Source organism: Leeuwenhoekiella sp. NPDC079379 (genome assembly GCF_044542075.1).
GTDB lineage: Bacteria > Bacteroidota > Bacteroidia > Flavobacteriales > Flavobacteriaceae > Leeuwenhoekiella.
Window position 1 is genome coordinate 230686 of sequence record NZ_JBITTU010000001.1, and the last position, 57671, is coordinate 288356.

Below are 57671 nucleotides of genomic sequence, written 5' to 3' on the forward strand. Positions count from 1 at the left end.
AACAATTCTTATAAAAGTAGCACCAGAAGTCGTTGAAGATAGATTTTTTGCCCAAAACTAAAATGCTCTAAATCATATCATTTGTGTGTAATTTAGAATGAGAACTCTAATGCACCGGTAACTCCAAACTTTCGAGCATCAGGAACGTCAAGATAATTTCCTCTAAAGTTAAAATCTATACGTAGAATTTTTAGAATGTTTCCTATACCAAAACTGTATTCATAATACGGCTTGCTGTCTGGCGCTATGTACTGAATATTGGATGCGTTTATACGTTGATTCTCGTCTGAAATTTGACCCCAGGCCCCTCTAAAACCTATAATCTCGCGAAGGTTTAATTTTTTTAGAAATGGTACCTTACCAAAAATACGCCCTCCAAAATTATGCTCTAAATGTAGCGTAGCATACGTATCTGTGACAAACTCGTAATAATTTAACTGTGGAAACGTACCGTAAATAGAAAATAAATTCTGGTTTCCAGGTATAATACTAAGCAGACTCAATGGCACCTCCCCAAAAGTGGTCCCTGCTTCAATTGTAGAACTAAAAGTTCCTAAACCTCCCATACGCCAAGGCTGTCTGTAAGAAAACTGAAGCTTTTCATAATCGAAATCACTATCAAAAAGACCTTCAACTCCTTTAGTATATCCTAAAAACAAGGTAGGAAACCATTCATTACTTGTAGTACGCTCTACCCCATATCCTGCAGTACGTTTACCGGGTTCAAAAATAGCACTTACCACAAACTCTGTTTGCTTAACATCAGATTCAATAGCAGTTTGGGAGAAATCTGTATAGTAGTCAAGATTAAACGTAGGAGACGCAGACTCTAAGGTCCTATAAGAGATGTCAGATCTAATAATTAAATTCTTTAAAAACTCTGCTTCAATTGCAAAATTAGCTAGTTTAATACTGGTTAATTGATCATTATTACCCACAGTTACCAGTGATGAAGAAGCCAGGTTTCTACCTAAAACATCTGTAGAAGTTGTAAGACTTGCTGCAATTTGCTCCACATCTTGTCTATACCCTCCTGAAACAATTAATCGTGCTTTACTGTCTAATAATACCTTACCCGAAATACCGAATTTAAATTTATCATCTTTAAAACCATAAGCTCCAAAACCTTCTAAACGCCAAGGATCATTCTGATCAAAATAGGTACGTGCTCCTAAACGCAGTCGCAACCCTTCTACATCGTTAAAACCAAATGCCGAAAACACGGGTCCTATATCTAAATTTGCCTGGTCCCATTCATAATAACCACTTACTAAAACAGCACCGGCATCATACAAACGCTGAAATTTAGGCACTTTTTTTAGTGAGTCTAACATAACATAAACCCCTTTCTCGTCTTTACTTAGTGGCTCCAGACGCTTTTCTTCCCAGAATTCATCGGTTTTTGTATATACATCTTCATCGTATTTAGTAACCCGCTCTTCGTAGATTTTCTCTTCTAATTTTTTATCAAAAACGTAATTGTCGTAGAGTGTTGTACGCTTTCCATAGATGCCGCGGCTTCCTTCCTTTTTCCGAATTGAAAAATCTGAAAGAAAATAATCGCGTGTAATTAAAAATACCGAGTCATTAAGTACATCATACTCCTGCTCTATATAAATCTCCTTAACCCAGTTAATATTGGCACTTTTATTAACCTGAAGGTTGATTTCTTTAATAGCCCACGTCGTATCATTTACCCAAAAATCTCCTTTAAATGTAAGCTCGTTAGAACGTCTTGGATAGTATATGATATTATAACACCATTTATCTTTAATAAATGTACTGTCTGCAAGTACATAATTATAGGTGTCAATACCGGTAGTTGATAAGGGGCTTACAAAACTTTTATCAAAGAATTTTAAATAATTATCATATATATTAAACTCATTATAAAGCTCCTGAATAAATGCGATTAGCGTTTGATTTGTACTAAAACCACTATTGCGATTACCTTCTAACTCCTCTTTTTCTTTACCCAACTCGTTATCACCAAAAACCTTACTACTACGCTCATTAATGAATATAGGTAGATATGTTTTTCCGGTTATTCTTGAAGTATCCATCTGGTCAAAAATAAACTCCATCTTATTAAAGATTTTACTGTTTATTAAAGCACTGTCAATGGTATTTAAGTCAAATTCTACTTTTTCATATTTATCATATTGGTACTGCTTAACATTGCTGAGTCCGTTAGATCGTTTATTCTCCCAGATTTTTCTTAAAATATCTATTGCCGGGTTGTTCTTTTTAGATTGTTTCCCAGTGTAAATTACCACCTCATTTAAACTTTCGGTTTCTTCACCAAGCGTAATTTCTAAATCATAATTTACTTTTTTAGGCAATGCTATTTCTTTAGATTGAAAACCAACAAAAGAGACTTTTAAAGCAGTGTATGTCGCGTCTGATTGTATGTAAAATCTACCATCTTCATTTGTAATGGTACCTTCTGAAGAACCTGCAAAAATAACATTTGCAAAAGGGATAGGATTACCCGCATCGTCATAAACCATACCACCTGCTTTAGTTTGACTATGAGTCAACACAGGAATAAGGGCTAGAATTAGTAAGAAAAAAATTCTCTTCATAAATACATTAAGTAGGTCTCTTTGGGGAGCGTCTAACGCTGTTTATATAGCGTTAATTAGTAATACATATACGGTAACTCTTCCGCACAAGTTCTGTTTGTCGTAAAACAGAAACTTTATTAACAAAAAAAGCTTCATTAATCGTAGATTAATGAAGCTTCAAAGATAGTTGTAACTATTTACCTGTAAAGTACTTTTTTAACAGCTTTAACAACATCATTGCTGTTAGGAATCCATTCTTTTAAAAGTCCCGGAGAGTAAGGTGCAGGAGTGTCTGCAGTATTTATTTTTACAATAGGAGCATCTAAATAATCAAATGCCTGCTCCTGTACTTGATAGGTAATTTCTGTAGAAACATTTCCAAAAGGCCAAGCCTCTTCAAGAATCACTAATCTATTTGTTTTTTTCACAGATTCTAGAACCGCATTTATATCTAATGGTCTTACTGTACGTAAATCTATAATCTCACAAGAAATACTTTCTTTTTCTAATTCGTCTGCAGCTGTATAAGCTTCTTTAATAATTTTACCAAAAGAAACAATGGTAACATCTGTACCTGCTCTCTTAATGTCGGCTACACCTATTGGGATTAAGTAATCACCCTCTGGCACTTCACCTTTATCACCATACATCTGCTCGCTTTCCATAAAAATAACTGGATCATCGTCACGTATAGCAGCTTTTAAAAGACCTTTTGCGTCTGCAGGGTTAGAAGGTACAATTACCTTTAAACCAGGAGTATTTGCAAACCAGCTCTCAAATGCTTGTGAGTGTGTTGCTCCTAATTGACCCGCTGAAGCTGTAGGACCTCTAAAAACAATAGGGCAGTTAAATTGACCACCAGACATCTGGCGTATTTTTGCTGCGTTGTTTATAATCTGGTCAATACCTACTAATGAAAAATTAAACGTCATATATTCTACAATAGGACGATTCCCGTTCATCGCACTACCTATGGCAATTCCTGCAAAACCAAGCTCAGAAATTGGAGTGTCAATAACACGTTCTGGACCAAACTCGTCTAGCATACCTTTTGAAGCTTTATAAGCCCCATTGTATTCTGCTACTTCTTCACCCATAAGGTAAATTGTGTCGTCCCGACGCATTTCTTCACTCATAGCCTCACAAATGGCTTCCCTAAATTGTATTGTTTTCATATATTAAAGTGGATGTAGTAATACAGTTAAATCAAGTAAAAATCCCCAAATTTGTAGGGGTAGCAAAAATAGCAATTAAATCAACCTAAAAGAATTGGATTTAACTAAAATTTGTTATGCGCGCATAGTAAATTTCAAATATTAATGCTTAATTTCGTAGCGCAAACGAAATAGTTACTCTTAAAAGAAAATTATATATGAAAATATTAGTGTGCATCAGCCACGTACCTGATACGACTTCAAAAATCAACTTTACTGAAAACGACACAAAATTTGACACTAACGGTGTTCAATTTGTTATTAATCCTAATGACGAGTTTGGCTTAACACGAGCTATGTGGTTTAAAGAAAAGCAAAATGCAACTGTAGATATTGTAAATGTAGGTGGTGCAGAAACAGAGCCTACATTACGTAAGGCGCTTGCTATAGGTGCAGATTCTGCCATACGTATTAACACAGAAGCTCTTGATGGCTTTCAGGTAGCAAAAGAATTGAGTGTAATTGCTAAAGAAGGTAATTACGATTTAATAATCGCAGGTCGTGAATCTATAGATTACAATGGTGGTATGGTTCCGGGAATGCTTGCGAGCTTAATTGGGGCAAGTTTTATTAATACATGTATAAGTCTTGAGGTTGATGGAGATTCTGCGACAGCAATACGAGAAATAGATGGTGGTAAAGAAACAGTTACTGCAAAGTTACCATTAGTAATAGGTGGTCAAAAAGGACTTGTTGAAGAAAGTGATCTACGCATTCCTAATATGCGAGGTATAATGATGGCTCGTAAAAAACCATTAGATGTTAAAGAACCACAGGGCGCTTCAACTGAAACTAAAGCGGTTTCGTTTGAGAAACCAGCTCCTAAAGGTGCTGTAAAATTAATTTCTCCAGACAATTTAGATGAGCTTATAGATTTACTTCACAATGAAGCTAAAGCCATTTAATAGTATTCAAAGAATTAAAAACCATTTTTCCGCTTGCGGAAACTTAAAATTTTAAAGAAATATGTCAGTTTTAGTATATACAGAATCAGAAGAAGGAAAATTTAAGAAAACCTCTTACGAGGTTGTAAGTTATGCAAGAGGCATAGCAGATATGATGAATACAACGGTGACTGCGCTGGCTATCAATGCAGAGAATACCTCTGAGCTAGGACTTTATGGTGCTGATAAAGTCTTACATATAAAGAATGATAAATTAAATTCATTTACTGCCAATGCATATGCAAGTGCAATAACTCAGGCAGTATCTCAAGAAGGTGCAAAAGTTATTGTTGTTAGCAGCAGTGCAAATGCTAAATATCTTGCGCCAATTCTGGCGATAGATCTTAATGCCGGGTATGCCTCTAATGTGGTTGCATTACCAGAGAGCCAATCACCATTTACGGTAAAGCGTACCGCTTTTACAAATAAAGCTTTTAACCATACCGAAATTACTACCGAAATCAAAATCGTAGGTCTTTCAAAAAATAGCTACGGTTTAAAAGAGTCTCAAAAAGAAGCTGCAGAAGAATCTTTTAATCCACAACTTGACGATTCTCAATTTAATGTTGAAGTAAAGTCTGTAGATAAGGCAAAAGACAAAGTAACTATTGCAGACGCAGAAGTTGTTGTAAGTGGTGGTCGCGGATTGAAAGGACCAGAAAACTGGGGAATGATTGAAGAAATGGCAGATATTTTAGGTGCTGCAACTGCATGCTCTAAACCAGTATCTGATATGGGTTGGAGGCCACACGGTGAGCACGTAGGGCAAACCGGTAAACCTGTAGCCTCTAATTTATATATTGCCATTGGTATATCTGGAGCGATACAACACCTTGCAGGAATTAATTCTTCTAAGGTAAAAGTTGTTATCAATTCTGACCCAGAAGCTCCGTTTTTTAAGGCCGCAGACTACGGGATTGTAGGCGATGCTTTTGACATTGTACCACGTCTTAATGAAAAATTAAAAGAGTTTAAAGCTAATAACTCTTAATTTAGTATTTTCGGCTACTCAAAGGGCTGTTTAAATTTGGATACTTGTCCTCTTTTAAACAGCCTTTTTATATTTTTGCAACTTATGAGTTTAGTGCGTTTGAATATTAAGGGAATATCGTATAGCCAGACACAGAATGGCGCATACGCTTTAATTCTAAGTGAAGTTGACGGTGACCGTAAACTACCCATAGTTATAGGTGCTTTTGAAGCACAATCAATTGCAATCGCACTTGAGAAAGAAATTATGCCGCCAAGGCCACTTACCCACGATTTATTTAAAAACTTCGCAGATCGTTTTGAAATAAATGTAAAGCAGGTAATTATACATAAATTAGTAGATGGTGTCTTTTATAGCAGTATTATCTGTGAGCGCGATACTATAGAAGAAATAATAGATGCCAGAACGAGTGATGCTATATCTTTAGCATTGCGCTTTAACGCACCCATATTTACCTATAAAAATATACTTGATAAAGCAGGTATATTCCTCAAGGGTTCAGAATCAGATCAGGAAGGGTATGATAATGATATCCTGGTAGATCAACTTGTTGTAGAAGATGAATCTATAGAAAGTAATGATTATAAAAAAATGTCGCTTAGCGATCTTAATGCAGCTCTTGATGAAGCGGTAGCTTCAGAAGATTATGAAGCTGCAGCTAAAATACGTGACGAGATTTCTAAACGCAATTAACTATAGATGCGAAAATTACTTTCTTACCTTATCCTTTCTTTTATTACAATTTCAGGCGCAATCGCGCAGACGGTAGAAGAAATATTACCAGTAGCAGAAGCAAAAAAACTAATTCCTAATGCAGGATTTTCATTTGATAGTCTTTGGCGCGGAGTTTTGGGTATGTTTTGCCTCTTACTTATTTCCTATCTTCTAAGTGCAAACCGGAAAGCTATAAACTGGAAAACTATAGGAGTAGGTTTAACAGCCCAACTTCTATTGGCCTACGGAGTACTTAAGATTACTTTTGTTCAAAATCTCTTTGAGTTTGTAGGGAAAATTTTTGTGAAAATTCTAGAGTTTACCGCTGCTGGTAGTGAATTTCTGTTAGGAGGCATGATGGACACCGCAAGCTATGGCTTCATTTTCATTTTTCAGGTGCTACCCACAATCATTTTCTTCTCGGCGCTTACCTCTGTTTTATTTTATTTAGGGATCATTCAAATTGTTGTAAAAGGAATGGCATGGGTTCTTACCAAACTCATGAATATTTCGGGTGCCGAAAGTTTATCTGTTGCCGGAAACATATTTTTAGGACAAACTGAAGCTCCTTTAATGATCAAAGCGTACTTAGAGCGCATGACGCGTTCTGAAATTTTATTGGTTATGATAGGCGGTATGGCCACAGTAGCCGGAGGAGTTTTAGCTGCTTACATAGGATTTTTAGGTGGCGATGACCCTGCTGCTCGTCTCGAGTTTGCCCGTCATTTACTAGCTGCATCTGTTATGGCTGCGCCAGGTGCAATTGTAGTTTCAAAACTATTATATCCCCAACAACAAGAAATTGATGCAAGAGTAGAAGTTTCTTCAGATAAAATAGGTTCTAATATCTTAGATGCTATCGCCACAGGAACAACTGAAGGTTTAAAGCTTGCAGCCAATGTAGGCGCTATGCTACTCGTATTTGTTGCGTTTATAGCAATGATAAACTACGGCTTTAATAAAATAGGAGAATTTACCACACTTAACAGCTTTTTAGCCGCTAACACACCCTATGAAAGCTTTTCTATTGAAGCAATTCTAGGAACTGTTTTTGCTCCTTTAATGTGGCTTATAGGTGTGGCAAAAGAAGATGTAATGCTTATGGGACAGCTGTTGGGCATTAAGCTTGCTGCAAGTGAGTTTGTAGGCTACATACAACTCGCAGATTTAAAAAACCCAGTAAACGATATTAGTTTTACCTATCAAAAATCTGTAATTATGGCAACGTATATGCTTTGCGGTTTTGCAAACTTTGCTTCTATAGGAATACAGATAGGAGGTATAGGATCACTGGCACCGGGACAACGTAAAACACTCTCAGAATTTGGACTTAAAGCTGTTATAGGCGGTACTATAGCATCATTATTATCTGCTACACTGGCAGGTATGCTTATAGGATAATTAGAAGGTAAGAGCCCACTCTCTTGCAGCTTCGTAGGTTTCAAAGTAGGCGAAAGAACCCTCAAACAAACTCTGTTCTTTTATCAGAATTTTTCTACGTTCTTCTGCATCTGGAGATACTATCGCAAGACCTTCAACTTTTGAAAGGTTTAGTATTTTAAGAATTTCAGGATCAAGATTTGTTTCTAAACCGCGTTGAGAGACAATTACAAATTTTTGACCACCATAATATGCTGCCATATCTTTTAACAAAAGTTGTGCCTGTTCTACTAGCACTTCTTTTAAATCACTATTGAATTCAATACAAACATACGTATCAAAGTATGTGGCTTTAGCAAAAGAGTACTGCCTTATATTATCAATAATCATATATGTGAATAATTAATTCGTCACAAAAATACTTATTTAAAGTTAATAAGTATTTAGAAAATTTTAACTTATTAACATTTTTCTCGCATCGGGTTCTTTTATTTTTGAACCGAAAAAAACATTCCAATGAAACAGTATCACGAATTAGCAAAACATATTTTAGAAAATGGAATTCAGAAAGGCGATCGTACTGGTACTGGTACCTTAAGCGTTTTTGGATATCAAATGCGTTTTGATTTGAGTGAGGGTTTTCCCATGGTTACTACAAAAAAATTACACCTTAAATCAATTATATATGAATTGCTTTGGTTTTTAAAAGGAGAAACTAATATCGCTTACCTTCAAGAAAACGGTGTTCGTATATGGAATGAATGGGCAGATGACAATGGAGATTTAGGCCCTGTTTATGGTCACCAATGGCGCAACTGGGCAAGTGAAGAAATAGACCAAATCAAAGAGGTTATTGAAACCCTCAAAACAAACCCAAATAGCAGACGTATGCTTGTAAGCGCCTGGAATCCCAGTGTATTACCAGACACTTCAAAGTCATTTGCCGAAAATGTAGCAAATGGTAAAGCAGCGCTTCCGCCTTGTCATGCTTTCTTTCAGTTTTATGTTGCTCCTGCAGATCTTAATAGCGAAGACAAAAGACCTAGACTTTCCTGCCAACTTTATCAGCGTAGCGCAGATGTTTTTTTAGGGGTTCCATTTAATATAGCTTCTTACGCTCTGTTCACAATGATGATTGCACAAGTTTGTGATTATGCTCCCGGAGATTTTGTACACACTTTTGGCGATGCTCATATTTATAATAATCATATCGAGCAATTAAACTTGCAATTGAGCCGAGAAATACGCACCTTACCGACAATGAAAATCAATCCTGAAGTCAAAAATATATTTGACTTCAAATTTGAAGATTTTACATTAGAGAATTATAATCCGCATCCTCACATTAAAGGAGCGGTAGCTATTTAACCCCAACTTTAATTTATGAGAACTCTATTTTTAATTGCATTTTTAACAGTTAGCAGTTTAAGCTTTGCTCAGGAAGGCGTGACTGTATCTGGCAACGCAATATCTATAACCGAAATTCCTCCAATTTGGCCCGGCTGTATAGGTAATGCAGCTGAAACAAAAGCCTGCTTTAAAAAAGAATTAGTTAAACACGTAGTAAGTAATTTTAGATTTCCGGAAGGTTATAAAAAGGGCACTGTAAAAGAAAAAGTGGTCGTTGATTTTGTAATTAATGAGGAGGGTAAACCTCAAATTCTAGGTGTAAAAGGAGGAACTAAAGTGTTACAGGAAGAAGCTAAGCGCAATATCCTGGCAATACCACAAATGACACCAGGAAAAGCAGGTGGAAGCCCAAGAGCCATTAAATATACCATGCCTTTTACTTTTTAACGCCCTGTTAACGCACGTGTAAAAAAGGTCAAGGCAATAATTGTGTAACTTTGGGAATAACCTAAAGTTATATACTATTTCTATGATTACCAGTTCTATCTCGCTATTAGATTTTTTACTTGAAACACGGGAGCATACAGAAACTATTTGTAAGCCTTTGCAAATTGAAGATTATGTAGTTCAACCTATAGAAGATGTTTCCCCACCTAAATGGCATTTAGGACATACTACATGGTTCTTTGAAGATTTTATACTCAAAAAACATAAAACAGATTATCAAGTTTACGATGATCATTTTGCATTTGTATTTAATAGTTATTACGAAAGTATGGGAGCCAGAGTCGTGCGTACAGATCGCGGCAATCTCTCAAGACCTACTGTAGATCAAGTCTATTCTTACCGAAAGCACGTAACCAATGCCCTTAAAGAACTACTCGAAGAAAACCCTTCTGAAGAAGTCGAAAGTCTCATTGAGATAGGTATTCATCACGAAAAACAACATCAGGAATTATTACTCACAGATATAAAGTACATTTTAGGTAACAACCCACTACTACCCACATATTCAAGTGATTTTAGAGAATTTCAACTTAACCCTAAACCTGCAGAATGGCTATCTATTGACGAAGGCATTTATACCATAGGTCATACCGGATCAGATTTTTGTTATGATAATGAGTTAGGATTACACAAAGTCTACCTCAATTCTTTTGAGATAAGCAGTCGTTTAGTAACTAATGCAGAATACTTGCAGTTTATTGAAGATTCTGGTTATGAACAAACCTTATTATGGCATAGCGAAGGATGGTCTTGGGTTACTGAGAATAATATTATAGCACCCCTATACTGGCATAAACAAAATGATGGTTGGGAATATTATGGGTTAAACGGATTACAAAAACTAAATCTCGAAGCCCCTGTTACGCATATATCCTATTACGAAGCTTTTGCCTATGCTCAATGGAAGGGAATGCGTTTACCTACAGAATTTGAATGGGAAGTAGCACAATCACAATTTAATTGGGGTGAACGCTGGGAGTGGACAGAAAGTGCTTACTTACCTTACCCCAATTATACTAAAGCTCCAGGAGCACTTGGGGAATATAATGGTAAGTTTATGGTTAGTCAAAAAACTCTTCGTGGGGGCTCTGTAGCAACATCCAAAAATCATACAAGACCCACCTATCGCAATTTTTTTCACCCCCAACTTAGGTGGCAGTTTACTGGCTTACGCCTTGCACGCTAATATTTTATAAATGAAGACAAATCAAGAAACAAAGTTTGAAAATACTTTTGAAGAAGAGGTATATGAAGGGCTAACGGCATTCCCTAAATACTTATCATCAAAATGGTTTTATGATAAAAAAGGAGATAAATTATTTCAAAAAATAATGGCGCTTCCTGAGTATTATTTAACCGAATGTGAACGAGCTATAATCGAAGAAAACAAAGCAGATATAGCACAACTCTTCTCAGACAAGACTGGCTTTGATCTTGTTGAGTTAGGTGCAGGTGATGGCAAGAAAACTAAAATACTACTGCAAGAATTGGTGAATTCTAAACTAAATTTTACCTACAGACCTATAGACATAAGTCAGAATGTACTTGATGAATTAGAAGAAGACGTTCTTAAAAGATGGCCTAAGCTAGATATTAAAACAGAACAAGGAACTTATTTTAATATTCTAAATAAACTGAGCGAGCAGCAAAAAGACCGCAAAATGGTAATTGTTGTTTTAGGCTCAAATATTGGTAATCTTTCTCATCAATATGCCGTGGAGTTTTTGACAACTATACGTAAATCAATGCAACCCGATGATCTTTTATTTATGGGATTTGATCAAAAAAAGAATCCCGAAGTTATTCTTAAAGCCTATAATGATTCTCAAGGGGTAACAGAAAGTTTCAATAAAAATCTGCTTAGTCGTATTAATCAAGAAATGGATGCAAATTTTGAGATTGATAACTTTAAACATTGGCCTGTTTACGATCCGGAAAGCGGCACTACAAAAAGTTTCTTAGTAAGCACAAAAGACCAAACAATTACAATTCAAAAATTAAATCTAGACATTCATTTTTCTGCCTGGGAAAGTATTCACACCGAAATTTCTCAAAAATATGATGATGATATTGTTAATTGGCTAGCACAAGAAGCTGGCTTATATATTGAAAAACAATATACAGATCATCAAAATTATTTTACAGATTATATTTTCAGAATTAAGAAATAGCCCTCTATATTCTATAGAAGAGCACTAAAAAGTAAAAAGATGAAAGCAATTTGGAAAGATGCAGTTGTTGCAGAAAGCAATGAGACCATTCTAGTTGAGGGAAATCATTATTTTCCACTGAAGGATGTAAAACCTGAGTTTTTATCTAAAACCGAAACTCAGACAACCTGTCCTTGGAAAGGTAAAGCCCACTATTATTCAATTACAGTAGATGGCGACACGCTAAAAGATGCTGGCTGGTATTATCCAGAGCCTAAAGAGAAGGCAAAGCACATTGCTAATTACGTTGCCTTTTGGAAAGGCGTTAGTGTCAGCGAGTAGCTAACACTAACACCTACTTAATTTATTTATAATGCCAGAATACTATTGTCTGCACCCGCAAAATCATTCCATTTTGTACCGTCTGCATCAGGCTCTGTCATCCAATTTTGATCTACTGCATATTTAAACTCATAAGAAGCATCAACAGGTATATTTAAAGAACCTTTAAAAGATCCGTTTTTTAATTTTTTTAGTTCGGCTCTCTCCCAGTTATTGAAATCTCCCGCTACAGCAACCGCATCAGCTTCAACATTCTCAACCACAAATGTTACTTTACACTCTGGTTTTGACTTTAAGAATTGTTTTGTAATTGGCATAACTATTAGTTTTAAGTTTTTCCAAATTTATAAATGAAAATCGATAGATAACAAGAAATCAGATTTTTAGCGTTATTTTTCCGAATAATAAATTTTATTAAAGTATTGAGAATTAAATATTTAATACGAAAACGTTATACCAAATTAATTCATTACTATTTTAAGTGTTTCGCTAAGAAAATTATCTCCATTAAATGCTAAATTAACTTTGAAAGCTTTAATAAATCGTCTTGAGAATTAAAATAATGGAAACTTACGCGTATTCCTTCTCCACGTTGAGAACATATAATCTGATTATTATTTAATTTTTCAAATAATTTTTGATCTCCCCTTATATTAAAAATTGATGAATGCTGCTTCCGCTTTAATACAACAGAATCTAGCAAACCTTTTTCAGCAAATTGCTCAAAAGCTTTTGTTTTTAATATATCTATTTGAGTCGTTATCTGATGCTGTCCTACCCGCTTAATAAGACCGATAGCAGCCTGTAAACTCCCTTGTGCCAAAGTGTCTAAATGACCCGGTTCTAATTTTCCTATAAATGTATTTTGCGCCTCTTTATATTTACCTCTAATACTATTAAAGCCAGTTGTTTTTAATTCAATTTGCAAAGCAGTTTCTTGCTTAATTAGAAAGAAGCCATTGCCGTAACCGGCATTTAACCATTTATACGCGCTTGCTCCTAATATATCTATGCCACTATTCTCAAAATCAAAACTCTCAATCCCACAATATTGCGTACCATCTGCGATTATAAGAAGCTTAGGAAATTTAGATTTTAAGGCTTTCAAAAACTCTAAATCTATACGGATACCACTGATATATTGTACTAAACTTAGACACAAAACATCAGGATGCTCTTTCTCGATAGCCTGTTGTATATTGTCTTCTAGATGTTCATTAATTGAAGCATAACACACATTAAAATTGCGCGATAAAACAGGCCAGTTTATAGATGGGTAATCTTCTTCTAGAAGTAGAATTTTATGAGTGGCAGGTATACCTTCAAGTACAGCATTAAATCCTATTGAAAAATTAGGAACTAAAGCAACATAAGAAGCGTTACAGTTAAAAAAAGCACCTACATCTTTGCGCACTTTATCTAAAAAACTATCCTGGTCATTTTTAAGCAAACTCCCCATTACCAGATAATCAAGATCGTGATTTTGTCTAAAATCAAGCAAGGTTTCAGAGAGTAAACCAGAGCCGGCAGTATTTAAATGCGTATAATTTGCCGTGACCGGGAATTCTTTTTTTAAGTTTTTCATAAGTGAGAACTGCGATTAAATCTTGTAAATTTGAACAACAAACAATTTACCTCATCTTATGTTCTCAAAAAAGCAGGAAACCACAAAAATAGATCGTGACCAACGTGAACTCATAGAGTATGCACAATTACGTATCAAAGAAAAGAAAAATCTTTTTAGACATTTTGTGATATTTCTTGCAGGTGCCGTATTGCTTATTATTCTGAATTTAATTTTAGATTTTGGTGCAGATTTTAGACCATTTGACGTAGACTGGTTTGTATGGGCTACGTTGATATGGTTCTTTCTTTTTTTAATTCATTTTCTAAATGTTTTTCTTTTTAGAACGTTTATGAATAAAAAATGGGAGAATGAACAACTTGATAAACTAGTTGCTAAACAAAAAGATAAAATTGCAAAGCTTCTAACTCAGGTAGAAAAAGAGTATCCTGTGATTGAGAACGATGCTAAAATAATACGCCCTAATACCCCATTAAATCCCTAATTGATATGATTACAATGATTGCGGCTGCCGCAGAAAATAATGCTTTGGGTAAAGACAATGCAATGATCTGGCATTTGCCAGATGATTTTAAACGATTTAAAAAACTTACTTCTCACCATACTATTATTATGGGAAGAAAAACCTTTGAGTCGCTTGACGGACCTTTACCGAATCGTAAGCATATTGTGATCACGCGTCAAAAAAATTACAATCCTGGTGACCATATTATTGTAGTGCAAAGTATTGAAGAAGCTCTAACCTATATTGATACAGATCAAAATGCATTTATTATAGGAGGCGGCGAGATTTATAAATTAGGATTAGATTATGCAACCCATATAGAACTTACGCGGGTACACGGAACTTTTGAAGCTGAGGCATTTTTCCCAGAACTAGATCCTGAAAAGTGGGAACTTCTAGAAAGTATCTTTCACGATACAGATGAGCGTCACAACTACTCATTTACGTATTTAACTTATGCTAAACGATAATTTTAAAGAACATCTTCAAAATGCTCTTTCTGTTGAGACAATACAAATCACCTCGCTAACGGGTGGCGACATCAATGACGTCTATAAACTTTCGTGTTCAGATTGTAACTATGTAATAAAAGTTAATGACGTTTCAGCCTATCCTAATATGTTTAAGCTTGAAGCACAAGGTCTAGAATTTATAAGAACTTCAGAAAGTTTCCCGGTACCTGATGTGCTTACATACGATAATTTTGAAAATCTCTCATACCTTATTTTAGAATATCTGGAGACGGGACCTAAGAATTCCGACTTCAATAATGTTTTTGGTTCTCAACTTGCTGCATTGCACAAAAGTAGTTCTCATAAGTTTGGTTTTGAGAACGATAATTACATAGGTAGTTTAAAGCAGTTCAACACATCAGAATCTACTGCTTACGATTTCTATATTAATCAACGATTAGAACCTCAATTTAAATTAGCAGTAGACAACGGGTACAGCTTTAATTCTATTGATTTATTTTATAAAGAAATAAGTCAATTAATTCCTTTAGAAAAACCGGCATTAATTCACGGCGATCTCTGGTCTGGCAATTACCTCATAAATTCTAATGGAGGTCCATCTCTTATAGATCCCGCAGTTAGTTTTGCTCCCCGGGAGATGGATATTGCTTTAATGCATCTTTTTGGGGGATTCGATCCACACCTATTTGATACTTACAACAGTCAGTTTCCTTTAAAAACAGGATGGAAAAAACGTTTACAACTTTGGCAATTATACTATATATTAGTTCACGTAAATCTCTTTGGAGGGTCTTATTACACTTCCGCAAAAGCAATTCTCAAGGCCTATATATAGATTTAACAAACTTTATATTTTGACCAAATATTATTGGCAAATTCTTACCAATTCACAGGTGCTTAATCAAGTAACTTTATTAAAAACTAACGTTATGAGTACACAGAATTTATCAAATACAGAAGCAATTAAAAAATTAAAAGATTTAGCTACATCAATAGATTTTGCAATGATGGCGACTGACTTATCTAACAAGCCAGTAGATGCCATACCCATGTCAACTAAAAAAGTTGATGAAGCAGGAAATATCTGGTTTTTAAGTGGAGCAGACAGCGATCACAATGCAAATATTAGTAAGGATGCAGATGTACAATTATTATATGCAAAACCCAGCGACATGAAATTTCTTAGTGTTTTTGGGACCGCCACAATAACAAAAGACAAAGCTATTTTAGAAGAACTCTATTCTACAACAGATGACTCCTGGTTTGACGGTATAAATGATCCTAACCTAACTGCTATTAAATTTACACCTGCTCAAGCTCAATATTGGGATACTAAAAGCAACAAATTTGTATCTCTATTAAAAATGGGTTACGCTGCTGTTACAGGAGATAAGGTAGATGTTGGAGAAACAGGATCTCTTAATCTTTAATTATGTCTAAAAAATCTAAAGGAGTCTTATAAGTAAGACTCCTTTTCAATTTTCTAAGTTTTTTGTGTTAATTAATATCAACATCTTTTGGTGGCGTTTAGGTACTCCTACTATTTCATCTATATTCTTAATAAAATATATACTAATACTATAAGATAAGATGCTCTCTTTATATTCATCAAAGAAATTACGTTTTAAAACTTTACCATCTACGATTAATATATAATTCTCAGTATCGGGTTGTTTTAAGAAGTATTCTAATTGCAGTTTAGCTTCTTTCACTTCCCTAAATTTATCCTTGTCATTATAAGTATCTGGGTAACTTCCACCCGGTTCTACTGTAATCCCTTTAAAATCCTGAGCTTCTAAAGTATTAACTGAAAGCACCAGGAAAACCGAAAGTAGAAACCATATCCTCATAAGTATCTTTTTTACTAAAGTAATCATTTCTGATAAAGCGAGTTACAGTTAAAGAAGAATCGCTCATTTAAAGTTATCGTTCTTATATGGCATTTCTTATTTTTGCTATTCAATTTTTAGAAAAACACAATTATGAAAGCATATATATTTCCCGGCCAGGGAGCTCAATTTACAGGAATGGGGAAAGATGTTTATGACAACTCAGAACTTGCGCGTTCTCTATTTCTAAAGGCAAATGAAATCTTAGGATTTGATATTACTAAAATTATGTTTGAAGGCTCTGCCGAAGAACTAAAAGAAACTAAAGTAACACAGCCTGCAATTTTTATTCATTCTGTGGCTTTATTTAAAGCTTTAGGAGAGTCAGCAGTTCCTCAAATGGTAGCGGGTCACTCTTTAGGAGAAATCTCTGCTTTAGTCGCTAATGATGTTCTTAGTTTTGAAGATGGGCTAAGTCTGGTTTCTCAAAGAGCTCAAGCTATGCAAAAGGCTTGTGACAATATACCATCTACTATGGCTGCTATTTTAGGACTTGAAGATGAACTTGTTGAATCTGTGTGTGCAGATGTTGACGGCGTAGTAGTTGCTGCGAATTATAACTGTCCCGGTCAATTAATAATTTCTGGAGAGCTTAAGGCAGTTGAAGAAGCCTGTGACCGTCTTAAAGAACGTGGCGCAAAACGCGCATTATTATTACCGGTAGGTGGTGCTTTTCATTCTCCTCTAATGGAGCCTGCTCGTGAAGAACTTGCAAAAGCAATTGAGAATACAACCTTTAATACTCCATCCTGCCCTATTTATCAAAACGTGAGTACGACAGCGGTAATAGATCCTGTTGAGATTAAGAAAAATTTACTGTTTCAACTTACTGCTCCCGTAAAATGGACACAAAGTGTACAAAACATGCTTGCCGATGGGGCTTCTGAATTTATAGAAGTAGGCCCAGGAAAAGTTTTACAGGGCCTGGTTAAGAAAGTAGATCGTCAAGCGGTTACCAGCAGTGCTGTGCTATAAATTCTTAATTACTACAAATAAAAAAAGCCCCTAAAAGGGGCTTTTTCTTATCTTAAGAAGATATTACATGTCGTCGTTTCCTTCAACTTCGTCTTCTACTTCTTGAGCACCGTCTTCGATAGCATCACCTGTATCTTCAGCAGCCTCTTCTATAGCGTCACCAGCGTCATCCATAGCATCACCCATGTCATCAGCAGCGTTTTCCATTGCATCTTCAGTTTTTTCTTCAGTAGTTTCGCGACAAGCAGAAACAGAAACCATTAGTAAAAGTGCGAAAGCACTAAAAATTAATTTTTTCATAATTGGTAATATTTTAATTAGCGTTAATTGCTCGCAAAAGTATATAAATTAACATCACAATTTCATAAAATTTATTAAATTTTTTATCGAATTATAATTTTGATAAAAATATCGTAACGTTTACAACAATTTGATTAACAGAGGCACAGGAAAATCTCAACTTTTTAAAGCCTACCATTATTCCGATTTTTCTATAATACAAGTGCTTTTAGTGTAAATTTTATAACCAGTGCAACTTTAAAAGGGCATTTTTATAGACTACGCATCATCATCCATTACATCATCATTTCCTTGTATCTCATCATTTAATTCATCTGCACCTTCTTTGATAGCTTCACCAGCATTTTCTGCACCGTTTTCTATATCCTCGCCTATAGACTCAAGAGCATCTTCTGTTTTTTCTTGAGTGGTTTCTCTACATGAGTAAATTGAAAAAACAAATACTACCATCATTACTTTTAGAAAAATACGTTTCATACTTTATATGTTTTTAGTTAGATTTTAAAAATAGTCAAAAGTTCTTATAACGGATTTTTCTCATTCAAGTATTTCCAATAGCGTTTAGGAACGTGCTGCGTATGTAATTTCAGATTAATACGGCTTCTAATGGTTGTACTTGTAAAATAATTTTGCCATAATAAATCATATTGATTTTCCTCCTCGTGCATCGCTTCTTTAAACTCTTCTTTAGATTTAAAATCAAAAGAAACAAATTCAATTTTATTCAAGTCGTAAAACAAACCAAAATCACGTTTAGAATCAAAAATTAAAAATTGCTGGTCTGCATATCTGTTTTTAAAATGTCTGGCAATTAAAGGAAGTACATTAAAATCTGGACTTATTATTGATGCATATAAATCATCTGCCGTTCTTTTAAAACGCACAAACGCTTCCATTCTATGTTTTTCTCTACCTACCTTTTTAGTAAGTTGTGCCAACATCAAAACTGCAGGATGCCCAAAATCATTCTCATTCTTAGTTTTTAAAACATACTGAATTGCAGCAAGAATATACCGTTCTCTACCCTCCTGCTCACTTAAAAATGACCAGTATACTAATTGCTGAAAGCTTTTAAACTGCCGGAGTCCTTCCCAAACACGAGAAGCTTTAGTTTCATCTGTATAAATTTCTACCGTTTCAGAAAAAAAATCAGGCTCAAAATGTGTCGTATCTACGATTATAACCTCACTTAATCGCTCTTCATACACCTGAAATATTGCTGTAAGCATCCCCTCAAAACTACCATCATAAACAAGTTTATGCTTTTGCATCTAATTAAATAACGCTAATTGTTGATTGTAAAATTTTTGATACTTACTTTTTGAGGTTTGCAAAATCATACTTTTAATACGCTCGGGCTCCAGATCTTTACTTTCAAAATTTGAAGAATTACATACCATAAAATACTTAGCTCTGCTCATCGCAATGCCTATTGCTTTTAAGTTTTCCCAGTTAAGCCTTCTAAATTTTCGGGCATTTATAATTTTATGTACAGACTTCATCCCAAGACCAGGAACTCTGGCTAGCATTTGTTTATCTGCAGTATTGACATCTACAGGAAACATATGCATATTTCGTAAAGCCCAACTCAATTTAGGATCTATATCTATATCTAGATTAGGGTGATTTTGATTGAGTAATTCACGTACATCAAAACCATAAAAACGCAATAGCCAGTCAGTTTGATACAATCGGTTTTCGCGTAACATAGGCACTTCAGTTCCTAGAGCTGGCAATCGAGTATCTTCAAGCACCGGCACATATCCTGAATAGTAGACACGCTTCATATTATAGGTGCTGTAATAATGCACTGCAGAGTACATAATATCTTTGTCACTCTCCCCCGTTGCTCCTACAATCATCTGAGTACTTTGCCCGGCAGGTGCATAAACCGGAGTGCTTTTAATTATTTTCTTTTCAGCTTTATATTGAATGATTTCATTTTTCACCTTTTCCATAGGTTTAATAAAATCTTTATGATCTTTTTCAGGAGCTAATAATTTTAGACCAGAAACCGTGGGTATTTCTATATTTATAGATAACCTATCTGCGTATAAACCCGCCTCGCGCATAAGCTCGTCACTACATCCGGGAATAGATTTTAGATGTATATATCCATTAAAATTTTCTTCAAGGCGTAACTTTTTAGCTACGGAAATCAAACGCTCCATTGTATAATCAGGATTGTGAAATATACCACTACTTAAAAACAAACCTTCAATATAGTTACGCCTGTAAAAATTAATAGTAAGATCTACTACTTCTTGAATTTTGAAAGCTGCTCGCTTTATATCGTTACTCTTACGACTTACACAATATGCACAATCGTAAATGCAGTGATTAGTTAATAAAATTTTCAGCAAAGAAACGCAGCGACCATCTTCTGTATAACTGTGGCATATACCCATACCAGAACTATCCCCTAAACCCTTATTTGTATTTAAACGCTTACTCCCACTACTAGAGCAGGATACATCATACTTAGCCGCATCAGCAAGTATGTTTAATTTTTCTTTTATTCTCTCAAAATTCATAGCGTGGAATTTCTACGAATTTAAAGAATATTTCCTATTTAAAGGATTTTTTCCTATTTTTAATTAGGATTTTTTCCGAATTATAGTACATTTACGATATGGGAATCAATGATGTAACAGGCGATGTTCGCCGATTTAAACAAATACGAGAAGAGCAAAATCTTACACAGACTGAGTTTGCTGAAGCATTAGGGGTTAAAAATTCTACTGCAGATATAGAGCGAGGCCGCACAAAACTTTCAGGACAAATTGTTACTGAACTTTTAAGGCTCTATAATATTAATCCGTTGTGGCTTTTTGGGTATAGCAATCAAAAATTATTGCACGCCGGTAAAGGTGATGTAAGTCCTAAAATAGTTACCGTAGATGCGAGTGATAATGAAAATCTCGTTATGGTTAATCAAAAAGCTGCCGCAGGTTACCCGCATAATGTGCAGGATGTAGACTGGTATCAGCAATTGCCTGCATTTGATCTTCCATTACCGCAATATCGTAATGCGACCTACCGTGGATTTCAAATTGAGGGAGATAGTATGATGCCCAATTTTATGCCTGAAGATTGGGTGTTAGGAAAAGCTACCGTAAATATGGGTGAGGCGACAAACAATAAGGTTTATGTGGTGGTTCTACCTGATGCTGTAGTGGTTAAAAAACTACAAAAGCTACCAGACCCTTCTAAAGTTTTGTTGATTTCATTAAATCAAGAATACCTTCCCTTTGAAGTACAGGTAAGTGATATTCAAGAATTATGGCAGGTAAACAGTAAGCTAACCTTTCACCTTGATGCCCCGTCAGAAAGTAACTTATTAAGAGAATTGCAACAGGGAATGCTTGATTTAAAAAATCAAATGCGCACTTTAAAATAAAAAACCCACAAGCAAAGCTTATGGGTTTAAATAAATTATGGGTTACTCCTACTAATTATCAACTTTGATTTTAGTATCTCCGTCTGCATCTTCTTTAATTTTTACTTCTTTAGAATCAGACTCCATTTTAATTTTGTAATTACCGTCATCGTCTGTTTTCTCATCGATAACAGCACCTTCTTCCTTCATTTCTTCAACAAGTTTTTCTTTTTCGGTTTTCTCGCGACAAGAAGTAAAAGAAAGTGTTGCTACTAAAAGGATTGCTAGTAAGCTTATATTTTTCATAATGCTAATATTAATTAGTTATCGTCACCAATTGTTTCTATTTTTTTGTCAATTTCTTTATTGACTTCGTTATCTACTTTCTTTGCAGTACGCTCTAAAATACCCTCGTTGTCTGGAGTTTCAGTTTGTACCTGAACTTCTTTTACAACAACAGTCTCTTTATCTTCAGTCTCTCTACAAGAAATTGTATTGAAAGCTATAAGGCCTAATGCAAAAATTCCAATTACTTTTTTCATAATATATTCATTTGGTTGAACGAACAAATCTAACTACTTTATAGATAGACCATTTATAAATGATTCCCAATATCTCTAAATATTCAGTTAAATGTTAATTATTTAATAGTCAACAAACTTGCCACTGCTATCTTTGAGCTAAAAAAATGAGTTTCTACAAACTTTACACATTTCTTAGAGAATTACAGCAAAATAATTCTAAAGAATGGATGGATGAGAATCGTAATTACTATTTTGATGTTCGTGATTTTTATATAGACTGGCTTAATAAAATGGATATTAAACTAGCTGCCATAGATCCTAACTACACACCTACAACAGGCAAACAAGCTATAAATCGCATTAATAATAATTTACTATATCATCCCAACAAACCTACTTATAAAGATCATTTTGGAGCAGGGCTAGATCAAGAAACGAAACAAGGTGATTTTTACATTCATCTGGGAACCACTGAGAGCTTTATCGCGGGTGGCTTTTACAAACCAAAATCTTCAATACTCAAAAGTATACGACAAGCTATAGATTATAATGGAGACGAATTACTTGATATTCTTAATAAACCAAGTTTCAAAAGTCTTTTTGGAACGCTAATAGATGATGGCGATAGCCTTAAAACAGCACCCAAAGGGTTTAGTCAAGATCACAAATACATTGATTTACTACGTCGAAAGACCTTTGCTGTACAACACGATCTCACTCAAAAGCTAGTAACGGGTGATGAATTTGAAGAACGTGTAATCACAGTTTATAAAGAAATGCTTCCCTTTAGAGCTTATTTAAATGAGGCCGTAAGTGTCTGATTTAAATAAGCCATTATAGCAGTTGTCGCCCCAGTATTGCTTGAAACATAGTGACCATTAATCATTCCTGTCTGTAACCTAAATTGATCATTATCTAAAAATCTATTTAATAAATTAGCAGTCTCACTATCATCTTTTACCGTATATAAACCCGCTAGTCGTCTTAGTTCTATAGCTTCAGGAAATTTATCAATATGAGTTCCGGTTAAAATAGGAATCCCAAAGGTTGCCGGTTCAAGAATGTTATGCATCCCGGTAAACCCTGCTGCACCACCCACATAAGCTATAGATGCGTATGCATAGGCTTTACTTAGCAGACCTATCGTATCTAAAATAAGAACGTGTGCATCTTTAAATCTTTGGGTATCTTTTTGAGAATATCTTACAACCGGAACCTCAATCGCTGCAATGAGCTTTTCTATTTTTTCTGAATTGATTTTGTGAGGAGCAATAACAATTTTCAGATTTGGATTACTATTTACAAAGTTTAAAAGCAACGCCTCATCTTCTTGCCAAGTGCTTCCACAAACAAGAAGCAATTCATTTTGCTTAAACTCTTCAATAAATGATAGAGAGTTATCGTACGACAATTGTCGGCTTACTCTATCAAATCGAGTATCGCCACTTACAATAGCATTTGTAATATCTAGTTGTTTCAGTAGTTCTAGAGAGGCTGTATTTTGTAAAAAGAAATAATTGAATGCGCTTAAAGAGTTAACCATCCATTTTCCGTAGAATTTAAAGAAAGGTTGTTTTGATCTAAAAATTCCCGAAATCAAAATGCTATGCGTATTTGTAATGCGAAGTTCATTTAGAAAATTAGGCCAAAACTCATACTTTACAAAGATTGCTAGTTTTGGTTTTACAATGCTTAGAAAGCGCTTTGCATTAACTTTTGTATCTAATGGCAAGTACGTTACAACATCTGCTAAAGGTGTATTATATTTCACATCATAACCTGAAGGAGAAAAAAAGGTAAGTAGAATCTTGAAGTTTGGGTATTTCGGTCTAATCTCTTCAAGAACGGGAACTGCCTGCTCATACTCTCCTAATGAGGCTGCATGAAGCCAGATAAAATTATCTTCTGAAGATATAGTAGCTTTTAATTTAGAAAAAACATTTTCCCGAACGCTTCTAAATTCTTTCAGCTTAGGGATAAATAAACCCAAGACCGGTAGAATACCATTAAAAAGCGAGATTATAAAAGAATACAAGTATTGCATAAGTGTGTAAAAATAGCGTTTTAAGCTAAAAAAAGAGATTGGTTAGCGGATTGAGATTTTGTATTTTCGTAGAACAAAAAAATTACTGGATTAGCTTTTTAATTCTTGTTATTAATACTGAATTATTACTTACATCACTAGCTTGAACATCCTCCTGTTATTATATGGAGTTCAACAATAAGAATTCAATAGAAAATAGTTCAGCTGAATAATTACCTATGAAAAAAATTCAAATGGTTGACCTCAAAGGTCAATACGAATCTATAAAAGAGCAGGTTAACCACTCTATTCAGGAAGTTATAGATACCACAGCATTTATTAATGGTCCCGAGGTTCATTCATTTCAAAAGGAGATGGAAGAATATCTTAACGTTAAACACGTCATCCCGTGCGCAAACGGTACAGATGCCCTGCAAATTGCAATGATGGGATTGGGATTAAAACCCGGAGACGAAGTTATTACGGCAGATTTTACCTTTGCTGCCACGGTAGAAGTAATAGCTTTATTGCAGCTAACTCCAGTACTGGTAGACGTGACCCCACACGGATTTAATATAGATATTGAGGCTATAAAACGAGCAATAACACCTAAAACTAAGGCTATCGTACCTGTTCACCTCTTTGGTCAGGTTGCAGATATGGATGCCATTATGCAAATAGCAGAAGAGCATGATTTATTTGTTATTGAAGATAACGCTCAGGCAATAGGAGCTAATTACACTCGCAGAGACGGTACTCGCGTTAAAACAGGCACCATAGGTCACGTGGGAAGTACTTCTTTTTTTCCTTCTAAAAATTTAGGAGGTTATGGTGATGGCGGTGCAATTTTTACTAATGATGATGCCCTGGCTCATACAATACGCGGTATTGTAAATCACGGCATGTATGAACGCTATCACCACGATGTGGTGGGTGTAAATTCTCGCTTAGATTCAATACAGGCAGCAGTTTTACGCGCAAAATTACCTTTGCTTGATTCTTACAACGATAAGCGTAGAGCATCTGCGAGAAAATATTCTGAAAAGCTGGCAAATCACGATAAAATTACCGTTCCTATGATTTGTGATACTTGTGATTGTCACGTCTTTCACCAGTATACCTTGCGCTTAAAAGATACAGATCGTGATGCTCTGGTTAAACACTTGAATGCAAACGACATTCCTTGTGGAGTGTACTACCCTATTCCTTTGCATAAACAAAAAGCATATGTTGATGAGCGTTACAATGAAGCAGACTTTACAGTAACTAACAAACTTGTAAAAGAAGTGATCTCATTACCTATGCATACAGAATTAGAAGATGATCAGATAGATTTTATTACTAAAACAATATTAGATTTTCTGAATTAGTAATTCAAAAAAAGAACTATAAAAAAAATCCCTAATAAGTATATTATCAGGGATTTTTTTATGGTTTAATAGTTGGCTGGAAAAGTTTTTAAACCCAAGTAATTTTATCTTCAATACGTGTACGCACACCTTCTGGATTAGGGCCATTAAAAACACCCAGGTAGAAAAAGCCTAGACATTTCTCACCTTCATTAAGCTTCAGTTCGGCGCCTAGTTCAGTTATATAACCTGGAGAACTCCAATAACCACCTAAACCTTGCTCACCTGCCACAAGCCACATATTTTGAACAGCCATGCCTACAGCCGCAATTTCTTCCCATTCTGGAATTCTAGCTTTAGGATCTCTTTGCATGCATATGGCTATAACCGCACCACTTTGCATTACTTTTTCAATACTTTTATTTAATTTGAATTCTGAAAATTTATCTTCTGGAGTAGTCTTAGTATATCCTGTTTTAAGAATATCAGCAAGAAGCTCTAAAGAATCATCTTTAAATATTTTGAATCTCCACGGTTCTGTTTTTGCATGAGTAGGAGCCCAGTTTGCCGCTTCTAATAAAGTCATTATTTTATCTTCACTTATAGTTTCGGCCTCAAACTGATTAGGAAATATTGATCTGCGATTTTTTATTTTATCAAGTATCATATAGGTATTTTAAGCAAATATAAAGGCTTATTACCAAATGTGCTTTTAAGCTCTTAAAGGATTGATGAAAATACATTCTAAACCTCTGTAAATTTCAAATCTTTAAAATTCTAGTATAATTTAGTAACAACTTGAAAAACAGTAAAAACCCCCATTCTCCTAAAGTTTTGAAGTAGTATATTTGTCTGATATTAATTTATATATATTTGCCTTCTCCTAAAGCCCCCCTTTAATCTTAAATAAACTCAATGAATATGCGAGTTAATATGAAACAGTGGGTTACACTGATGCTATTTTTCATTATACCTTTTTATTTTTTTGGACAAAATAAAGAGTTAAGTAAAGCAGATAAGAAATTTGAGAGCTATGCATTTATTGATGCTCAAAAAATATACTTAAGATTAGCTGGGGAAGGTTATGAATCTGCAGAACTTTTTCAAAAGCTTGGTGATTCTTATTACTTCAACGCTAAATATGAGGAAAGCTCTAAATGGTTTGAAAAACTTTTTAATAAATATCCAGAGACTATAACTCCAGAGTATTTATTTAGATATGCACAGTCATTAAAAGCACTTCAGCAATACGATAAATCTGATAAAATGATGGAAGAATTTCGTCGTTTAAAAGGAGGAGATTCTCGTGCTGAACTTTTTAATAAAGAACCTGATTACTTAGAAGAAATAAGCTACAGTGATAGTGAGTATGAAGTAGAAAATCTGAGAAGAACAAACTCCAGATATTCTGACTTTGGCCCTATGATTTACGAAAACAAGCTTATCTTCTCCTCATCTAGAGATACAGGAACCGGAAAAAAATACATACACACTTGGAATAATGAGCCTTTCTTAGATTTCTATCAAGCCCCTATAGATATTGAAACAGGTGATCTTGGCAAAGTAGAAAAATTTGCTGAAAATATAAATACACGCTTTCATGAGTCTTCACCATCATTTACGGCAGATGGAAATACCATGTATTTTACCCGAAACAATTTTAGTCAAGGAGTAAAACGTACCGATAAAAATGGAACCATCCGACTTAAAATTTTTAAATCTGTAAAACGAGGTGGCTCCTGGGGAGCTCCTAAAGAATTACCCTTCAATGATGATAATTACTCGGTTTCTCACCCTTCTTTGAGTCCTGACAATAAGAAACTTTACTTTGCATCAGATATGCCGGGTAGCGAAGGCCTATCTGATATTTGGGTAGTTGATATTTTAGGAAACGATGAATATAGTGAACCTAAAAATTTAGGTCCTATCATAAACACAGAAGGGCGTGAAAACTTTCCATATATAAGTAAAAAAGGAAACCTTTACTTTTCATCAGATGGTCGCCCGGGATTAGGTGGTCTTGATATTTATGTAGTAGCTACAAAGAAGAATGGAGATGTCGCCTATGTAATCAATTTAGGGAAACCTGTAAATAGTCCTCAAGATGATTTTGGTTTTGTTGTTGATGAGTTTAACAATACCGGCTACTTCTCTACCAACCGCTATTTTGGGATGGGCAGTGATGATATATTCAAATTTACAAGAACACCTGTTCCTCCGCCGGTTTGTGAAATTATAGTTACTGGCACCGTAAAAGATAAACAAACATTGTTACCAATACCTACTGCTACCGTGAGTGTCGTAGATCTTGACGGGAAGGTTATTGAAACTACTAAAGTTGATGCACAAGGCAATTACACATTAAATCCGCTATGTGATCAGGAAATACTTATACGCGCCGAAGAACCAGATTACTACTCAGCAGAACAACTTATAGTAACTCCCAAAGCTAACGGAGAATCTATGGTGGTTGATCTATTGTTAGAACCTCGTATTACTAAAATTAATCAAGGTGATGATTTAGCAAAATTACTAAAGTTAAATCCTATTTATTTTGACTTCGATCGCTTTAATATTCGCCCTGATGCTGCTATAGAATTAGTAAAAGTACTTGCGGTTATGGAAACAAACCCAAATCTTATTGTAGAGGTACGTTCACACACAGACAGTCGTGGTAAAGACGCATACAACTTAAGCTTATCTGATAAACGCGCTCGATCAACCGCAGAATATATAATTAGTCGCGGTATAGATGCTAGCAGGATTACAGGAAAAGGTTTTGGTGAAACAGAACTTATGAACGACTGCGGAAATGGGTCTGACTGCTCAGAAGAAGAACATCAACTTAATAGACGCTCAGAATTTATAGTTATAAGTTTCTAATTGAGTTTTAAACTTATATTTGAGCATAAAAAAAAGCACTAGGTGGTGCTTTTTTTTTATGCTCAAAATCTACAAATTAACTTAGTTATTACCTGTTTTTGTAGTATCTGATGCTTTTTTCTTCTTACCAAATAAACCCCCAAGTACATCCTTTACTACAGTGGTTGTATTTGGCTTAGTTGCTTCTTTAGGTTTAGATTTAGCTGTAGTATCCTTAGACGTTTTACTACCCCCTAACAAGCCACCTAAAACATCCTTTATTTTATCTTCACCTTGCTGCTGTAATTTTCCTTTTTGCGTAGCAACAATCTGTTGAGTTAAATTAGTTACTGCTTGCTGCATATTAACATTCACCTGAGGACTCGTAAAACTCCCCGACAAATTAACAGGTAGATCTACAGTATATTTATCTAGGTCTGTGTTACTCAAACTTGACAATGTACTCCCTAGTTTTGCTCCTAAAAAGGTACCCGGCACTTTTAGGTTTAAAACATAATTTATTGTGTTCTCCAGACTATGCGTACCGCTTATACCTACATTAATCCCTATAACATTAAAATCAAAAGGCTTTACGGTAACTAAACCGTCATTAAAACTCAATTGCGTTTTTAAGTTGCTTAAGTCTATATTCTGAAGATTTATAAAATCTAGTTTTCCATCTAAGGCATTAAGAAGTTTCATTTTTTCAGGGTCTACCTTTACAGTGAGCAATTGCGCTAATGCATCACCTGCTAGCGAAGATAAAACTGGTGTTAAATCATCTGAAAGATTTCCTTTAAGACTTATGGTTGTATTTAATGCTCCCTGCAATGCTTTTGCAATAGGCGCAAACTGCTGAAGCATTTCTAAACCTTCAAAAGATTTGCTAATATCAACACCTTTAAGATCTAAATTCATCCCAAAAGTAGGAGTTATCCCTTTTGTACTCACATTACCCTGAAGCGCTATAGCTCCTCCAAAAATATCTGATTGTATATTATTTAAACTTGCCGTCTCCTCTTTAATCGCAACGTTACCCCTAACATTAGAAAGCGTGATATTATCATAAATAACCTTCCCTGCAGAAAAATCTATTGCAGCATCTAAAAATGACGGGATCTTGATTGCGGCTTCTTTTGTAGCAGTTACGGTTTTTGATTTTGACTCAGTAGGAGTTGCCGGTGTTGTCTCTACCACACTAAAATCACTAAGATTTATCATATTTGAGTTAACAGTAAAACGACCCTTTAAATTTTGTTTAGAAAGTAAAAAAGGAATTAGATTTTCTATACTCCCTTTTGCAGCCAAGTCTGTTTTACCGGTTTGCGCAGTTAAATTTTCAAGGGTTATCGTTCCCGGATTAAATTTAACATTAGCAACTGCAATGGTTAATGGATTGGGTAATTCTGGAGAAATGTATTTAAAATCTTTCAAATTAGCTGTACCACTACTCTTGATGTTTTGATATTGTTCTTTATCTACACTTTCCATATCAAAATTAGCAGTCATATCTACAGTCAACATTCCATTTAAATCCTGATCTAATTCTAAAGGATAAGCCTTTTCTAGGTTAGCTAAATTTAATTTCCCTTTTAATGCGAGATCTACAAGTGGGTTTGTAGTAAGTCTATCTATTCTTCCTTTGGCATTAAAAACATCCTGATCTATTCTCAAATTTAAATTACCCAGACGCAAATAGGTATCCTCTACAACACCTGTTTCATTCACTATTTGCATATCTATAACAATATCTTCTACTGTTTTAGGCAAGTCAGGGTATTTAAAAGAAGCATTATTTGATTTAACCTCTATATCAAGCTTCGGAATATGCGTCTCATCAACAATCCCATTTATTTTACCATTAACCACAAAATCACCGGTAGTTGTTACCCCATCTAAATTCTTAGCATAAACTTCAGGTATCACCGCGAGAAAGTTTTTAAAATCGCTAGATGGTGTTTCAAATGCGAGATCTAGTTCATTATTACTCTCGTTAATTTTCACAAATCCAGAAAATACTAGAGGAAGCTGATTTAATAAAAGTTGGTTTTCTTTAAATGTATAGCGTTGCTCTGGCAGGTTCATCTCTATAAGTGCATCTAGCTTAATTTTATTTGAGTTTAAATAATTTACTCCATCAAATTCAAATGACGCTAAAGCTTCAGTCTTTGTATCTAAATTAGAAACTGCTGCTGAAAAATCACCGGTACCTTCGTGGTTAACATCGGTAAGCTTTAAATATGTTTTTGTGCTTTCGTCTAGATAATTTATTCGTGAATTATTAAGTTCATAATGCTGTATGTCAAACTTAAAACTCCCCGTATTATCTGCTATCGTATCTGCTTCTGGGGTTGTACTCTCTTTTGCGATATCATAATTTGCATTGCCTAAACTATCTACTTTTATGTTTACAAAAGCTTGATTTAGTTTAATCGCGTCTACCGCGATAGGGTTACCAGACGATGTTTTAAAAAGCTGCATCACGCCCATATCGAGCTGTAATAACTCACCACTTGCAAGCGTATCGCCCTCAAACGGAGCTTTATTAACTATACTAAAATTCTTTACCTGTACCGCTGCATCTGGGAAACTCGAGAATAAGGTAAGATCAAATTCTTCCCAGGCGACCGTAGCATTTAAATTTTCATTTATTGAACGCTTCAATAAATCTTCAAGCTGACTTTTAAATAAAAAGGGAGCTGCGATGAGCCCTATTATTAAAACTACCAGTATAACTCCTATTATTTTAAATATCTTTTTCATACTCTTTAAATTTTTTCTTCTTTTTGAAATAGTTCAATTTCAGAACCTAGCTCCTGATTAGGAGCGAGATTAAACCGTTTTCTAAATATATAAACGCCTAAATACATAAAAGGTGTATCACAAACCGCAATAAGAACCTTAAATAAAAATCCACTAATCAACAATGCTGTAAAACGCTCCCACTCTATTTTACCAAAACTACACAACAATAAAAGCACAGTAACGGTGTCTAAGAACTGGCTAAAAAAAGTAGAAAAGTTATTTCTAAGCCACAAATGCTTCCCTTTAGTTAGACGTTTCCAAAAATGATAAAGTTGAATATCTATATACTGTGCAAAGAGGTAAGCCAGCATAGATGCTAAAACTGCAACTGCTGTAGCTCCAAAAACGGTATCAAACAAGACATCATTTACAGGAGACCAGGAGGTTGCCGGAACTGATGCAGAAGTGTATACAATTAGCAATGAAAATAAAGATGCAAAAATACCTGCGGTAACTACTTGATTTGCTTTTTTCTTACCATACATCTCACTCAACAAATCTGTTATTAAAAATGTAATGGGATAAGGGAGAATACCAACGGAAATTTCAAAGCGATAAAGACCAAAAAAATCCCAGTAAAAAAACTTTTGAAAAATAAGATTAGACACCACCAGAGAACAAATAAACAAAGCTCCCAGAATAAAATAAATACGGTAGGCAGCCAGTGCATCTCTTTGGCTTATTGAGGCTTGCGTCAAACTCTATAATTTATTAGGTTCTAGTCGTCAAAATTAGAAGAATGTACACTGCTTTTACTTAAATTGCTCATAAATTATTTAACATTTTATCCTCATTAAAGCACTACAAAACATACTCTTATCTTTAGGAAGCAATCAGGGAAACTCTTTTGAAAATCTTCAAAATGCGGTAGATCAGATATTCTTAGAACTAGGAAACGTAAAGCAAATTTCACCAGTTTATAAAACCAAAGCTTGGGGTTTTGAAGGTGCTGACTTTCTAAATTGTGTAGTTCTTATTCAAACCCGTTTAGAAAGCTCTGAAGTAATAGCGTTAGTTTTAGATGTTGAAAAAGATTTAGGTCGTAAACGTTCTGGTCAAGAAGGGTATGCAGATCGTCCTATAGATATTGATATTTTGTTTTATGGTGATGCTATTTTAAATACTAAAAAATTAGAAGTCCCTCATCCTAGATTGCATCTGCGCAATTTTGTTTTATACCCGCTTAATGATATTGCCACAACTTTTGAGCATCCTGTCTTAAAAAAGGAAATACGTGAATTATTAAAGTATACTACAGATCCAGAAATTCCAGAAAAATTAAAAGAACAACTCATAAATCCTAACGGCATATACAATTTAAACACTCAAAATTACATTGCAATTGAAGGTAATATAGGAGCTGGTAAAACAACATTGGCAACTATGATTTCTGAAGATTTTAATGCAAAACTTATTCTAGAGCGCTTTAAAGACAATCCCTTTCTTCCTAAGTTTTATGAAGATCAGGCACGCTATGCTTTTCCTCTTGAAATGTCCTTTTTGGCAGATCGTTATCAACAATTGCTTGATGATATAGGTCAGTACGATTTGTTTAAAAATTTTATGATAGGCGACTATGACTGTTTTAAGTCTCTTATTTTTGCAAAAATCACTCTTACTGAAGAAGAATACAATCTGTATAAGAAATTACACGGTATAATGTATCGTGAAATTGCACGACCAGACTTATATATTTACCTATACCAAAACCCGGAACGTTTACTGGAAAACATAAAAAAACGTGGCAGATCTTATGAGCAAGATATATCAGAAAATTATTTGCTAAAAATAAATAAGGGTTATTTAAGTATGATCAAGAATAGCAACCCCGGGAAGGTTAAAATAATTGACATATCGGAGCTCGATTTTGTAAAAAACCGAGCCGATTATTTGTCAATTCTCAAGCAGATAAATCAGATTTAAATTCTAAATTAAAGATAAAAGAAACTTAGTAGTGCAACCATAAAAGCAAGTCCAATTACAATTCCTACCAGTATTCCTAGCTTTTTACCATCTTTAGCACCTTTAGAATACGATGCGTAATCAAAATTATTAACGTTCATTATGTTGGGTTCTTTGTTAAGTGGGTAACGCAAAACTCATACATAAAATTGCAATCGAAGGTCCTATTAGGAAAGCTTTAGTAAAATTATATAATTTTTAACAATTCAATATATTATTTAAAACAATATATCTAGATATTTTTAAGCTTAGTAAATATATCCCAAAGAACTATACCTGCACTCACGGCTATATTAAATGAATGTTTAGTTCCTATTTGAGGAATCTCAAGCACAATATCTGAAGCATTTATAACCTTTTGCTGTACTCCTTTGACTTCATTTCCAAAAATCACAGCGATTTTAGCATTAGGCTTAGGGGTAAAATCATCAAGCATAACAGCTTGCTCTGCCTGTTCTATTGAAGCTATTTTATAACCGAAACTTTTTAATTGCTCAACTGCATCTAACGTATCTTCAAAATAATTCCACGTTACACTTTCTGTAGCTCCTAAAGCCGTTTTAGTAATTTCCTTGTTGGGTGGTTGTGCACAAATACCGCACAAATAAATGGCCTCAACAAGAAAAGCATCTGCTGTTCTAAAAACCGATCCTATATTATTAAGACTTCTTATATTGTCTAGCACCACTATAATAGGTGTTTTTTTTGCATTTAGAAACTCATCTACAGACTTACGGTCGAGTTCGTTATTCTTCAATTTTCTATTCATACTGTAAAAGTACGTATTCGATAAAATAAGGATTAAAATTTTGACCGCTAAATTAGGAGGACACCAACCTAAAATGTTGAAAAAAAGAAATAACTCTAGAGGTAGTTGGGAGAACTTCCATATGATATTCTTTAAATTTATCTCCGCTAATACTAAAAACAGCAACCACCTTTATGGCTAAGAAAAAAGAGAAGACTGTTACCCCTTTAATGAAGCAATATAATGGGATAAAAACTAAGTATCCTGATGCGTTGCTACTTTTTAGAGTGGGTGATTTTTACGAGACTTTTGGAGAAGATGCCGTAAAGGCCGCAGGAATTTTAGGTATTATTTTAACCAATAGAAATAACGGTGGTGAGCGTACAGAACTTGCCGGTTTTCCTCATCATTCTTTAAACACCTATTTACCCAAACTGGTTAAAGCGGGTTGCCGGGTGGCGATTTGTGATCAACTAGAAGACCCTAAAACTACAAAGACAATCGTTAAACGCGGAGTGACCGAACTCGTAACTCCGGGTGTAGCTTTAAATGATGAAGTATTACAGTCTAAAAGCAATAATTTTTTAGGTGCGGTACATTTCGGAAAACGCTTACTTGGTCTTTCTTTTCTTGACGTTTCTACAGGTGAATTTTTAACTACACAAGGAGACAGAGCATACGTTGATAAGCTGCTTCAAAATTTTAACCCGAGCGAACTACTTATTAGCAAAAGCAACAAGAAAGAATTTAAAGATAGTTTTGGTGCAGATTTTCACGTATTCTATCAGGAAGACTGGGTCTTTCAAATAGATTTTGCCCGAGAAAGTTTAAACAAACATTTTAATACAAAATCTTTAAAAGGTTTTGGTATTGAAGATATAGATGAAGGTATAATCGCCGCAGGTGCAGCACTACATTATTTAAGTGAGACTCAGCATCATAAACTTCAACACATTGCACGTATAGGTCGTATAGCCGAAGACGCTTATGTCTGGATGGATCGTTTTACCATACGCAACCTAGAGTTATATCAGGGTACTTCTAATAAATCTATCACACTTTTAGATGTTATTGATAAAACCATATCGCCTATGGGCGGAAGACTTTTAAAGCGATGGTTAGCATTACCGTTAAAATCTATAGCACCCATTCAAGAGCGCCACGAGGTTGTAGAATATATTTTAAACAATAATGAGTTTTACGATAAATTATCGCAGCATATAAAAAAAATAGGAGATGTTGAGCGACTTATTTCTAAGGTAGCTACGGGTAAAGTAACACCTAGAGAAATTATTCAGCTTAAAAATTCTTTAGAAGCAATGGTGCCCATAAAAGCACTGGCACAGAATACAGAAAATCAAGCACTTCAGATTTTAGCAGAAAAAATAAATAATCTAGAGCATTTAAGATCTAAGATTAAAGAGACGGTTACTGAAGATGCTCCGGTAAATGTGATTAAAGGAAATACTATTGCTACCGGGTTTCATGAAGAACTTGACGAGCTAAGAGGATTAGCGACCTCAGGAAAAGAATATCTTGACAAGATGCTTGCCCGCGAGACCGAACGCACAGGTATTACTTCTCTTAAAATAGCCTCAAACAATGTTTTTGGCTACTATATTGAAGTACGCAATACCCATAAAGACAAGGTACCACCAGAGTGGATACGTAAACAAACGCTGGTAAACGCAGAACGCTATATCACTGAAGAATTAAAAAAATATGAGGCTAAAATATTAGGTGCCGAAGAGCGCATTTTAGGAATTGAGCAACAACTCTTTAACCAGCTTGTGACATGGATCACCCAATTTATTGACCCTGTACAAACTAATGCAAATACCATTGCCCAGTTAGATTGCCTAAGATCATTTACATGTTTAGCTAAAGAAAACAACTACTCAAGACCTGTGATTGATGAGTCTTTTGAACTTGAGATTACAGAAGGCCGTCATCCCGTAATTGAAAAGCAACTTCCGTTGGGCGAAGTTTATATTGCTAATGACACTTATTTAGATCGAGATACTCAGCAAATGATTATGATCACCGGGCCCAATATGTCTGGTAAATCTGCTATTCTTAGACAAACTGCATTAATTGTTTTATTAGCACAAATAGGAAGTTTTGTACCTGCAAAGGCTGCACGTATAGGTCTTATAGATCGTATTTTTACGCGCGTAGGTGCCAGTGACAACATCTCTATGGGCGAATCTACCTTTATGGTCGAGATGAACGAGACTGCAAGCATCCTTAACAATATATCTGACCGAAGTTTAGTTTTACTCGATGAGATAGGCCGCGGGACCAGTACCTACGATGGTATTTCAATCGCATGGGCAATTAGTGAATATTTGCATGAGCACCCCGCCCGACCTAAAACATTATTTGCAACGCATTATCATGAGTTAAATGATATGGGCGATACCTTTTTACGCATAAAAAACTTCAATGTATCAGTTAAAGAATTAAAAGACACGGTTTTATTTCTACGGAAATTAATCCCAGGAGGTAGCGCGCATAGTTTCGGAATACATGTCGCTAAAATGGCCGGAATACCGCAACAAGTTTTGCACAGAGCGAACAAAATGCTCCAAAAATTAGAAAATTCTAGCCGAAAAGAAGATCAGCAGAAAGTTTTAAAAGAAAATGATGGGGATGAGATGCAGCTTAGCTTTTTTAATCTTGACGATCCACTTTTAGAAGAAATAAAAGAGGAAATACTTCATATTGACATAGATACACTAACGCCTGTTGAAGCTTTAATGAAATTAAATGAGATAAAAAGAATGCTAATTCGAAGTAAAAAAAATAAGGTTTCATAAAGATTTAATTTTTTTTCAGAATTTGCTTTGCAGATTGAAGAAATCTTGTAAATTTGCATCCGCATTAAGCGACATAGTTTAATGAATTGCGAAAGTAGCTCAGGGGTAGAGCATCACCTTGCCAAGGTGGGGGTCGCGGGTTCAAATCCCGTCTTTCGCTCTAGATTGTCATCGTTTTTGAACGATGTTTAATTGAAAGCCCACGCTCGGGTGGTGGAATTGGTAGACACGTTGGACTTAAAATCCAATGAACATTAGTTCGTACGGGTTCAAGTCCCGTCCCGAGTACAAAAGCCTCCTCAACAGGAGGCTTTTTTTATTGGTAATTCATTAACAAAAAATCAATACAATTTTGGTTATTTTTGCAGCCTAGAATTAAAAACTCCCCTACATAATAGCTCTATTTTTTCGTATATTAGAAAATTGACATCATTATGCTCTTTAAATTTTTTAAAAGATCAAAATCTAACGATAACGGTCTTCAACATAATATTTTGTTTGCGCCAAATTACCTTGTAAAAACAAAGGCTCACAAAAATAGGACTGAGTACACGATGGGCGGGCACTCCATAATTAATATTGAGCACGAAGACGGCAAAAACATAGGTTTGTATTTTGATGTTACCCGAACTCAGAATGCAAATAAATTAAGTATTACAGATGATGAATCTTTACATCTGGGATTTCAAAATATTGCAAATACTAATTATCTCACATTAGGCACAAGAAAAAACTTAGCTCAATCTAAAGCTGGTGATAAACTCACTCTCAAATTTAAAGATGGTAATTCTATAACTCTACCCTTAGAATCTTGTTCGGGTATAGCAAAAGAAAAGAAAGGCTATGCTTGTAATCTTCGAACTAAAATTTCAGATGACGTATTACTCCTTTTCACTACTAAACTTGTAGAATCTTACTTATTTGAATTTCAAAATTCAGAAAAACCTGTAAATAAATCTTTCGAAGCAGATTCAAGACGAAAATTTAGAGAAGCAGCCCAATCGTTCTTATTTGTTCTTCAGAAGCACTATTAATAGGCTGTGAAATTCTATAAATTTTGCTGTGTAGATTTTGTAATGATTCTGTAAATTATGCATCAAAAACTATACGATGCTAAAAAAACTGATTTTATTACCTCTCCTATGTATTTTACTTTACAGTTGTAAGTCTCAAAAGCTCCCCAGCAAAGCTTCCGCAGAGATTGAGACTAAAGACAAAAAAGATTCTAAACTTAAACCTTATGACAAGGTTATCACTAAAGGCGCATTAAGTGATCCTGGCCTTTTCACTACGCATACTGTTGATGAAAAACTTTATTTTGAAATACCAGACAGCTTATTAGGCAAAGACATGCTTTTAGTTAGTCGTATTGCAAAAGTACCTTCTGGTTTTGGGGGTGGTTATGTTAATGCAGGGTCTAAGGTAAATGAGCAGGTGGTACGCTGGTCTAAACGTGGCAACTATATTGACTTAAAGGTAATTAGTTTTGAAAATCAAAGCGATGAGAACAGCCCGATCTCAAAGTCTGTAGAAGCAAATAATTTCTTCCCTATTCTTTTTAGTACTGCAATAGCCTCAAAAAGTAAAGATTCAACTAATATAATTATTGAAGTAACAGATTTATTTACAAAAGACATAGATGCCATAAATGGAGTTTCTTCAAGACTGCGCAAAGAGTATAAGATTAAAAAGCTAGACGGAAGCAGATCATATATCGAGTCTGCTGCTGCTTTTCCTAAAAATGTTGAAATAAAACATGTAATGACTTATGACGCAGAAGAGCCGCCAGAGCGCGATCAAGCCGGCACTCTCACGTTACTGATGAATCAATCTATGGTTCTTCTTCCAGACGACAAAATGCAGCCGCGACTTGCAGATGATCGTGTAGGCTGGTTTACATCTAAGAAATACAATTACGATTCTGAACAGTTAAAAGCAGATGATTATAAAATTATTCGTCGCTGGAAATTAGTACCTAAAGATATCGAAGCTTACAAAAGAGGTGAACTGGTAGAACCCGTAAAACCCATCATATATTATTTAGATCCCGCTACTCCTTTAAAATGGCGACCTTATTTTAAACAAGGTATTGAAGACTGGAACAAAGCCTTTGAAGTTGCCGGTTTCAAAAATGCAATTATCGCTAAAGACCCCCCTTCAAAAGAAGAAGACCCCGAATTTAGCCCAGAAGATGTACGCTATTCTGTAATTCGCTACGTGGCAAGCACAACTCGTAACGCCGTAGGACCTTCTGTATCTGACCCTAGAACGGGTGAGATTATAGAGAGCGATGTAATCTGGTATCACAACCATCTACGCTCTTACCGTAATCGCTTTATGATTGAAGCAGGAGCTCAAAACCCGGCAGCACGCACTCTAGAAACTCCCGAAGCAGAAATAGGAGAAATGATGCGCATGGTGATTGCTCACGAAGTAGGGCACGCTTTAGGCTTACCTCATAATATGAAAGCAAGTTCTGCGTATCCTACAGATTCGCTACGGGTAGCATCTTTTACCCAGAAATATGGCCTCACCCCTTCTATTATGGATTATGCGCGTGTAAACTATGTAGCGCAGCCCGGAGATGATGGTGTACGCTATATACGCATGATGGGCCCGTACGATTTATATGCAATTAACTGGGGATACAGATACCTGCCAGAGGCAAACAGCGCTCTAGAAGAGAAACCTACTTTAGATAAATGGATTCTTGAAAAAGCAGGAAACCCGTGGTATGAATTTGGAAGCGCTAACGGTACAGACCCGCACTCCCAGACTGAAAGCTTGGGAGATGATAACATTAAAGCAAGTAGCTATGGTTTAGCAAATTTAAAAAAGGTTGTCCCTAATTTAATAGACTGGACTACAAAAGAAGGCTATGGATACGATGATTTAAACGAAGTGTACGGAGAATTAGCACGCTTATGGAGAGGCTATATTAATCACGTGGTGACAAACGTAGGCGGTGTTTATGAGACTATAAAAACCTCTAATCAAGAAGGTGTAGTATATCAACCCGTTTCTAAAGAAATTCAAAAAGAGGCGGTAAACTTTTTAAATGATAAAGCATTCACAACACCAGACTGGTTATTAAATAAGGATATTTTAGATCGCATTGAAGCAGAAGGAGCCATTGATCAGATTAAAAGCATACAAATTTATGCACTCAGCAATTTACTTTCTAGTAAGCGTCTGGGCAGAATGATTGAAGTTGAGCAGAAAAACGGCATAACTGCATATTCGGTGGTTACTTTAATGAACGACTTGAGAAAAGGTATTTTTAAGGAATTGTATCAAGGGAAAGAAACTGATGCCTACCGCAGAAATATACAGCGTAAATATGTAGAAATTGCTACCTCTTACTTAAACGAACTTGACAACGATAACCAAGAGGTTCTAATATCAGATGTGATACCACTTATGCGCGGAGAACTTACGCAGCTACGCTCAGATTTAAATTCACGTAAAAACAACTCCAGAGATACGTTGACCAGGTATCATTATGCAGATTTAATTGCGCGTATAGATGCCAGTTTTAGGGTAGATTAACCAAGCTACCTATTTTATACATCTAACGCTTCTCCTAAATAGGAGGAGCGTTATTTTTTTAACAGAAAACTTCTTAAACACTGTGTTAATTTGACTTAAAAGCGGTTAAAAGCTGTTAATTCTAAAAATCGAGTATTTTTTAGCTATACATTGAAATGTGTTTTAGGATTTTCTCAGACACACTAACATAAAAAAAATACTATGAGTTATACAGATGAAATGGGCAAAAAGCTCAACGAATTATTAGAGAAAAATTATGATGCTGAAGCGGGGTATAAAAACGCTGCTGAGAAAGTTCAGAATTCAGCATTGAAGAATTATTTACTAAGTCGCGCACAAGACCGCTATGATTTTGGACATGAACTAAAATCTGAATTAAGTAGCCTTGGTCAGGAGCCAGATAAAGGAACGAGTCTTGCAGGAGACGCACACCGCTTATGGATGGATTTAAAAACAGCACTTACATCAGATAAGGATGAAGCTGTTTTGGAAGAAGCTATTAGAGGAGAAAAGACTGCACTAGAAGAATATAATGAGATTATAAAAAATGGTGAGTTACCATTATCTACTACAAACATTATTGCAAAACAACGCGATAGTGTTCAAAATGCCCTCGTAGAAGCAAAAACTCTTGAAACCTTAGCATAGGTTTTTAATAAGTTATAGATCTGTTTAAGTACTAGATTTAAATAGTGTTAAATACTTGATTATTAAGTTAAACACTCTTAATAAATTTGTTTTAGGCTACTCTAATTTTTAACTTATACCAGACGTCAACGAGACACGTTCAACTATACAAAAAAACGTTTCGATAATTTAAAGATGTAAGAAGATGAAGTTCACAGAAAAAATTTCGAATAAATTAAATGAATTATTAACCAAAAATTATGATGCTGAAGCAGGTTACAAGTTAGCTTCAGACCATACCGAAAATGGCACTTTAAAAGACTATTTCAATCGCAAAGCAAAAGAGCGCTATGACTTTGGTCATCATATAAAAAATGAGATTAAGGCATATGGCGAGACTCCTGATAAAGGTACAAGCCTAGCTGGGGATGCGCACCGAGCATGGATGAATATAAAATCTACGGTAACTAGTAATAGTGAAGAAGCACTTTTAAAAGAGACCATACGCGGTGAAAACAATGCCATTGAAGAATATAAAACTATTCTAAATGAACCGCATTTGCCACCTACAACAGAAGCAATACTAAAAAATCAATTGAGTACAATAGAAAGCACTCTAAAAGAGGTAAAAGCTTTTGAAATAATGGCATAAAACCTGTTTATTTGAATTAGCCAAATACAATAAATAAACATTATAACACCCATCAATAGTGAACTATTGATGGGTGTTGTTTTTTTAAGTTATACACGTTAATAACTCCTCAAAAGTTAACTTTTTAAAGCCTCTCTTTTTCTTTAATTTTAAACCTTTACGCATTTAGATTTTCGGTCTTAAGACACAAGGCTTTGTAAAATTTAACTAGTTTTTTTCTCAAACTTTTATAAAAACTAGAGCTATTAAAAGATTCAATTCTCGATTATCGAGTTACCCAATGAGAACCAGATGTACCTAATATTTGATACTGAAACAACCGGCTTACCCAAAAACTGGAACGCTCCCATAACAGATTCTGACAACTGGCCCAGAGCCATACAAATCGCGTGGCAACTTCATGACGACATGGGTAACTGCCTTGAGCACGAAGATTATCTAATACGACCAGATGGTTTTGATATTCCTTTTGATGCAGAGCGTATTCACGGTATTTCTACAGAATTGGCTCAACGAGATGGTTTACCATTAGGCGAAGTTCTAGGGAAATTTAAAGCCACTTTAGATAAAACTAAATTTGTTGTAGGTCAAAATGTAGGTTTTGATTTAAACATTATGGGTGCAGAATTTCATCGTCTTGATGTTACAAATCAATTACAAGAACTCCCGGTTTTAGACACCTGTACCGAAAGAACAGCACAACTATGTCAAATTCCCGGAGGTCGTGGCGGAAAATTTAAACTCCCTACTCTTACCGAATTACATCAATATTTATTTAACAAGCCATTTTCTGAAGCACATAATGCCACCGCCGATGTAGAAGCAACCACACGTTGCTTTTTTGAACTGGTACGCCGTCGCATTTTTACTCAGGAAGAATTAGATGTACCGGCAGGATATTTTGAAAACTTTTCAGAAGCTAATCCGCAGCCGATTCAATTTATTGGACTTAAGCATATAAATCTCAAAAAAGCTTCCGAAGAAATTCGCAAGACGCTACAAAAGGTAGATCAGGCAGATATTTCCAGAGAAGAAATCAAGGAAAATAAGGCCCAACTTGCCAAGGTAGATTTTGTGCATTTGCACAACCACTCGCAGTTTTCAATCCTTCAATCTACTTCAAGTGTACACGATCTGGTTGCTGCTGCAAAAAAACATCAGATGCCTGCAGTCGCCATCAGCGATATGGGGAATATGATGGGTGCCTTCCATTTTGTGAAGGCGTTAACTGCACACAACAAAGGTGCACTTGCCAAAAATGAAGAGTTGATCGCTGCAGGAGAAGAACCTACAGAAACCATTATCAAACCTATTGTTGGGATCGAACTCAACGTATGTCAGGATCATAAAAATAAAAGTCAGAAAGACAACGGTTATCAGATTGTGTTTATCGCCAAGAATAAAAAGGGCTATCACAACCTCGCAAAAATGGCTTCCCTTGCTTATACAGACGGATTTTACTACGTTCCGCGTATAGACCGGGAGATTGTAGAGCGCTACAAAGAAGACCTTATCGTACTTACCGGAAATTTATATGGCGAAGTACCCAGTAAAGTGCTCAATGTAGGTGAAAAGCAAGCTGAAGAAGCCTTACTCTGGTGGAAAGAAACCTTTGGTGAAGATCTCTATATCGAGATTATGCGTCACGGGCAGGAAGATGAAGACCGCGTTAATCAGACTTTGGTTGAGTTTTCTAAAACTCACGATGTAAAACTAGTCGCTACAAACAACACCTTCTACATTGAGAAAGAAGATGCTTCTGCTCACGATATTTTATTGTGTGTAAAAGATGGTGAGAAAGTTGCCACACCTAAAGGTCGTGGTCGCGGGTATCGTTTTGGACTCGATAATGAAGAATACTACTTCAAGACTGCGGAAGAAATGAAAGCTCTGTTTACAGATCTTCCGGAAGCGATAAGTAACGTGAGTGAGGTGGTAGATAAGATTGAAGCTTTTGTATTAGCGCGCGATGTTTTATTACCTGCATTTACAATCCCCGAAGAATTTATATTTGAAGAAGACAAACTAGATGGCGGCAAGCGTGGTGAAAACAAATACCTGAAGCACATCACATTTGAGGGAGCTAAAAAGCGCTATCCAGATCTGACACCGGAAATTGAAGAGCGACTCAATTTTGAGTTGAGCGTTATTGAAAATACGGGATATCCGGGTTATTTCCTTATTGTAGAAGATTTTATTCGTGAAGCCCGAAACATGGATGTCTCTGTGGGTCCCGGTCGGGGTTCTGCTGCCGGTTCTGCTGTGGCCTACTGTCTGGGAATTACAAACATTGACCCTATTAAATACGATCTGCTTTTTGAGCGCTTCTTAAATCCTGATCGTGTAAGTATGCCTGATATTGATATCGATTTTGATGATGAGGGCCGAAGCCGGGTTATGGATTATGTGATTAATAAATACGGTGCAAATCAGGTGGCGCAGATTATTACCTACGGTACTATGGCTGCAAAGTCATCTATTAGAGATACTGCACGAGTGCTAGACCTTCCGTTAGGTGATGCAGACCGTATTGCAAAGTTAATTCCAAACATGTCTAAGCTTGCCAAGATTTTTGGACAAAGCGAGGCTGATTTAAAGAAAAAATTTAGATCTGATGATCTTATAAAAGTAAACGAACTCTTAAACCTTGCCGAAGGAGATGATCTCGAAGGTCAGACCTTACGAAGAGCCCGTCAGCTCGAAGGTTCGGTGCGTAATACCGGCATTCACGCCTGTGGAGTGATTATTACTCCAGATGACATTACTAATTTTGTACCTGTTTCTACAGCAAAAGATTCAGATTTATACGTTACCCAGTTTGACAACTCGGTAGTTGAAGAAGCCGGGCTTCTAAAAATGGACTTCCTGGGTCTTAAGACCCTTACGCTGATTAAGGATACCGTTAAACTTGTAAAACACAAACACGGCATTGATCTCGATCCAGATAATTTTCCGCTAGATGATGCAAAAACCTATGAACTCTTTCAGCGTGGTGATACGGTAGGAATTTTTCAGTATGAATCACCGGGAATGCAAAAACACATGCAGGCCTTAAAACCTACCGTTTTTGAAGATCTCATTGCCATGAACGCCTTGTACCGTCCTGGGCCAATGGAATATATCCCGAGTTTTATTGCGCGTAAGCACGGTAACGAAGAAATACAATACGATTTGCCTGCAATGCAGGAATACCTTGAAGAAACGTACGGGATAACCGTATATCAAGAGCAAGTGATGCTTTTGTCGCAGAGCCTGGCAGGCTTTAGTAAGGGTGATGCCGATGTCTTGCGTAAAGCGATGGGTAAAAAAATCTTATCGGTACTTGATAAGATGAAACCACAGTTTCTTGAAGGTGGTGAGAAAAACGGACACCCGCGAGAGGTTTTAAATAAAATCTGGAAAGACTGGGAAGCTTTTGCTGCCTACGCTTTTAACAAGTCGCACTCTACTTGCTATGCGTGGATTGCTTACCAGACTGCTTATTGCAAGGCCCACTATCCTGCCGAATATATGGCTGCGGTACTGTCTAACAATATGAACGACATTAAGCAGGTAACCTTCTTTATGGAAGAGTGTAAACGTATGGGACTTGAAGTATTAGGGCCAGACGTGAATGAATCGTTTAGAAAGTTTACTGTAAACGACCGTGGCGCTGTGCGTTTTGGTATGGGAGCTGTAAAAGGCGTTGGGGCTAACGCAGTACAAACCATTGTTGACAATCGTAAAGACGGGCCGTATCGTTCTGTTTTTGACCTTGCAAAACGTATAGATTTGCGGGCTGCTAACAAAAAAGCTTTTGAAAGTCTGGCACTTGCCGGCGGGATGGATAGTTTTACCAGTACCCACCGTGCACAGTATTTTAAAGATGAAGGTGACGGAATTACCTTTCTTGAAAAAGCAGTAAAATACGGAGCTAAATTTCAGGAAAATGAGAATTCGTCACAGGTAAGTTTGTTTGGCGATGCCAGTGAAGTACAAATTCCGGAGCCGGTTGTGCCTCCCTGTGAAGAATGGGGAACGATGGAAAAACTGCGTCGCGAGAAAGAAGTAGTAGGTATTTACATAAGCGGGCACCCGCTAGACGATTTTCAGTTAGAAATGGAAAATTACTGCAACGGTAAAATTAGAGACTTCAATAACCTTGATAACCACCTCAACCGCGAAATCACCATTGGAGGAGTAATTAGCGACGTGCAGCACCGGGTTTCTAAAAACGGAAAAGGCTGGGCGATGTTTACGGTAGAAGATTTTGAAGAGTCGTTTGAGTTTAGGATGTTTGGCGAAGAGTATTTAAAGTTTAGGCATTTTTTAATACCCAACTCATTTGTGCATATGCGTGTTTTTGTACGTGAAGGATGGACAAACCGCGATACCGGTAAAAAAGGAGATCCCAGAATGCAGTTTAATAATTTTATGCAGCTGCAGGATGTGATGGAAACCTTTAGCAAAAAACTTACCATTAACCTCGATTTAAAAGAAGTACAAAGCGGCCGTATTGATGAGCTGCGCGAAACTTTATTTAACCATCGTGGTGATCATAACCTGCATTTTTATGTCTTTGAATCTGATGAAAAAATAGCATTACATATGCCTAGCAGAAAGAAAAAAGTAAACATAAGTAGCGCGTTGTTAAATGAATTGAAGGCACAGCGATTTAGTTTTAAACTTAATTAACAGGCTTTTGCATAATTAGCCTTGCTGTTTGGGCGTTCCCTAACGGTCGCGCTATACACTGCAATCTCCTTGTTGCAAAGGGCAACAAGGAGGATTTACGCTGCTATCCCTAACGCTTTCTCTAATGATGAACTCGTTTTAGCATAACACTAGCAACATAAGCTCCACTGAATTAAACGTGAAGTAAAAACTAAATTTAGTGTGGGGAGATGGCACAGGTAGAATAAGAAACATTGAATAACTTAAATTCGTAAAATGCTGAACTATTATTATTGCGATTCAATCTCTGACTTTCTCAAAAAACCAATTGAGAATATAATTGGGGAGATATCTGTTAATAGTAGAACAGGTCATATAAATACAGAACTATTTGCTTGGGAAGGTCAGATTCAAATATTGAAAAATACTTTACTTGGAAAAATTGGAACTATATACTTTGAATTTTCTATACCTCGTATGGGCAAACGAGTTGACTGTCTCTTAATTATAGAAAATATAGTATTTGTTATTGAATTCAAAGTAGGTGAGAAACAATTTTTAAAACACAATATCGAGCAAGTTTGGGATTATGCTTTAGATCTTAAAAATTTCCACGAACCAAGCCATAAAATGATCTTAATTCCCATTTTAGTTGCAACTAAAGCAGGGAATTCTCCATTTGAAATAATTGCAACGAGTCACGGTGATAATCTTATCAATCCAATAAAAACTAATGCAATAAATTTAAAGTTAAGTCTTGAAAATTCGCTTGACTTCTTTAAAAATGGAAGTCTTATAAATTCCGAAAAATTCATTTCTGGAAGTTATTCTCCTACTCCAACAATTATTGAGGCTGCGGTTTCAATGTATAACAATCACAATGTAGAAGAAATCACAAGAAGCGATGCTGATGCCACCAATCTAAAAGTTACAACCAAATATATTTCCGAAACAATTGATCTTGCCAAGTCTCAAAACAAAAAAATAATCTGTTTTGTAACTGGTGTTCCCGGTGCAGGCAAAACACTTGTTGGGCTAAAAGTCGCCGCTGAACATTTAGATAAGAAAAAAGGAAATTCTAGTGTTTTCTTATCTGGCAACAAACCACTTGTCGATATTCTTCAAGAAGCTCTTACAAGAGATAAAGTTCTTCAGGAAAAAATAAAAGGAAAAAAAATAACAAAAAAGACTGCCAAATAAAGTGTTAAGACGTTCATACAAATTATTCATCATTATAGAGATGAATACTTGAGAGATTCAAAAGCTCCTTATGATCATGTTGCAATTTTTGACGAGGCACAAAGAGCTTGGACGCGCGAACAAACTGTCAAGTTTATGCGAGAAAAGAAAAACCAACCAAACTTTCAATATTCTGAACCCGAATTTTTAATTTCTTGTTTGAATAGGCACAAAGATTGGGCTGTGGTTATTTGCCTAGTTGGTGGTGGTCAAGAAATAAATACTGGAGAAGCTGGCATTACAGAATGGATTGAAGCTATCGAAAATGAATTTCCAGATTGGGAAACTCGAATTTCTCCAAATTTGTATGCAAAGGAATACAATGTCATTGAAGCTATCAAAAAACTAAAACAAAAGAGCACTGTAATTTTTAATGAAGATTTACACCTCTCTGTTTCTATGCGATCCTTTCGAGCTGAATATGTTTCAAAGTTAGTTAAAGAGCTTCTTGATGTTGACGAGAATGCTATAGAAACCTTAAAATTGTTAAACGGGAAATATCCAATTGTGATAACTCGAAACATTGAAACTGCTAAAAATTGGCTTAAAGAAAAAGCGAGAGGATCTGAACGTTATGGAATTGTAGTTTCTTCTCAAGCATATAGACTAAAACCCTTAGCAATGGACGTCAGGTCTCCCATAAATCACGTGAATTGGTTTTTAAACGGAAGAGATGATATCAGATCTTCTTATTTCCTAGAAGATGTTGCCACGGAATTTCAAGTTCAAGGTTTAGAGCTAGATTGGGCTTGTGTTACTTGGGATGGAGACTTAAGATACTCTGAAGAGGGATGGCAGCCCTATTCCTTTAAGGGAAATAAATGGCAAAATATACACAAAGAGGATCGAAAAAGATATCTTCTAAATGCATATCGCGTACTGTTAACTCGTGCTAGGCAAGGAATGGTTATTGTAATTCCTGAGGGAAGTATAGAAGATCATACTCGGAATCCAAAATTCTATAATCCTACTTTTGAATACTTGAGAACTATTGGATTTAAAGTGATTTGACGATAATGGTTTCTTAACTTTTTTAATATAGAATCCATTTAGTATCACACACGCAACATATGCGACTTGAAACGAGTTGAGGGTTACGAAACTATCGTAAACTGCGTAAGGGATAGCAGTATTAAACCCACAGCAAGGCACTAGCGCGGACTTGCAACGTATAGCCCGACCCGAAGGGTTACGCCCAGATCTTAAAATCTCTCTTTACAACACCGTATTATTAGCCCTTTCAGCACAACAAACATATTTTTTACGACCCTAAACTTAATTCAGAGTGACGAAACTATCTTGAAACCCGCGTAAGGGATAGCAGTGAAAAGCCCACAGCGAGGAACGAGTGCGGACTTGCAACGTATAGCCTGACCCGAGGGGTTACGCTCAATAAATTATAAAAAAACTACTTATAAATTCATTTTAGCCTTTCCAATTATTAGAAATTTTAAATTATAAGAAGACACAATAATTACGCAGTAAATAATAAGATTTAAAAAACTTCTAAGTAATTAAGCTAAAACACTAAATTACTAATCAATATAACTGATAAAATCATAGTCAAATCTAATTCGCTGATTGTAAGCTTTAGATAAATAATTGACTAATTTTACATTAATAACCTAAATAAAGAAACAAAATGGCACTAGAAATAACTGACGCAACATTTGACGAAGCTGTACTACAATCTGATAAACCAGTACTTGTAGACTTTTGGGCAGCTTGGTGTGGTCCTTGTAGAATGGTAGGCCCCGTTATTGAAGAAATAAGCAAAGAATATGAAGGCAAAGCCGTAGTAGGTAAAGTTGACGTTGATGCTAACCAAGAATTTGCAGCAAAATATGGCGTGCGTAACATACCTACTGTTTTAATGTTTAAAAACGGAGAGGTCGTAGGTCGCCAGGTAGGTGTTGCCCCTAAAGCTACTTATACTGAAGCTTTAGAAGGTTTACTAAGCGAAGCATAAGAAGACATTTTTAAAATAAAATTCAAAGGTTTGGCTTAGCGTCAGACCTTTTTATTTTTGTCTCAAACTTGTAAACTAATGCTTGTGATACTTCGGTGATTTTACAAGCTATTCTTAAACTTATTGTTTATACTTGTTAAGGAGATTAAAAAAATTGTTCCGAAATTTATATGCTGTTTTAATATAGCGGCATCTGAAATAAAAATTATACAATGGAAAATAAAAAAGGTAAACCACAAGATCTTATTGATGCTAAATTGCTGGAAGAACGTAAAGTTTTTCTTTGGGGACAGGTAGATGACAAGAGTGCAAAGCACGTTGTAGACCGTCTTATGTACTTAGATGCAATAAGCGATAAAGAAATACAATTATATATTAACAGCCCAGGTGGTTATGTGACTGCAGGTTTTTCTATTTACGATACGATTAAATCTATAAAAAGCCCGGTTTCTACAATATGTACCGGTCTTGCTGCCAGTATGGGAAGCATATTACTTTCAGTAGGTGAGAAAGGTCGTCGTTTTATACAACCTCACGCCCGTGTTATGATACATCAACCTAGTGGTGGTGCTCGTGGACAGGCTAGTGATATTGAGATTACTGCTCAGGAAATTCTAAAAACTAAAGAATTGAGCGCAAAAATTCTTGCAGATAACTGCGGTCAGGATTTTGAAAAAGTAATGAAAGATTTTAACCGTGACCACTGGATGGGTGCAGACGAGTCTGTATCATACGGAATCGTTGACGGTGTAATCTAAAAATTTTTAAGTAAGCAGTCTCAATACGCGATCCCAGCTAAAGATTTCATTTTTTAGCTAATCGCTAATTGAGACTGTTTTTTTTATAACTTATCATGGATCTTCAAGCACACCTTAATGCTATTGCCGGTTTTAATAATCTGGAGCTCCTAGCCGGTCAGGTTGTTGAGGGGTTTATTAGCGGTATGCATAAGAGTCCGTTTCACGGCTTTTCTGCAGAGTTTGCAGAGCACAAGGTCTATAATGCCGGCGAAAGTACGAAGCACATTGACTGGAAGCTCTACGCCCGCACAGACAAGCTTTATACAAAACGTTATGAGGAAGAAACAAATCTACGCTGCCATCTTATCTTAGACAACAGCAGTAGCATGCACTACCCTGCATTAACTTCTTCAGATTTAAACAAGCCTAATAAGATTGCCTTTTCGGTATTAGCTGCTGCTGCAATTATGCAGTTAATGAAAAAACAGCGAGATGCGGTAGGTTTAAGTATTTATGCTGAAAATTTTGAGTATTACGCCCCCGAAAAGGGAAGTGAACGTCATCATCATATGTTGCTAGATCAGTTAAATCAAACACTTATAAAGCCAGACAGTGCGGTAAAAACAGATACTTACGCTAATCTTCACTTCATAGCCGAAAAACTGAAGCGCAGATCGCTTGTGTTTTTATTTAGTGATTTTTTTCAAAATGAAATTGAGCAGGAAAAAACCTTTGAAGCGTTACAGCATTTAAAATATAATAAGCACGAGGTGGTACTTTTTCATACGTATGATAGCGCTACAGAATTAAATTTTAATTTTGACAGTACGCCTAAGCGTTTTGAAGATGTGGAAACCGGAAAGCATATTGATGTCTTTTCAGACAACTTAAAAGAAGACTATAAAAAACTGGTAAATGCTTATTTTGAGGCTCTTAAATTACGCTGCGCACAGTATCGCATAAAATATGTGAAGGCAGATATACAAAGAGGCTTTGCTCCTATACTGAGCACATTTCTGGTAGAACGTAAACAGTTTTTATAGTATTTGAAAAAAGTTTCATTTTTTGTTTGCACACTTAAAAAATGGGTGTATATTTGCACCCGCAAGAAAGGAAATGATCACCGCTTCTAATCTTCAAAAGTTCTTAAAATATTTGGTCTGGTAGTTCAGTTGGTTAGAATACATGCCTGTCACGCATGGGGTCGCGGGTTCGAGTCCCGTCCAGACCGCTAAAAGCTCTTCGAAAGAAGGGCTTTTTTTGTTTATAGGAATCCCGTAATGCTAAGGAAGAATAAGCCTTAACAGATTTCTCTTCTATATTTTAATCACCTTCTTCAATTAACACGTGCGGCATTTTGCACACATACCTCAACTTTAGCCTTTTTACAATTTATTATATCTAACAATCTCTAGAAAAGAGAAAACCTGGATTCGCTTCTAAGAACAATACCAGCTTTAAAAATCTTATAAAGAGGGAACAAATTTTAGCAGATTTTTGGCTTTCAACTCACTTGAAAAATCGGAAATTCATTAAAACCAAAATCAATCTAAGCGAATTAAAACAACCAAGTTATGCTACCTAAAAAAATACTGATGATCCTCACTTCTCACGCAGAGTTGTTAAATACTAAGAGTAAAACAGGGTTATGGATAGGAGAATTTACAGATCCTTATTATGAATTTATTGATGCCGGGTATGAGGTCACATTAGCAAGTCCTAAAGGAGGTCATCCCCCTATTGATGAAATGAGTCAACTAACTGAAAATATTACGCAATCAAATAAGCGCTTTAAAAATGATTCTGTTGCTCAAATTGCTTTAAATACTACGTTAAAATTAGAAAGTGTCACTGAAGCTGATTTTGATGCTGTCTTTTACCCCGGTGGCCACGGCCCTATGTTTGATTTAGCTTCAAATGAATTAAGCGCTCAATTAATTTTAGATTTTATAGCAAGCGGAAAACCTGTAGCTTCAGTTTGCCACGGTCCGGCAGCACTCTTAAAAGCTGCAGAAATAAATCCTTCGTTACTAGAAAACAAAAAGATAACTGGCTTTTCAAATACTGAAGAAAAATTAGCATTGCGCTCAAATAATATACCTTATAAATTAGAAGATCGTCTAAAAGAGCTTGGAGCAAAATATAAGAATGCAGCCGTTCCATTTATATCGCACGTAGAAATTGACGGTTTATTAATTACAGGGCAAAATCCTTTATCTGCAGGACCTACTGCAAAGGCTTTACTTAACTTTTGGGGTTCGATATAACCCATATATATATCACAATATTTACAACGGGCATTCAAAATTGAATGCCCGTTTTTATTTGGATAATTTTTTAATATTCATTTACTCTTCAAGATTACTCAATGCTAAATTCATATCTATTCCCGCTTTGAGAACACCCTTAAAGAGGTCTCCCTTTTCTGAAAATCTATTGATTACCGTCTTTATATTAAATTCTTTAATAGATAAACCTGCTTTTACTTCTACCCACTTCAGAGGAGTAGATACAGTAGCTCCCTCCTTTGGCCGCACGCAATAAGGGGATGCAAGGGTTTGCCCTTTTCTGTTTTGTAAATAATCAAGATAAATTTTATCTCCCCGGGTTTTTAATGAACGATCTAGACTGGTGATTTCCGGAAGCATCTCGTTAACGTAAAGACATAGTAGCTTAATAAAGTTACGTACTTCTTCATACGTATATTTTCCACCCATTGGTATATATACATGCAATCCTGTTGATCCTGAAGTTTTACAATATCCGGGGATATCTGCAGACTTCAAAACTTCTTTAACAGCTTGAGCGGTCTCGATAACATCATCAAATGAATTATTTTTTGAAGGGTCAAGATCAATAATACCATAATCTGGATAGTCAAGAGTAGATATTCTAGAATTCCACGGATTGATTTCTATACATCCTAAATTTGCCATGTATATGAGTGCAGCCTCATTTTGACATAGTAAATAGTTTATTTCTTTGTCTACAGATTTTGAATAGATAGCCTTGCTATCTACCCATTCTGGTAAATATTCATTATCCTTTTGATAAAAGCTAGATTCATTAATTCCGTTAGGATGTCTATGAAGGTTTTGTGGCCTGTCAACTAAATAGGGAAGTATATAATTTGAAACCTTTATATAATAATCAATCAAGTCGTATTTTAAAAGTCCTGCTTCTGGCCAATAAACTTTGTTAATATTAGAAATAGGAACCTTCATAGAATCTATATCTAACACAGAATCTGATTCTGTAGTAGTATTCGTTTTTAAACTCTTTGAAGCCCTAGGTTGCGATACCTCATCAACCTTCTTGTCAAAACGTAAACCTTTAAATACAGGATGTCTTAATAAACCAGTTTGTGTTTTCTCCATATACTTTACTTCACAAACTAAATATGGTTTCATCCAGTGTGCTTCTCTTCCCTTTAAAGAAATCTTTTGATTGAAAGGTGTCGAAGAAATTTCATGGATTTTAAATTTTGATAGCAATTCTTTCTTTTGGGCATTAGAGAAACCACTTCCACAGTTACCTGCATAGATTAAATTTTCTTCTATATAATGCCCTAGAATTAGCGAGCCAAAGTGATCACTTTTATTAATTGGGCTGGTATAACCACAAATAAGAAATTCGTCGCTTTCTATATTTTTTATTTTTAGCCACTGTTCAAACCGAAGCCCGGGATAATAATTACTGTCTTTTTTCTTTGCTATTACACCTTCTAGACCACTTTCTATAGCCTGGTTGTAAAACATAGTGCCCATGCCTTCTATATGGTCACAATACACACAATGCTCCAACCCTTCTAATAGCTCTGGCAGAAAACTTTTACGGTCTATTAATGGAAGTTGCTGCATATCATATCCATTGAGATATACAATATCAAAAACATAATACCTTAGAACTCCTTTTGTTTTACCTCGCTCGTAATTCTGTAACTTTTGAAAGTTAGGAAGGCCATCTTCCTCCAGTATTACTAACTCACCGTCAAGAATTACATTTTGAGGGAGAGATTGTAGCTCTTCTTTAATAAGACTGAACTTTTCATTATAAGATTGCCCATTTCTGGATTGAAGAATAACATCACCTTCATTTACATACGATAGTAAGCGGTAACCATCCCACTTGATTTCATAAATCCAATCGGGGTTATTAAAAATTTCTTTGGTAGAAGTCGCCAACATAGGTTTAACCTGTTGGTCGATTTTAATTTCACCTGTTGGGAGAATTGCTTGTTTTTGAGGTAAAGCAAAATCAGGTAGATCTATAGTGTAATTTAATTCGGTTGCATACTCATCCTGTTTTTTTATGAGTAGCCATTGATTATTATTTTTAGGGTCATTAATTCTGACTAAAGCGAAATCACCTTTTATTTTTGTGCCAAAAAAGGTAAGTTTTAAATCTCCCTTTTTAAGTAACTGGTTTGATGTAGATGGGCCGGTATTATTAAATTCAAAATAACCCTTATCCCATATTTTCATTTTTCCTGCGCCATAATTACCTTTAGGTATTACTCCTTCAAAATTTAGGTAGTTCACAGGATGATCTTCAGTTTGAATAGCGAGTCGCTTAACTTTTACATTTAAAGAAGGACCTTTAGGTATAGCCCAGCTTTTAAGTACACCATCTAATTCTAACCTCAGATCAAAATGCAAACGTGAGGCTTTATGAATCTGAATAACAAAACGATTTAGGTTTTCCTCATTAAGAGTACCTGAAGGTTCTGGTGTACTCTCAAAATTTCGTTTATCGTTATACTTTTTGAGACTCATAAAATTAAGACGCCTTTTTCTTCTTACGAGCTTCCAGGCTTGCTTTTAATTGAGCCATAAGATCTTTAGCTTCTGTAGGCTTAACATTTACTTCTTCTACTTTAGTTGTTTTACCTTTTGCTTTGCTATTAATGATTTTCATAAGTTGATCATTATAGACATCTTTATATTTAGATAAATCAAATTCTTCAGAATAGTTTTCAATCAAAGAAACTGCCATATCTACCTCTTTCTTGGTGACTTTTGTTTTAGGTAATTTGAGTTCTGAAGGGTCTCTAATCTCATCATTAAATCGAATTACGTGTAAAACCAAAGCGTCTTTGTAATGACCTATAAGACTAAGGTGCTCCTTCTGTCGCATAACAAATGTCCCCACACCTAACTTATTAGTACGTTTTAGAGCATCTCTAAGCAGGTTATAAGATTTGCTACCTTCCTTTTGAGGCTCTAAGAAATAGGGTTTCTTGAATAAGACATCTGCAACATCGTCTTCTGAAACAAATTCTTCGATATCTATGGTATTACTCTTTTTAAGATTAGCCTTTTCAAAATCTTCCTTTTCTAAAATGACATATTTATCATCTTTCTTAAAACCTTTTACGATATCACCCCAAACTACTTCTTCACCGGTTTTCTCATTAACACGCTTATATCGTATTCTTTGATTATCGTGTTTGTCGAGCATATCTAGATCAAGCTTTCTATCTTCTGAACCTGAAAATAGTTTTACAGGTATAGATACCAGACCAAAGCTTAATGTACCATTCCAAATAGATCTCATAATTTTTATTTTAAAATTACTTATTAAACAAGTGTATTAGAGATAGTTTCAAATTACTTTAACACGGAAACAATAAAGTAATCTGAAGAATTATAAATATTGAATTTATCCTATAAAAAAAGGCAACTACTTCTGTAATTGCCCCTTTAGCTAATTGTTGAGAGAGTTAAGCACCTACGACTTCACCTCCATTAACGTGAATTACCTGACCTGTAATATAACTGCTATCTTCTGAAGCAAGAAATACATAAGCTGGTGCCACCTCGCTGGGTTGACCTGCTCTTCCTAATGGTACATCCTGACCAAAATCTGATACGTCATCAAATGTTGCCGGTATTAATGGTGTCCAGATAGGCCCTGGTGCAACACCATTAACACGTATATTTTTAGACGCCCACATTTTACTTAATGAGCGCGTAAAAGTGGTTATAGCACCCTTTGTACTACTGTAATCTAACAAATGTGAGGAGCCTCTATATGCAGTTACAGAAGTAGAATTAATTATAGAATCGCCACTCTTAAATTGACTTTCTAAAGCTTTTACAAAATAAAAATAGGGATAAATATTAGTTTCAAAAGTTTCTTTTACTTCAGAAATTGTGAGGTTCGCCACACTATCTTTAGGAAACTGAACTGCTGCATTATTAACTAAAATATTAACCTGTTTAAAATGCTTTAAAATATCGTTAGTACACTGATTGCAAAAAGACTCATCTCTAATATCTCCCTCAAAAAGTAAACACTCTTGCCCTTCTTTCTCTACAAGTTCTTTTGTAAACGCGGCATCATTACTTTCAGATTTATAAATTATAGCTACTGAAGCTCCTTCTTTTGCAAAATGTACAGCAACACTTCTACCTATACCACTATCACCGCCAGTAATTAAAGCAACTTTATTTTTAAGTTTATCAGAGCCCTTGTATCCTTCTCTAATTATTTCGGGCTGGGGATTCATCTGACTTTCACTACCTGGTAATTCTTGATTTTGCTCGGGAAATTTCTTTGGCTTATTCATTTCTTTATAATTTTAGTTAGGTTAATTGGTTATTGCCAGCGAGTTAAAATCTATAGATTTTAACTCGCAAATAAACTTATTATGCTTCTCGATAAAGTCATAAAGGACATTTTTGACAAGTTGATTTTTACTTTGTGAATATTCAGCTTTGCAAGATTCTTGAATAGCAATTTCTATTTGATGACAGTTTTTAATAATATCAGAAAACCCAATTTCAGGCATCATCTCTTTAAAATTATCTGGAATAGGTAAAAGTTCGTCTGATAGATTCCCTTTAATTCTGGAATCATCTATTACCTCTTCAATAGATTTTACAAAATCAGCTTTACAGGTATATAGATTTTTAAATAATTTTCTAAGAAAAATATTCTTAGAATTTATCGCTAGATTTTGATACGTATCAAAATACTTTGATGAAATAAATTTTATCCCATAAAGCCGAGAAAGCTCGTTCTGAGTAGAATTTTGACTAGTCATAATAAGGAGATTTTAATTTAATTCCTCATTAGGTAGAAAACCAGCTATTATTGGGTTTGAATAATCGGGATGTATATAATTTACTTTTACCTTATACGTTCCTACAGAACCATCTTTAGAAAAATCCCCATCTTTTATATTAAACCCACCCTCATCTGTATACGATAAACTTAATATAGGAGCTGTTTTTATAATATCTAATTCCTGATTTTCCTTAAAAGAAAATGGGTGACGTTTTTGAAGATCTTCTAACGTCTTTAAAAAATGATTTTCATTGGAGAAGTTCATAATGCGCATATTTTCGTTAGTAATTTTTTAAAATTAAAAACTTAAAATCGCATTTCTACATACGAAAATATAATTATTAAAAATTTAATATAGTTATTTAAACTTTTCTTAATGAAAAATTACCGTTTTTGAACAAAATGTATACTAATTCAGATCTAACTTCTTCTATTACGCTTACGTCTCCACCATACATAAAATAGTATAACAACTATTGGAAGAATAATGAAAACAATTAAATCAAATGGACTCGAGAAATCTATAGGATTGTTATCATCTGGATTTTGAGTACCGTGTGGCAATTGAATGAAGAGTAGGTTGAGCATACTGTTAATTTAGTTTGATTATTTTTTAAATATTTTTAAAAATAATATAAATCAATTGAGTTCAAATGTTCATTAACATTTTCAAAATTTAGAATTCAGAGATTTACTCATAACTATCATAATTAGAAGTTTTGCAAACTTTACCTTTAAAATAGCACGATTATGAAACTAAACAAAATGCAACCGCACGTAACGTGAATTTAAAACGTCAATAAATTATACTAGT

The 57671-nt window shown here is 35.3% G+C and carries 53 protein-coding genes, 3 tRNA genes and 1 pseudogene; 33 read left to right on the plus strand and 24 right to left on the minus strand.

What is annotated here, in order from left to right; all coding sequences use genetic code 11:
* Positions 1-92: 92 nt before the first annotated feature.
* Both ACIGAM_RS00935 and ACIGAM_RS00940 read right to left on the minus strand, forming a co-directional pair.
* On the minus strand, positions 93-2585 hold the full coding sequence (locus tag ACIGAM_RS00935; protein ID WP_396509604.1) for a DUF5686 family protein: 2493 nt from the start codon (positions 2583-2585) through the stop codon (positions 93-95).
* 179 nt (positions 2586-2764) lie between these two features.
* Complete coding sequence (locus ACIGAM_RS00940; RefSeq protein ID WP_396509605.1) at positions 2765-3742, minus strand: pyruvate dehydrogenase complex E1 component subunit beta; 978 nt, start codon at positions 3740-3742, stop codon at positions 2765-2767.
* 197 nt (positions 3743-3939) lie between these two features.
* On the opposite strand from ACIGAM_RS00940, the gene ACIGAM_RS00945 reads away from it, so the two are divergent.
* The 4 genes from ACIGAM_RS00945 (at position 3940) to ACIGAM_RS00960 (ending at position 7831) form a co-directional block, all read left to right on the plus strand.
* Entirely contained in the window at positions 3940-4686 is a 747-nt protein-coding gene (locus ACIGAM_RS00945; protein WP_028376656.1) for an electron transfer flavoprotein subunit beta/FixA family protein, read from the plus strand.
* A gap of 61 nt (positions 4687-4747) precedes the next feature.
* Positions 4748-5716 (plus strand): electron transfer flavoprotein subunit alpha/FixB family protein, encoded by a 969-nt coding sequence (locus ACIGAM_RS00950; protein WP_396509606.1) that lies wholly within the window; start codon positions 4748-4750, stop codon positions 5714-5716.
* Between the two features lie 84 nt (positions 5717-5800).
* Positions 5801-6409: a bifunctional nuclease domain-containing protein gene (locus tag ACIGAM_RS00955; protein ID WP_396509607.1), complete on the plus strand. Its 609-nt coding sequence runs from the start codon at positions 5801-5803 to the stop codon at positions 6407-6409.
* A gap of 6 nt (positions 6410-6415) precedes the next feature.
* Positions 6416-7831, plus strand: a complete 1416-nt coding sequence (locus ACIGAM_RS00960; protein ID WP_396509608.1) for a NupC/NupG family nucleoside CNT transporter — start codon at positions 6416-6418, stop codon at positions 7829-7831.
* Here ACIGAM_RS00960 and ACIGAM_RS00965 read toward each other — a convergent pair whose 3' ends face one another.
* Positions 7832-8200: a hypothetical protein gene (locus tag ACIGAM_RS00965; RefSeq protein ID WP_396509609.1), complete on the minus strand. Its 369-nt coding sequence runs from the start codon at positions 8198-8200 to the stop codon at positions 7832-7834.
* Between the two features lie 126 nt (positions 8201-8326).
* On the opposite strand from ACIGAM_RS00965, the gene ACIGAM_RS00970 reads away from it, so the two are divergent.
* The 5 genes from ACIGAM_RS00970 (at position 8327) to ACIGAM_RS00990 (ending at position 12159) form a co-directional block, all read left to right on the plus strand.
* Positions 8327-9178, plus strand: coding sequence for a thymidylate synthase (locus ACIGAM_RS00970; RefSeq protein ID WP_396509610.1), 852 nt, complete (start codon positions 8327-8329; stop codon positions 9176-9178).
* Between the two features lie 15 nt (positions 9179-9193).
* Positions 9194-9607 carry an energy transducer TonB gene (locus tag ACIGAM_RS00975; protein ID WP_396509611.1) on the plus strand — a complete coding sequence of 138 codons (414 nt, stop codon included), beginning with the start codon at positions 9194-9196 and terminating at the stop codon, positions 9605-9607.
* Positions 9608-9689: 82 nt separating this feature from the next.
* Complete coding sequence (gene egtB / locus ACIGAM_RS00980) at positions 9690-10853, plus strand: ergothioneine biosynthesis protein EgtB (RefSeq protein ID WP_396509612.1); 1164 nt, start codon at positions 9690-9692, stop codon at positions 10851-10853.
* Positions 10854-10863: 10 nt separating this feature from the next.
* Positions 10864-11838, plus strand: coding sequence for an L-histidine N(alpha)-methyltransferase (egtD, locus tag ACIGAM_RS00985; protein WP_396509613.1), 975 nt, complete (start codon positions 10864-10866; stop codon positions 11836-11838).
* Positions 11839-11877: 39 nt separating this feature from the next.
* Positions 11878-12159 carry a DUF427 domain-containing protein gene (locus ACIGAM_RS00990; protein WP_396509614.1) on the plus strand — a complete coding sequence of 94 codons (282 nt, stop codon included), beginning with the start codon at positions 11878-11880 and terminating at the stop codon, positions 12157-12159.
* A gap of 26 nt (positions 12160-12185) precedes the next feature.
* Here the strand turns inward: ACIGAM_RS00990 and ACIGAM_RS00995 are convergent, their stop codons facing one another.
* Positions 12186-12476 carry an isoamylase early set domain-containing protein gene (locus ACIGAM_RS00995; protein WP_396509615.1) on the minus strand — a complete coding sequence of 97 codons (291 nt, stop codon included), beginning with the start codon at positions 12474-12476 and terminating at the stop codon, positions 12186-12188.
* Between the two features lie 197 nt (positions 12477-12673).
* Positions 12674-13744, minus strand: coding sequence for an aminotransferase class V-fold PLP-dependent enzyme (locus tag ACIGAM_RS01000; protein ID WP_396509616.1), 1071 nt, complete (start codon positions 13742-13744; stop codon positions 12674-12676).
* 58 nt (positions 13745-13802) lie between these two features.
* Here ACIGAM_RS01000 and ACIGAM_RS01005 point away from each other — a divergent pair, with 58 nt between their 5' ends.
* The 4 genes from ACIGAM_RS01005 (at position 13803) to ACIGAM_RS01020 (ending at position 16152) form a co-directional block, all read left to right on the plus strand.
* Positions 13803-14228 (plus strand): 2TM domain-containing protein, encoded by a 426-nt coding sequence (locus tag ACIGAM_RS01005; RefSeq protein ID WP_396509617.1) that lies wholly within the window; start codon positions 13803-13805, stop codon positions 14226-14228.
* A 5-nt stretch (positions 14229-14233) separates the two neighbouring features.
* Positions 14234-14719 (plus strand): dihydrofolate reductase, encoded by a 486-nt coding sequence (locus tag ACIGAM_RS01010; protein ID WP_028376669.1) that lies wholly within the window; start codon positions 14234-14236, stop codon positions 14717-14719.
* Entirely contained in the window at positions 14706-15557 is an 852-nt protein-coding gene (locus ACIGAM_RS01015; protein ID WP_396509618.1) for a fructosamine kinase family protein, read from the plus strand. The genes ACIGAM_RS01010 and ACIGAM_RS01015 overlap by 14 nt, the downstream gene beginning before the upstream one ends.
* Before the next feature lie 94 nt (positions 15558-15651).
* Positions 15652-16152: a pyridoxamine 5'-phosphate oxidase family protein gene (locus tag ACIGAM_RS01020; protein ID WP_396509619.1), complete on the plus strand. Its 501-nt coding sequence runs from the start codon at positions 15652-15654 to the stop codon at positions 16150-16152.
* Between the two features lie 45 nt (positions 16153-16197).
* Here ACIGAM_RS01020 and ACIGAM_RS01025 read toward each other — a convergent pair whose 3' ends face one another.
* Positions 16198-16572 (minus strand): hypothetical protein, encoded by a 375-nt coding sequence (locus ACIGAM_RS01025; RefSeq protein ID WP_396509620.1) that lies wholly within the window; start codon positions 16570-16572, stop codon positions 16198-16200.
* 132 nt (positions 16573-16704) lie between these two features.
* On the opposite strand from ACIGAM_RS01025, the gene fabD reads away from it, so the two are divergent.
* Positions 16705-17586 carry an ACP S-malonyltransferase gene (gene fabD / locus ACIGAM_RS01030; RefSeq protein WP_396509621.1) on the plus strand — a complete coding sequence of 294 codons (882 nt, stop codon included), beginning with the start codon at positions 16705-16707 and terminating at the stop codon, positions 17584-17586.
* A 63-nt stretch (positions 17587-17649) separates the two neighbouring features.
* Here fabD and ACIGAM_RS01035 read toward each other — a convergent pair whose 3' ends face one another.
* The 4 genes from ACIGAM_RS01035 to ACIGAM_RS01050 all read right to left on the minus strand — a co-directional run bounded on the left by ACIGAM_RS01035 (position 17650) and on the right by ACIGAM_RS01050 (position 20420).
* Positions 17650-17886 carry a hypothetical protein gene (locus tag ACIGAM_RS01035; RefSeq protein ID WP_028376674.1) on the minus strand — a complete coding sequence of 79 codons (237 nt, stop codon included), beginning with the start codon at positions 17884-17886 and terminating at the stop codon, positions 17650-17652.
* Between the two features lie 258 nt (positions 17887-18144).
* The gene (locus ACIGAM_RS01040) at positions 18145-18363 is read right to left on the minus strand and encodes a hypothetical protein (RefSeq protein ID WP_028376675.1); all 219 of its coding nucleotides are present in this window, start codon (positions 18361-18363) and stop codon (positions 18145-18147) included.
* 44 nt (positions 18364-18407) lie between these two features.
* Positions 18408-19157, minus strand: a complete 750-nt coding sequence (locus ACIGAM_RS01045; RefSeq protein WP_396509622.1) for a TIGR03915 family putative DNA repair protein — start codon at positions 19155-19157, stop codon at positions 18408-18410.
* The gene (locus ACIGAM_RS01050; protein ID WP_396509623.1) at positions 19158-20420 is read right to left on the minus strand and encodes a putative DNA modification/repair radical SAM protein; all 1263 of its coding nucleotides are present in this window, start codon (positions 20418-20420) and stop codon (positions 19158-19160) included.
* A gap of 98 nt (positions 20421-20518) precedes the next feature.
* Here ACIGAM_RS01050 and ACIGAM_RS01055 point away from each other — a divergent pair, with 98 nt between their 5' ends.
* Positions 20519-21286 (plus strand): S24 family peptidase, encoded by a 768-nt coding sequence (locus ACIGAM_RS01055; protein WP_396509624.1) that lies wholly within the window; start codon positions 20519-20521, stop codon positions 21284-21286.
* A 51-nt stretch (positions 21287-21337) separates the two neighbouring features.
* Here the strand turns inward: ACIGAM_RS01055 and ACIGAM_RS01060 are convergent, their stop codons facing one another.
* Both ACIGAM_RS01060 and ACIGAM_RS01065 read right to left on the minus strand, forming a co-directional pair.
* Positions 21338-21571 carry a hypothetical protein gene (locus tag ACIGAM_RS01060; protein ID WP_396509625.1) on the minus strand — a complete coding sequence of 78 codons (234 nt, stop codon included), beginning with the start codon at positions 21569-21571 and terminating at the stop codon, positions 21338-21340.
* 14 nt (positions 21572-21585) lie between these two features.
* Positions 21586-21807 (minus strand): hypothetical protein, encoded by a 222-nt coding sequence (locus ACIGAM_RS01065; protein WP_028376680.1) that lies wholly within the window; start codon positions 21805-21807, stop codon positions 21586-21588.
* Positions 21808-21953: 146 nt separating this feature from the next.
* On the opposite strand from ACIGAM_RS01065, the gene ACIGAM_RS01070 reads away from it, so the two are divergent.
* Positions 21954-22610, plus strand: coding sequence for a DUF2461 domain-containing protein (locus ACIGAM_RS01070; RefSeq protein ID WP_396509626.1), 657 nt, complete (start codon positions 21954-21956; stop codon positions 22608-22610).
* Here the strand turns inward: ACIGAM_RS01070 and ACIGAM_RS01075 are convergent.
* Positions 22583-23833 carry a 3-deoxy-D-manno-octulosonic acid transferase gene (locus ACIGAM_RS01075; protein WP_396509627.1) on the minus strand — a complete coding sequence of 417 codons (1251 nt, stop codon included), beginning with the start codon at positions 23831-23833 and terminating at the stop codon, positions 22583-22585. The two genes, ACIGAM_RS01070 and ACIGAM_RS01075, sit on opposite strands and share 28 nt — an antisense overlap.
* Positions 23834-24051: 218 nt before the next feature.
* Between ACIGAM_RS01075 and ACIGAM_RS01080 the strand changes: the two genes are divergently transcribed.
* On the plus strand, positions 24052-25182 hold the full coding sequence (locus ACIGAM_RS01080; protein ID WP_396509628.1) for a DegT/DnrJ/EryC1/StrS family aminotransferase: 1131 nt from the start codon (positions 24052-24054) through the stop codon (positions 25180-25182).
* A gap of 88 nt (positions 25183-25270) precedes the next feature.
* Here the strand turns inward: ACIGAM_RS01080 and ACIGAM_RS01085 are convergent, their stop codons facing one another.
* A complete protein-coding gene (locus tag ACIGAM_RS01085; protein ID WP_396509629.1) occupies positions 25271-25828 on the minus strand; it encodes a nitroreductase in 558 nt (185 codons plus the stop codon).
* 248 nt (positions 25829-26076) lie between these two features.
* Here ACIGAM_RS01085 and ACIGAM_RS01090 point away from each other — a divergent pair, with 248 nt between their 5' ends.
* Positions 26077-28044 carry an OmpA family protein gene (locus ACIGAM_RS01090; protein WP_396509630.1) on the plus strand — a complete coding sequence of 656 codons (1968 nt, stop codon included), beginning with the start codon at positions 26077-26079 and terminating at the stop codon, positions 28042-28044.
* Between the two features lie 81 nt (positions 28045-28125).
* Here ACIGAM_RS01090 and ACIGAM_RS01095 read toward each other — a convergent pair whose 3' ends face one another.
* Both ACIGAM_RS01095 and ACIGAM_RS01100 read right to left on the minus strand, forming a co-directional pair.
* Entirely contained in the window at positions 28126-30786 is a 2661-nt protein-coding gene (locus ACIGAM_RS01095) for an AsmA-like C-terminal region-containing protein (RefSeq protein WP_396509631.1), read from the minus strand.
* Between the two features lie 5 nt (positions 30787-30791).
* Entirely contained in the window at positions 30792-31526 is a 735-nt protein-coding gene (locus ACIGAM_RS01100) for a queuosine precursor transporter (RefSeq protein WP_396509632.1), read from the minus strand.
* Positions 31527-31638: 112 nt separating this feature from the next.
* On the opposite strand from ACIGAM_RS01100, the gene folK reads away from it, so the two are divergent.
* The gene (gene folK, locus ACIGAM_RS01105) at positions 31639-32751 is read left to right on the plus strand and encodes a 2-amino-4-hydroxy-6-hydroxymethyldihydropteridine diphosphokinase (RefSeq protein WP_396510074.1); all 1113 of its coding nucleotides are present in this window, start codon (positions 31639-31641) and stop codon (positions 32749-32751) included.
* Between the two features lie 8 nt (positions 32752-32759).
* Here the strand turns inward: folK and ACIGAM_RS01110 are convergent, their stop codons facing one another.
* Together ACIGAM_RS01110 and ACIGAM_RS01115 are read right to left on the minus strand one after the other, a co-directional pair.
* Positions 32760-32891, minus strand: a complete 132-nt coding sequence (locus tag ACIGAM_RS01110; protein ID WP_396509633.1) for a hypothetical protein — start codon at positions 32889-32891, stop codon at positions 32760-32762.
* A gap of 131 nt (positions 32892-33022) precedes the next feature.
* The gene (locus ACIGAM_RS01115) at positions 33023-33559 is read right to left on the minus strand and encodes an RNA methyltransferase (protein ID WP_396509634.1); all 537 of its coding nucleotides are present in this window, start codon (positions 33557-33559) and stop codon (positions 33023-33025) included.
* Positions 33560-33732: 173 nt separating this feature from the next.
* Between ACIGAM_RS01115 and mutS the strand changes: the two genes are divergently transcribed.
* From mutS to ACIGAM_RS01185, 14 genes and pseudogenes are all read left to right on the plus strand, one after another.
* Positions 33733-36357, plus strand: coding sequence for a DNA mismatch repair protein MutS (mutS, locus tag ACIGAM_RS01120; RefSeq protein ID WP_396509635.1), 2625 nt, complete (start codon positions 33733-33735; stop codon positions 36355-36357).
* An 88-nt stretch (positions 36358-36445) separates the two neighbouring features.
* Positions 36446-36517: transfer RNA gene (locus ACIGAM_RS01125), tRNA-Gly, on the plus strand.
* A 44-nt stretch (positions 36518-36561) separates the two neighbouring features.
* Positions 36562-36645 (plus strand) — tRNA-Leu (locus tag ACIGAM_RS01130).
* Positions 36646-36791: 146 nt separating this feature from the next.
* Entirely contained in the window at positions 36792-37391 is a 600-nt protein-coding gene (locus ACIGAM_RS01135) for a hypothetical protein (protein ID WP_396509636.1), read from the plus strand.
* 76 nt (positions 37392-37467) lie between these two features.
* The gene (locus tag ACIGAM_RS01140; RefSeq protein ID WP_396509637.1) at positions 37468-39906 is read left to right on the plus strand and encodes a zinc-dependent metalloprotease; all 2439 of its coding nucleotides are present in this window, start codon (positions 37468-37470) and stop codon (positions 39904-39906) included.
* Between the two features lie 201 nt (positions 39907-40107).
* Positions 40108-40554, plus strand: a complete 447-nt coding sequence (locus ACIGAM_RS01145) for a PA2169 family four-helix-bundle protein (RefSeq protein ID WP_396509638.1) — start codon at positions 40108-40110, stop codon at positions 40552-40554.
* 184 nt (positions 40555-40738) lie between these two features.
* Positions 40739-41185 (plus strand): PA2169 family four-helix-bundle protein, encoded by a 447-nt coding sequence (locus tag ACIGAM_RS01150; protein WP_396509639.1) that lies wholly within the window; start codon positions 40739-40741, stop codon positions 41183-41185.
* Between the two features lie 291 nt (positions 41186-41476).
* The gene (gene dnaE / locus ACIGAM_RS01155) at positions 41477-45859 is read left to right on the plus strand and encodes a DNA polymerase III subunit alpha (protein ID WP_396509640.1); all 4383 of its coding nucleotides are present in this window, start codon (positions 41477-41479) and stop codon (positions 45857-45859) included.
* An 843-nt stretch (positions 45860-46702) separates the two neighbouring features.
* A pseudogene (locus tag ACIGAM_RS01160) lies at positions 46703-48088 on the plus strand (DUF2075 domain-containing protein).
* 631 nt (positions 48089-48719) lie between these two features.
* Positions 48720-49046, plus strand: coding sequence for a thioredoxin (gene trxA, locus ACIGAM_RS01165; protein ID WP_028376699.1), 327 nt, complete (start codon positions 48720-48722; stop codon positions 49044-49046).
* Positions 49047-49258: 212 nt separating this feature from the next.
* Positions 49259-49804 (plus strand): ClpP family protease, encoded by a 546-nt coding sequence (locus ACIGAM_RS01170; RefSeq protein ID WP_396509641.1) that lies wholly within the window; start codon positions 49259-49261, stop codon positions 49802-49804.
* Positions 49805-49899: 95 nt separating this feature from the next.
* Positions 49900-50829 carry a DUF58 domain-containing protein gene (locus ACIGAM_RS01175; RefSeq protein ID WP_396509642.1) on the plus strand — a complete coding sequence of 310 codons (930 nt, stop codon included), beginning with the start codon at positions 49900-49902 and terminating at the stop codon, positions 50827-50829.
* Between the two features lie 114 nt (positions 50830-50943).
* Positions 50944-51017: transfer RNA gene (locus ACIGAM_RS01180), tRNA-Asp, on the plus strand.
* 364 nt (positions 51018-51381) lie between these two features.
* Complete coding sequence (locus ACIGAM_RS01185; protein ID WP_396509643.1) at positions 51382-52053, plus strand: type 1 glutamine amidotransferase domain-containing protein; 672 nt, start codon at positions 51382-51384, stop codon at positions 52051-52053.
* An 81-nt stretch (positions 52054-52134) separates the two neighbouring features.
* Here the strand turns inward: ACIGAM_RS01185 and ligD are convergent, their stop codons facing one another.
* From ligD to ACIGAM_RS01215, 6 genes are all read right to left on the minus strand, one after another.
* Positions 52135-54561, minus strand: a complete 2427-nt coding sequence (ligD, locus tag ACIGAM_RS01190) for a DNA ligase D (RefSeq protein ID WP_396509644.1) — start codon at positions 54559-54561, stop codon at positions 52135-52137.
* Between the two features lie 4 nt (positions 54562-54565).
* On the minus strand, positions 54566-55342 hold the full coding sequence (locus ACIGAM_RS01195) for a Ku protein (RefSeq protein WP_396509645.1): 777 nt from the start codon (positions 55340-55342) through the stop codon (positions 54566-54568).
* 166 nt (positions 55343-55508) lie between these two features.
* Positions 55509-56357 carry an SDR family oxidoreductase gene (locus ACIGAM_RS01200; protein WP_396509646.1) on the minus strand — a complete coding sequence of 283 codons (849 nt, stop codon included), beginning with the start codon at positions 56355-56357 and terminating at the stop codon, positions 55509-55511.
* A gap of 21 nt (positions 56358-56378) precedes the next feature.
* Complete coding sequence (locus tag ACIGAM_RS01205) at positions 56379-56834, minus strand: hypothetical protein (protein ID WP_396509647.1); 456 nt, start codon at positions 56832-56834, stop codon at positions 56379-56381.
* 12 nt (positions 56835-56846) lie between these two features.
* Positions 56847-57122: a hypothetical protein gene (locus ACIGAM_RS01210; protein ID WP_396509648.1), complete on the minus strand. Its 276-nt coding sequence runs from the start codon at positions 57120-57122 to the stop codon at positions 56847-56849.
* 155 nt (positions 57123-57277) lie between these two features.
* Entirely contained in the window at positions 57278-57445 is a 168-nt protein-coding gene (locus tag ACIGAM_RS01215; RefSeq protein ID WP_396509649.1) for an adenylosuccinate synthetase, read from the minus strand.
* Between the last annotated feature and the right edge of the window lie 226 nt (positions 57446-57671).

Coding starts and splice junctions, on each gene's coding strand:
- ACIGAM_RS01205 (WP_396509647.1), bottom strand. CDS start 56,834: ATGACTAGTCAAAATTCTACTCAGAACGAGCTTTCTCGGCTTTATGGG.
- fabD (WP_396509621.1), top strand. CDS start 16,705: ATGAAAGCATATATATTTCCCGGCCAGGGAGCTCAATTTACAGGAATG.
- ACIGAM_RS01200 (WP_396509646.1), bottom strand. CDS start 56,357: ATGAATAAGCCAAAGAAATTTCCCGAGCAAAATCAAGAATTACCAGGT.
- ACIGAM_RS00975 (WP_396509611.1), top strand. CDS start 9,194: ATGAGAACTCTATTTTTAATTGCATTTTTAACAGTTAGCAGTTTAAGC.
- mutS (WP_396509635.1), top strand. CDS start 33,733: ATGGCTAAGAAAAAAGAGAAGACTGTTACCCCTTTAATGAAGCAATAT.
- ACIGAM_RS01210 (WP_396509648.1), bottom strand. CDS start 57,122: ATGAACTTCTCCAATGAAAATCATTTTTTAAAGACGTTAGAAGATCTT.
- ACIGAM_RS00955 (WP_396509607.1), top strand. CDS start 5,801: ATGAGTTTAGTGCGTTTGAATATTAAGGGAATATCGTATAGCCAGACA.
- ACIGAM_RS01050 (WP_396509623.1), bottom strand. CDS start 20,420: ATGAATTTTGAGAGAATAAAAGAAAAATTAAACATACTTGCTGATGCG.
- ACIGAM_RS00960 (WP_396509608.1), top strand. CDS start 6,416: ATGCGAAAATTACTTTCTTACCTTATCCTTTCTTTTATTACAATTTCA.
- ACIGAM_RS01080 (WP_396509628.1), top strand. CDS start 24,052: ATGAAAAAAATTCAAATGGTTGACCTCAAAGGTCAATACGAATCTATA.
- ACIGAM_RS01140 (WP_396509637.1), top strand. CDS start 37,468: ATGCTAAAAAAACTGATTTTATTACCTCTCCTATGTATTTTACTTTAC.
- ACIGAM_RS00995 (WP_396509615.1), bottom strand. CDS start 12,476: ATGCCAATTACAAAACAATTCTTAAAGTCAAAACCAGAGTGTAAAGTA.
- ACIGAM_RS01010 (WP_028376669.1), top strand. CDS start 14,234: ATGATTACAATGATTGCGGCTGCCGCAGAAAATAATGCTTTGGGTAAA.
- ACIGAM_RS01145 (WP_396509638.1), top strand. CDS start 40,108: ATGAGTTATACAGATGAAATGGGCAAAAAGCTCAACGAATTATTAGAG.
- ACIGAM_RS00950 (WP_396509606.1), top strand. CDS start 4,748: ATGTCAGTTTTAGTATATACAGAATCAGAAGAAGGAAAATTTAAGAAA.
- ACIGAM_RS01000 (WP_396509616.1), bottom strand. CDS start 13,744: ATGAAAAACTTAAAAAAAGAATTCCCGGTCACGGCAAATTATACGCAT.
- ACIGAM_RS01025 (WP_396509620.1), bottom strand. CDS start 16,572: ATGAGGATATGGTTTCTACTTTCGGTTTTCCTGGTGCTTTCAGTTAAT.
- ACIGAM_RS01090 (WP_396509630.1), top strand. CDS start 26,077: ATGAATATGCGAGTTAATATGAAACAGTGGGTTACACTGATGCTATTT.
- ACIGAM_RS01115 (WP_396509634.1), bottom strand. CDS start 33,559: ATGAATAGAAAATTGAAGAATAACGAACTCGACCGTAAGTCTGTAGAT.
- ACIGAM_RS01045 (WP_396509622.1), bottom strand. CDS start 19,157: ATGCAAAAGCATAAACTTGTTTATGATGGTAGTTTTGAGGGGATGCTT.
- ACIGAM_RS01070 (WP_396509626.1), top strand. CDS start 21,954: ATGAGTTTCTACAAACTTTACACATTTCTTAGAGAATTACAGCAAAAT.
- ACIGAM_RS00970 (WP_396509610.1), top strand. CDS start 8,327: ATGAAACAGTATCACGAATTAGCAAAACATATTTTAGAAAATGGAATT.
- ACIGAM_RS01185 (WP_396509643.1), top strand. CDS start 51,382: ATGATCCTCACTTCTCACGCAGAGTTGTTAAATACTAAGAGTAAAACA.
- ACIGAM_RS01175 (WP_396509642.1), top strand. CDS start 49,900: ATGGATCTTCAAGCACACCTTAATGCTATTGCCGGTTTTAATAATCTG.
- egtD (WP_396509613.1), top strand. CDS start 10,864: ATGAAGACAAATCAAGAAACAAAGTTTGAAAATACTTTTGAAGAAGAG.
- ACIGAM_RS01075 (WP_396509627.1), bottom strand. CDS start 23,833: ATGCAATACTTGTATTCTTTTATAATCTCGCTTTTTAATGGTATTCTA.
- ACIGAM_RS00965 (WP_396509609.1), bottom strand. CDS start 8,200: ATGATTATTGATAATATAAGGCAGTACTCTTTTGCTAAAGCCACATAC.
- ACIGAM_RS01015 (WP_396509618.1), top strand. CDS start 14,706: ATGCTAAACGATAATTTTAAAGAACATCTTCAAAATGCTCTTTCTGTT.
- ACIGAM_RS01195 (WP_396509645.1), bottom strand. CDS start 55,342: ATGAGATCTATTTGGAATGGTACATTAAGCTTTGGTCTGGTATCTATA.
- ACIGAM_RS01215 (WP_396509649.1), bottom strand. CDS start 57,445: ATGCTCAACCTACTCTTCATTCAATTGCCACACGGTACTCAAAATCCA.
- ACIGAM_RS01060 (WP_396509625.1), bottom strand. CDS start 21,571: ATGAAAAATATAAGCTTACTAGCAATCCTTTTAGTAGCAACACTTTCT.
- ligD (WP_396509644.1), bottom strand. CDS start 54,561: ATGAGTCTCAAAAAGTATAACGATAAACGAAATTTTGAGAGTACACCA.
- ACIGAM_RS01150 (WP_396509639.1), top strand. CDS start 40,739: ATGAAGTTCACAGAAAAAATTTCGAATAAATTAAATGAATTATTAACC.
- ACIGAM_RS01110 (WP_396509633.1), bottom strand. CDS start 32,891: ATGAACGTTAATAATTTTGATTACGCATCGTATTCTAAAGGTGCTAAA.
- ACIGAM_RS00990 (WP_396509614.1), top strand. CDS start 11,878: ATGAAAGCAATTTGGAAAGATGCAGTTGTTGCAGAAAGCAATGAGACC.
- ACIGAM_RS00935 (WP_396509604.1), bottom strand. CDS start 2,585: ATGAAGAGAATTTTTTTCTTACTAATTCTAGCCCTTATTCCTGTGTTG.
- ACIGAM_RS01135 (WP_396509636.1), top strand. CDS start 36,792: ATGCTCTTTAAATTTTTTAAAAGATCAAAATCTAACGATAACGGTCTT.
- ACIGAM_RS01095 (WP_396509631.1), bottom strand. CDS start 30,786: ATGAAAAAGATATTTAAAATAATAGGAGTTATACTGGTAGTTTTAATA.
- ACIGAM_RS01040 (WP_028376675.1), bottom strand. CDS start 18,363: ATGAAACGTATTTTTCTAAAAGTAATGATGGTAGTATTTGTTTTTTCA.
- ACIGAM_RS01065 (WP_028376680.1), bottom strand. CDS start 21,807: ATGAAAAAAGTAATTGGAATTTTTGCATTAGGCCTTATAGCTTTCAAT.
- ACIGAM_RS01020 (WP_396509619.1), top strand. CDS start 15,652: ATGAGTACACAGAATTTATCAAATACAGAAGCAATTAAAAAATTAAAA.
- trxA (WP_028376699.1), top strand. CDS start 48,720: ATGGCACTAGAAATAACTGACGCAACATTTGACGAAGCTGTACTACAA.
- dnaE (WP_396509640.1), top strand. CDS start 41,477: ATGTACCTAATATTTGATACTGAAACAACCGGCTTACCCAAAAACTGG.
- ACIGAM_RS01170 (WP_396509641.1), top strand. CDS start 49,259: ATGGAAAATAAAAAAGGTAAACCACAAGATCTTATTGATGCTAAATTG.
- ACIGAM_RS01085 (WP_396509629.1), bottom strand. CDS start 25,828: ATGATACTTGATAAAATAAAAAATCGCAGATCAATATTTCCTAATCAG.
- ACIGAM_RS01055 (WP_396509624.1), top strand. CDS start 20,519: ATGGGAATCAATGATGTAACAGGCGATGTTCGCCGATTTAAACAAATA.
- ACIGAM_RS01035 (WP_028376674.1), bottom strand. CDS start 17,886: ATGAAAAAATTAATTTTTAGTGCTTTCGCACTTTTACTAATGGTTTCT.
- egtB (WP_396509612.1), top strand. CDS start 9,690: ATGATTACCAGTTCTATCTCGCTATTAGATTTTTTACTTGAAACACGG.
- ACIGAM_RS00940 (WP_396509605.1), bottom strand. CDS start 3,742: ATGAAAACAATACAATTTAGGGAAGCCATTTGTGAGGCTATGAGTGAA.
- ACIGAM_RS00945 (WP_028376656.1), top strand. CDS start 3,940: ATGAAAATATTAGTGTGCATCAGCCACGTACCTGATACGACTTCAAAA.
- ACIGAM_RS01005 (WP_396509617.1), top strand. CDS start 13,803: ATGTTCTCAAAAAAGCAGGAAACCACAAAAATAGATCGTGACCAACGT.